The sequence below is a fragment of the Aureimonas sp. AU40 genome (assembly GCF_001463785.1).
Classification (GTDB): domain Bacteria; phylum Pseudomonadota; class Alphaproteobacteria; order Rhizobiales; family Rhizobiaceae; genus Aureimonas.
This window is the reverse complement of sequence record NZ_BBWL01000033.1, coordinates 113,357-171,027: the sequence shown is the minus strand read 5'-3', so window position 1 is coordinate 171,027 and position 57,671 is coordinate 113,357. Positions and strand designations below refer to the sequence as shown.

Here is a 57,671-nt window from a genome sequence, read left to right as displayed (position 1 = left end):
TGGGGCCGGGCGCTCGCGTATTTCGAGCGAGGTCGCGATGGCTGCGATCTTGCCGCGTCCGATCTCGTGAAACCGCTCCATCCGCCTCTTCCTTCTTTGATCGAAGGGCGGATTGGCATGGCCGATGCGGGAGGGCAAGGGCCGGCGCGCCTGCCGCGCGCTGGCCCATAAGCGTTCAGCCGAAAATCAGCGCCAGCACGAGATAGATCACCTGTAGCGCGACCACGAGAACGGCGCTCCAGATGAAGGCTTCGCCCCAACTTTCGGAGATCAGGAGGATGACGGGAATGCCCACCGCGACGGCGATCAGGAAGCGGCGGAGGAAGAGGCTGACATGCCAGGGCGAGCGCGGCGGCAGCGGCTTTTGCGCCAGCGGATCGGGGAGGCGAGCGTCCGACTGATCCCGGCTCTTGCCGGAAGCGCCATGGGCGGAGTGGGACGATCCTCCCGCCGGGGATCGGCTTTCTTCCATGTGAGGAAACATGCGACGTTCCTGAGCGGGCGGCAAGCCCGTGGTTGAGAGTTGATGCCAAGCCATTCCGGACGAAGTGTCGCGCAAACTGGTAAGCAAAGCTTGCTGAATGGAGGCACAGCCTCAGGTTACAATTTAAAAGCCTGCCGAAAGTGCCGACAAGGAAAACGAAAACTTTTCCGCCGCGCAGGGAAAGACCGAAGCGTCCCATGGCGCGAACGCATTCGGGCGGATGCCCGAATGGAGACGCGCGGTTCGATCAACCTTCCTTGAAGGCGGATAGGATCGAAATGACCTCGGCCTGCCGCTTGGCGCCGGTCTTCGCGAAGACGGACTTCATCTGGGTGCGGACGGTCTCATAGCCGACGCCGATCCGCCGCGCGGCCGCCTTCAACCCCTTGCCTTCTCGCAGCACGATCGCCAACCGAAGCTCCGCCATCGTAAGCCTATAGTGTTCGCCGAACGCCTGAAGCGTGCGCGCGGTCTGAAGGTCGATGTCCAATGTTTCGAATGCGCGGCTGTTTTTAGCCATTCTTCGGGATGAGGGAGCTGACTGTCCCTCGAGCGCATGAAGATCCATGAAACCTCCCCTCAACTCCCATTATGGGGTTTAATTCTTCTAACCATCGTTCGCATGCTGAGCGTAAAGACGTCGTCACCCAATCGGGTGAGATGTCCTTAAAACAACAGAGGATCGAAAGGTATTGGGATCACAGGTTCTGCCAGATGGCGAGTAGGCTTACCAATTCGACCTGTCGCCTTGTTTGCGTCTTGCTGAAGACAGCCTTGAGCTGGCTACGTGCCGTTTCGTAAGAAATTCCGAGGCGCAGCGCGGCCTCGCGCAAGGGTGTGCCGTTGGCGATCCCCGCCGTCAGCCGCAGTTCGGCCGGGGTGAGTCCAAAGTGCGCGCCGAGCGCCGCCAGCCCGTTCCTGCGATTCGCCATCTCGTAGCGAAACATAAGGACGATCGCGACCGAAGCGTCGAACGAGGCGGGAGCGGCGATGCGACCCCTTGTCGAGGTGACCGAGACCTTGAGGGGCTCTCGCGCGCCGGCCCGGCGAATGGCGAGTTCCGCTTCGGGAGAGGCAAGGCCTAGAATCGGCGCGCTCACCTCGCTCACGGCTTTTTCCAGAGCCGGCGCGTCGCGCGGATCGACCGTCTCCACCCGCCCGGCGCGAAGCCGCAGCCCATCCTCGCGCCGCAGGACCTCTTCGGCCAGCGAGTTCAGACTGCGCAGCCTGAGGGACCGGTCGAGCGCCAGAACGGCAAGACCCTGCGCGCCCAGCGCCTGCCGGAGGGCGTCGAGTTCCTGGTGCGCCTGGCCGAGACGCTCGCTCGTGCGCACGGCCTGCAGGATGCTGCGGGCGAGCCTGTGGAAGCGCTGCTGCTCCTTCTCGCCGTAGGAACCCGCTTCCACGCCCCGGTTGACCCAAAGGGTGAGCGGCGTTTCGCCGTTCAGGAGGTTTTCGCCCATGGCGTAGTGGAAGTTCTGAGGGCGGCACCAGTCGTAGAAGAACTCGTTGTTGTTGAGATCGGCGCCCGGCGTCAGGGCCGCCAAGTCCAGCTCCGTGATGACCCGCCCGGTGCCGAGTTGGTCGCGGTGGACCTCGGCGGGATTGAAGGCGTGATAGTGAGCGTTGTAGCTCTCCATCATGCCCGCGCCGTATCCCTGGAAGGGAATCGCCTGGACCACGGGGTCCTGCCCGGTGCCGGGAGGTGGATCGAGCCTGATGTAGAGACCGCCGGAGATCGAGTTCGACAGGTTCAGGAGAGCGGTCAGGACGTCGCTCCAAAGCTCCGCCCGGTCCGTCGCCTCGACGATGAGATCGTGGAGGTCGTCCTCCCGCCGATCGTCGCTCAAGGCGCGATCACCTCTCTCCTCTCGCGTCCCCGGCACGCGTACGAGGCGGCCAACCGTTCCCTAAGGACAGGCGGGGGCTCTGCTCTTGTCCGAGCGATATCGGTCTCCTCCCCTTGCGGCCGGTTTCTCCGGTTTTCTTGTCCGCCTTCAGCGAAGGCGAAGAACTACAACCGGAAGAATAGGGCGTTTCTCGCCCCGCGAACATAACCCATTTAGGGAAGGATGCTTTTTGGAACGGGCTGAGAAACGCCGCGCCCTTGCCATGCGCGGGGCGAGAACGGCCGCGGCCAACGAAAAAGCCCGCGCCGATCGCTCGGCACGGGCTCTGTCTGAAAAGGTCGAAGCGGCCCGAAAGCCGCGCCGGCTCTTTGTCTTACTGCTCTTCGCGGTTCTTCATCGCGGCGGCGAGAATGTCGCCGAGCGAGGCGCCCGAGTCGTTGGAGCCGTACTGAGCCACGGCTTCCTTCTCTTCGGCGATCTGCAGCGCCTTGATCGACAGACCGACGCGACGCGCCTTCTTGTCGAACTGGGTGATGCGCGCGTCGATCTTCTGGCCGACCGAGAACTTCTCGGGGCGCTGGTCGTCGCGATCGCGGCCGAGGTCGTTGCGGCGGATGAAGGCCGTGAGGTCGGTCTCGGAGATCTGAACCTCGATGCCGCCTTCGTTCACGGCCGTCACTTCGCAGGTGACGATCGAGCCGCGACGCATCTCGCCGCTGTCGGCGGCGGCAGCGAAGGTGTCGCCACCCACCTGCTTGATGCCGAGCGAGATACGCTCCTTCTCGACGTCGACGTCGAGAACCTGCGCCTTGACCATGTCACCCTTGTTGTACTCGTCGATGACCTGCTCGCCCGGACGCGACCAGTCGAGGTCGGACAGGTGAACCATGCCGTCGACGTCGCCATCGAGACCGATGAACAGGCCGAACTCGGTCTTGTTCTTGACCTCGCCCTCGACCACGGTGCCGACCGGGAACTGGTCGCGGAACGCTTCCCAGGGGTTCTGGAGCGTCTGCTTGAGGCCGAGCGAGATGCGGCGCTTGACCGGATCCACCTCGAGCACGACCACTTCGACTTCCTGCGAGGTCGAGAGGATCTTGCCGGGATGGACGTTCTTCTTCGTCCACGACATTTCGGAGACGTGGATCAGGCCTTCGATGCCCGGCTCCAGTTCGACGAAGGCGCCGTAGTCGGTGATGTTGGTGACGCGACCGGAGACCTTCACGCCCATCGGGTACTTGACGCCGATGCCTTCCCAAGGATCCGCCTCGAGCTGCTTCATGCCGAGCGAGATGCGGTGGGTTTCCTGGTTGATGCGGATGATCTGGACCTTGACGGTCTGGCCGATCTGCAGGATTTCGGTCGGGTGGTTCACGCGGCGCCACGCCATGTCGGTGACATGGAGCAGACCGTCGATGCCGCCGAGGTCAACGAACGCACCGTAGTCGGTGATGTTCTTGACCACACCCTCGACGACCTGACCCTCTTCGAGGTTCTGGACGATCTCGGAGCGCTGCTCGGCGCGGGACTCTTCGAGGACCGTGCGGCGCGAAACGACGATGTTGCCGCGGCGCTTGTCCATCTTGAGGATCTGGAACGGCTGCGGCGTGTTCATCAGCGGGCCGACGTCGCGGATCGGACGGATGTCGACCTGGGAGCGCGGCAGGAAGGCCACGGCGCCGTCGAGGTCGACCGTGAAGCCGCCCTTGACCTGGTTGAAGATCTGGCCTTCGACCTTTTCGCCGGCGTTGAACTTGAGCTCGAGCTTGACCCAGCTCTCCTCGCGGCGAGCCTTGTCGCGCGACAGGACGGCTTCGCCCAGCGCGTTCTCGATGCGCTCGACATAGACTTCGACCGTATCGCCGACCTTGAGCTCGGGGCCGTTCTTGCCGCCGAATTCCTTGAGGGCGACGCGGCCCTCGACCTTCAGGCCGGCATCGATGACGGCCATGTCCTTCTCGATCGCGACGACCGTTCCACGGACCACCGCGCCTTCGGCGACGTCGTGATCATGGAACGAGGCTTCGAGAAGCGCGGCGAAATCGTCGCGCGAGACTGCTGCGTTGGACATTCGTTCTCCTTGAGGCTCCTCCTTCGGGAGGAGCGGCGCCGGGGTTCGCGTTTCGGATGCGTCCGGCGGTCCCGCCCCGGTGCCGACCCGCTCTGGGAAAGGCATCGAAGCTGACGGGCAAAGCCCGTTTCGGCGCGGTGGACCGGCCTTCGGCTTGGTTTCGTACGGTCCGAATACGACGAGAGCCGCGCGTTTTCAAACCCCTTGGGGCTGAAAGCGGCGGCACGTCGGCTTCGGCGTTCCTTTACATAGGCGCTGCGTCGACGATCGCGCAAGCCGCCTGGAACGCTTCTTCTATATCCATTTCGCTCGTGTCCAGCAAGCGGGCGTCTTCGGCGGCCTTGAGGGGTGCGACGCTGCGGCCCGCGTCGCGCCGGTCGCGCTCGCGCACCTCGGCGAGGATGGTCTCGTAGGCGACATGGCGGCCCTTGGCGGTCAGCTCGTCGGTGCGCCGGCGGGCGCGCACTTCCGGCGAGGCGGTGACGAAAAGCTTCACCGGGGCATCGGGGCAGATCACCGTGCCGATGTCGCGCCCGTCCAGCACCGCGCCTTCGGGCTGGGCCGCGAAGGCGCGCTGGAAGGCGTCCAGCGCCTGTCGCACGGGGGGGTGGGCGGCGACGCGCGAGGCCAGCTCCCCCGCCTCGTGGCCGCGCAAGGACCCGTCGTCGAGATGCGAGGGCACGAGCTCGCGCGCCACGGCGCCCGCCGCCTCCGGGTCGTCCAGGTCGACGCCGCGCTCCTGCGCGAGGCGCCCGACGGCGCGGTAGAGAAGCCCGGTGTCGAGATGGGGCAGGCCGTAATGGGCCGCCAGGCGCTTGGCGAGCGTGCCCTTGCCGGCGGCGGCCGGTCCGTCGATCGCGATCACGAGCGCCATGGTCTCTCCTGCTGTCTGGCCGCCTCTTGCGGGCGGTGTCCCGTTCTTGCCGCCAACGCCGCCCAAGCTCAACGGCTCCCGGCCGAGCGCCGCGAAATATCCAAGCCCGGCTGCGAAGACGGCCAACAATCGCCCGAGCGCGAAGGGAATCGCCAGAAAGAACAGGACGGCGGCCAGCGAGCCCAGCGCCCAGGCCGCGGAAAGAGCGGCGTCCAGCGTGCCGCTGCCGGTTTCGCCCGGCGCCTCGCCGCCTGACAGGCGGTAGAGCATGGCCGGCAGGATCAGCGCGGGCAGGACGAGCTTGGGCGCGCCGACCCGCCAGACCCCGACGCCGCGCCGAAGCGCCTCGCGGTGCAGCCGCCCCGCGAGGTTGCGCCCATAGACGAAGGACAGGGGCGCGAAGAAGACGAGCGCCAGAAGGGCGGCGAGCGGGGTGCTCATACCGCGCCGACCGATCGCGGCTTCAAGGCGCCCGACAGACCTGCATCGGTTCTGCTGGTGTTGCGGCGGCGCAAGCCAGCACCGGGCGCGGCGCGGACGCCGGGCCGCGCCCGGCCTCTGCCGACGGCTAAAACCGTTGCGATCGCTCCGCTGCCGTCCATCGCGGTCAGCGGTTCGCCGCCTCCAACTTGCCGCCGAGCGTTTCGACCAGCCCTTCGAACTCGGGGAAGCTGGTCGCGATCATCGTGGCGTCGTCCACGCGAACCGGCTTCTCGCTGGCAAGACCCATGACGAGGAAGCTCATGGCGATGCGATGGTCGAGATGGGTCTCGACCCGCCCGCCGCCGAGGCCCGAGCCGTCCGGACGGCCGGTGACGCGCAGCCAGTCCTCGCCCTCCTCGTGCTGGACGCCGTTGGCGGCAAGGCCGGCGGCGACGGCGGCGAGGCGGTCGGACTCCTTGACGCGCAGCTCTTCCAGCCCCTGCATCAGCGTGTCGCCTTCGGCAAAGGCGGCGGCGACGGCCAGCACGGGATATTCGTCGATCATCGAGGGCGCGCGCTCAGGGGGAACGGTGACGCCGCGCAGCGCCGAATGCCGGACGTGCAGATCGGCCACTTCCTCACCGCCCGACAGGCGCGGGTTCACCGCCTCGATCGAGGCGCCCATCTCGCGCAGCGTCTCGATCAGGCCGGTGCGGGTCGGGTTCATCAGCGCGTTCTCGACCACGATGTCGGAGCCCGGCACGAGAAGCGCCGCGACCACGAGGAAGGCCGCTGAGGACGGATCGCCCGGCACCACGAAGTCGGGCACGCCCTTGAGCTCGCCCTGGCCGGTGAGCCGGATGGTGCGCACGCCCGACGCGTCGGTGTCGACCGAAACCTCGGCGCCGAAGCCTTCCAGCATGCGTTCGGTGTGGTCGCGTGTCATGATCGGCTCGATCACCGTGGTGACGCCCGGCGTGTTCAGCCCGGCGAGCAGCACGGCGGACTTCACCTGCGCCGAGGCCATGGGCACGCGGTACTCGATCGGCGCGCTGACGCGCGGCCCGTGCAGTGAAAGCGGCAGGCGGTCTTTGGAGCGCGCCAGCACCTGCACGCCCATCTGGCGCAGGGGATCGAGCACCCGGCCCATTGGCCGGCGCGACAGCGAAGCGTCGCCCACGAAGGTCGTGGTGAAGTCGTAGGGGCCGACGAGGCCCATGGTGAGGCGCGAGCCCGTGCCGGCATTGCCGAAGTCGAGAACGCCCTCGGGTTCCAAGAGCGCGCCGTTGCCGACCCCGTCGATGATCCAGGCCTCGCCCTCGCGTTCGATCCGCGCGCCCATCTGGCGCATGGCGCGACCGGTGGCGATCACGTCCTCGCCCTCCAGAAGGCCGGTGACGCGGGTGCGCCCGGAGGCGAGACCCCCGAACAGGAAGGCGCGATGCGAGATGGACTTGTCGCCGGGCACGCGCACCCGGCCGGCAAGCGCGCCGGCGCGGCGGCTCTGGAGGGGGCGGGGGGCGGCGGAATGGCCCGTCATGGCGTCGTCCTTCTCGCGAAGCCGGGCTTCAGGTTCTGCCTGCGCGGCTCTTCCAGGCAGGGGCTGGCCCGAGGTGCCCCCGCCGCCGAGCGGACCGGCCGGGCGCCGCCTTGCCTCCGGCCGCGCCTTGCTTTCCGTCGCCGGACGAAACGTCCTCGACCCCCTTGCCGGAAGAGGCGCGGCAGGGTCCTTGCGGCCCGCTCGTCCTCTTGTCGCAAACATAAGGTTCGCCGTTCGCCTAGCATTGGAGCGGAGCGCGTGGGAAGAGCGCATGAGGCGCCGCGCGCGTTTCCCGGCCCCCCAACGGATATATCGGGCCGATCGGGCGAGGGGTGTCGGCGGGGGCCGGGCAGATGCGCTTTGACAAGGGTCCGGCGACGCCGTAAGGGACCTTCCGCTTTTTCCCGCCCCTCGACCGGCCGGCTTTGCGGCGATAATTGGATGAACCGGCCCGGTCTGTGCCCGCCTCCGCGCAGGCGACCCGCTCCCTTTCGAAAGGCGAACCCATGGCGAAAACTGAACTCGGCACCAAACGCGTCGACCCGGAAACGGGCCGCAAGTTCTACGACCTCAACAAGGACCCGATCGTTTCGCCCTACACGGGCAAGTCCTATCCGCTCTCCTTCTTCGAGACGGTGAAGGCCTCGCGCGTTTCGCGCGTCGTGGAAGAGGAAGAGACGGAAGAGGTCGAGGTGACCGAGGTCGCCGAGACCGACGAGGAGACGGTCTCGATCAACGACGTCGAAGAGGATGAGGCGGGCCCGGCCGCGGCCAAGGCCGACCTGCCCAATGTCGACGGCGACGAAGACGACGATGTCGTGGACGACGACGCGGACGACGACGACACGTTCCTCGCCGACGACGAGGACGAGGACGAGGACATGACCGACATCATCGGCGGCGGCCGCGACGACGACGACGACGTCTGAGCACCGCACCGAGCCTTGGGCGCGCGTCCGCGCCCGGGCGAAGGTCGAGAGATTGCGAGGGGAGGGGACCGGACGGTCCTCTCCCCTTTTTCGTGTTCCGGTCTCGCTCACCGAGGTTCCGCGCCGCCCGAACCGCGCCGCCCGAGCGATCCACCCGGCGAGACGAATCGAAGGCCGGGACGATTCGGCCGCTCGCGCCCTTGCGAGCCGAGGTTCGAGCCGCGCCGAGGCTCGGGGTCGCCACTCCGGCCACCGGGCCGCCTTGCCGCTCCGGCGTCGAAAACCGTTGCATGACAGGGGTTTGACGGACCGGCTTCATTTTCGTGTCACCCCGTCCGCTTTTTCGCTTGCGTTCCCCCCGGGGCTCGCCTAATAAGCGGCCACACCAGATGCGGGGCCGGCCCAACGGCCCTGACGAGGTTGCCACTTCGGTGGCACTGGGGCCATAGCTCAGCTGGGAGAGCGCTTGAATGGCATTCAAGAGGTCGTCGGTTCGATCCCGATTGGCTCCACCATCTGCTTTTGAAAACAAATTATCTCATATAAAACATGCACTTATGCGCTTGCTTTTCGTCGCTGCGTACCCGATTGCGTACCCCGCTGGCGTACCCTGGATGCCACTCACAACTCTGTGACTGGCAACCCTGCGTAAAGCCCATTGCGCCATTCTTGTTTACCACCCGTGAGACGCTTATCTCTCTGCCGGTTCGGTTGCAGAGGGGGAATGCGCAGTGGCGAAAACACCTTCCCAGATCCAAGCGGAGATCCGGCGTCTTCAGCAGAAGCAGCGACAAGCGATCGACAAATACAATCGCGAAGTTCGGAGCTTCAACGCCGCGCGGCAGAAAGCCGTAGACGAGCACAACCGTCAGGTCCGAGCGCACAACGCCGAAGTCGATCGCCAAAAGCGGGAAAGAGCGAAGGCAATAACCTCCTACAACCAAGCCGTCAGAGCGCACAATGCGCAGGTGCGGAAGCGGGAGGCTGCGACCAAGCAGGCAATTGCGAACTATAATCGGGAGGTTCGCGCTCATAACGCAAAGGTTCAGGCTTCACGGCAGGCGCGACATGCCGCCGTCTCGCGTTTGCAAAGCCGATCGGTTGTAGGCGACCTAGCTAATTACCGTGACACGTCGATCAACGTCTATGACACCTTCGGACGGCTGGTAGAGAGCGAAGCGTTCGCTGGGGCTGGGCACGAAGAGTTTCGCCAAGCAGCCGAGCGTGAGAGCCAGCGGACTATCGAGACCGCCAACATGGTTCTGGGAGATGAGGCTCCCCCGAGCGACAGCGAAGCGGCCAATGATGATGCCGAGTTTGTTGCTGCGCTGACTGATTTTTCTGAAGAGCTTGCGACTAGGTGGCAGGGCGCGACCTACGCCATGAACCCCGCCAATCCCGATGCCGCTCGCCATTTTTGCACGAGCGTCCGGGAGATTTTCACGACGATCATTGAGGTCTCGGCATCCGACGCCGATGTCCTGGCGGCCAATCCAGAGTGCAAGAAAGCGCCGAACGGGATCGCGCCAAGCCGTCGCTCGAAACTTGAGTTCCTAATCGGGCAGAAGAATGAGGGCGCCTCGGGCCTCGCTGACTTCGTTGAAGCAAACATCGAAAACGTCATTGCGCTATTCACGGTTTTCAACAAGGCGACCCACGGCGCGGCCGGCAAGTACACGATGGAGATGCTCAAAGCGATCCGCACGCGCGTTCGGGAAAGCACATTGTTCCTGCTTTCGGTCGCGACTTAAATTTGGGGTCGCTTATGCGAGACCTCATCACGTAGGAGCGGAGGCGAGGTTTCCCCCCGTACCCCCCACCCGACTTTGGGCATTCACGGCACGGGCGGGCGCGGGGGCGCCACGCGGTATGGCTCGGGCGGGTGCGCTCGTGCTGAAGCAAGTTGCTCCCAGCCCCAGACCACCAAGTGCGGAAGCGTCGTGGCCCATGCCTCAGGCGGCACGGCGTTTATTCCTGCTAGCATCACGGCAGCGAGAACCGTAACCGTGCGCACGCTTCGAGCCTTGATGCGCAGCGGTCCACATTCGATGCTCAGTTCTTCGTTCATCGTCGTTCCTCGTAGTGCGTTTTTCCACGCATCGGAGGATGGACGATCCTGACGGGACGAAAGAGGGTGTTTTGGTAGCTTCTAACGCAGAACGTCCGTTAGGGCATACCCTTGCGGCCACTCTCCCAGTGGACAAAAAGGCGTCCGCTAGGGTTGACTATCGCCATACGGACATTCATTCTTTCGGACAATACCGCAACGGACACTCCGAGAGATCCTCATGGCGACCTTCCTTTACGCCCGCGTCTCCACCACCGAACAGACCCTTCACCACCAGCGCACCCAGGCGGAAGCCTCAGGCTTTACCTTCGATCATGTCATTGCAGACCATGGCGTGTCCGGGGTGACGGTGAAGATGCGGGACCGGCCAGAAGGCAAGCGCCTCTTCGATATGCTCCGCGCCGGGGACACTCTTGTGGTCCGCTGGATAGACCGCCTCGGCCGCAACTATGAGGACGTGACGGACACCATTCGCGAGTTCATGCGGCGCGGCGTGACGGTTCGCACCATCATCAACGGGATGGTCTTCGATGGGCAGACCAAAGACCCAATGGCCGCCGCCGTGCGAGATGCGTTGATCGGCTTCATGGCGGCCATGGGCCAAGCCCAGGCGGAGGCCACGAAGGAAGCGCAACGGGCTGGCATTGCGGCGGCCAAGGCGAAGGTGGTTGAGGGAGTGCCGGCGTACCGTGGCCGCAAGCCGAGCTTCAGCGGGCTCCATGTGAAGCAAGTGAGGGAACTTGAAGCGAAGGGAATGGGGGTCTCAGAAATTGCCCGCACCACCGGCCTCTCTCGCCAGACGGTCTATCGCATCAAGGAAGACCCTGCGGGAGCCGAGACCGCCCTCGCTACGTGGAACCTGATGGGAGAGCCGGCTGTCTGAGACGGGCACTTAGGGCTGAAAATTCGGCTCAATGGTTCCGCCCACATGCTGGCCAAGCCTGAAGAGAACACGCCGAAGCTTCCCGTGCTTCACGTCAAGCCGTCATCGACGGAGACAAGGCGGAGGAGAAGGAGCGCAAGCAACGGCAGGATACAGCCTTCCGCGCCGCTCTGGACTTGCTTGTCGCAGGCGAGCCAGTGCCCGAGGAAATTCTTGAGGTAGGACAGAAGGCCGACGCGCGGTTTCGCCTTGATGTCGCCCAGGCCCGTGAAACCCTGGCGAAGAACATACGCAACCCGGCGCTCGTCAAACAGATCAAAGACGATATCGTGGCGGGTGGTGGGCTGAAGGCGGTTATCTCCGCTGTTCCCTCCATCGAAAGCGGCGACGACCTCTCGGAAGTCGTGACGTTCGCCAAGAGCTTCGAAGGCGCACGGGCCACCATTGACGACGTGTTGGGGTCTCTTCGGAGAGGACCCCGCCACCTTCCTTGGCATGATGGACCAGATGGCGGCGGCGTCTCGGCAGTTGGCCCCCGCTGCCCAGGCCGGTGCGCTCGTCATCAAGCGGCTTTCAGGGGACCTGACGGACCTCGCACGGCGCTTGAGCTTCGAGGACTATTCGGCATTTCCGGGTGGCCGGATCGAAGCCTTCCAAGAGTTTGCCCGCCGTCACGCCCTGTTGGTGCAAGTCCACGCGGCCACCGGGTCCATCACGTCGAACTCCGCCCGGACCACGCGCATCGGAGGGAGCCGGCTTGCGGTGAACGCGGCGGACGCATCGGCCATCCAGATGCCGGACGTGGAGAAGCTGATCGGTCTCTACGCCAACAGCGACGGAAGCCCGGCGAGCATTGCCAAGCTGGCCAACCCTTCGCTCCTTTCCAAGGGCTTGGACGCCGGACGAACCTTCCTCATCAACAATCTCATCTCGGGTTGGACCACCATGCTCGTGAACGGGGTGAGCAACGGCGTGATGGTCGGGGTGCGTCCGTTGGAGCGCATCATCGGGGCGGCGCTGCGCAACACCCTCGTGCGAGGACCGGCTTGGGCAGGGGTGGAAGGAAACAGCCTCCCGACCCGTATCAGCGGCTTCACCGACGAACTGGCTAAGCAGACCATCGGCCGTTCCTACGTGGCGGCGGAAGCGCACATGGATGGCGTGGAGGAGGCGTTGCGTCTCGGCATGAAGGGCAGCGAGGCCAAGGCGTTCGTTCGTGACTTCGTATCCGATAAGCTCGCTCAAGCCTTCGATGCCAGCGGGCGGTTGGTCCACGCGCGGGCTTTGGAGGAAGCCCAGGTCGGGACATTCTCCCAAGACCTTCTCCCCCACACCATCGGCCATACGGTCCAGATGGCGAAGACTCGGCATCCTGGTCTTGGGTTCATCCTCCCCTTCACCAAGACACCGACCAATCTCCTTCGCTACGGCTGGAAGATGACACCGGGTCTCAACCGTCTTCAGGGCGAATACCGCTCGATGCTGAAGGGCGAGAAGGGGGCAGAGGCGCAAGCGCAGGCGATGGGGCAGATGGCACTTGGGACTTCCGCCATGCTGGCCACCGCTTCCCTTGCATCGCTGGGCTATGTCACAGGCGGCGGCCCCTCGGACCCGAAGGCACGGCAAGAGCTTCTGGCCACGGGCTGGCAACCCTACTCCGTAGTGATCCCCAAGGCGGATGGCACAAAGTCCTATGTCAGTTATGGCCGCATCGATCCGGTGGCCATTCCGCTGGGCATCATTGTGGATCTTCAAGACGCCATGGTGACGATGGGCGAGGATATGGAGGATGCCTCGACGCTGGAGAAACTGGGAACGGGGAGTGTTGCGCTTCTCTCGGCGCTGACAAAGCAGTTCCAGTCGAAGAGCTACGCGATGGGGTTCTCTCAGTTCCTCAACGCGATCATGGACCCAGACGAGCGAGCCGGCCCCTACGCTGGCCAGATGGCTTCGAACTTCGTGCCCTTCGCTTCGATGCTCCGCCAGACAGACGGGGACCCCTACATGCGAGATGCCCGCGACTTCGTAGATAAGATCCTCAACACCGTCCCCGGCCTCGGGGAGAGCTTGCCGGCCCGCTATGATGCCTTCGGAGACCCAGTTCGCCAGCGCAACGGCCTGTGGTCCAGCGATGCGGCCAACATCGTGGATCAAGAGGTGCAACGCCTCGCGGTGGAGACCGGAAGCACCCCCAGCCGGCCCAGCCCGAGGGGACGGGGCGGGGTGGACCTTCGCGACCTCACCATGACGGATGGGGACTTCGCCGGACGCAACGCCTTCGTGGTCTATCAGGAGCTTGGCGGCCACCTCCCCGGACTGCCGAGCCTGAAGGAGACGGCGGCGGAGTTGATCCAAGGCGAAGAGTACCAGATCGCACCGGACGGGGACGCGCGTACGGATGGCACCAAGCTCTCACTTCTAGCCGACCTCATGCGCCGCTATCGCTCTGAGGCCATGGCGTTCGTCATGCAGGATAGCGCGGTGGCGGGCGCTGCGATGCGCAAACAGGAGAAGGCCCGCACGGAATACGAGGCGCGAGCGGAGGCCAGAGCGGCAGGACGGCCTATGCCGAAGACCGGACGGCCGGGGCTTGGGGAGGCGTTCGGGCAGGAGTTGGGCAATCTGTTTGGTGGCGGAGAGGGAGCCGCAGCGCGATGACGTGCAAACTCTACCTCGCCCAAGCTACCTTCCATCACCAATGGGAACCCGAGAGCGCATTCCTCTACACGCTCGAAGGCCCAAAGGGCTTCCAAGCCGTAACGGCGGGGTCCGATCCTGCTAAGCCTGTGAGGACGCGGGAAGCGAGCCCACTCTATGCCGGGTTCTTGGCGGCGGCCGAACGTATCCCGCACAGTAGCCGCGTCGTCGTCATCACCGGGGACCAGCACCTCTACGGGACATCCACACGTCCCGGTATCTTCAACACGAAGCCAGCCGAACGGGAGGCGCGGGGATACATGCGCGCAAACCCAAAGGACGGCCCGCTGGAAAACGTTGAGCAGCTTCGGCGGATCGATGCGGTGTTGGTGGAAAAGGGCATAGAGACTTCAGCCCGTAGACCGGATGGACAGGCGGAAGAACTCAGCTTCAATCGCGTGCGCTGGGGCGTAAAGGAGTTGCTCCGAGTCGATCCTCTGGAGGCTCCGGGGGATTGGGTCCGCTAAGGCCTTGCTTCGCAGAGTAGACCACCACCGCCGGCAATCTTCAGATGGTGGGGGATGATGTGGAAAGCTTGGGACTGTCCTTAAGGTGATCGCCTTAAGCATAGGGCGTGGCTCTCCTTAAGGTCTTGCTCAATGTGATGGAGGGATTGGGGGTCTATGAACCTTCGGTTCCTCCTCTTCTCCTTCTCTGAACTCTCGAAGGCAATCCCAGCGCGTCGCCGTGCGCTCGGCTTCACGCCTATATTCTAGTTATAAACTTGACTCGCCGGTTTAAGCCCTTGACTTGGCCAAAACAGAACCGGCCCGACCCCTGCCGCCCATCCTCGCGGAACCATCCGGCTCAAGAAGGAACCTCCCCCCTGCAAACCATTGCGATTGCCCCCACGCCCACGGCTGGGGGCACGACATCGCGCGACCCTCGACCGTGGAAGTCCGTCACCGAGATTGGCCAGGTGTACGGCGTAGGGCCACGCCAAGCCCGCCACATCCTCCACCACATGGGCGTCCTCCAACGCGAGGGGAGGGAGCATCGCCTCCCACCAGACTGGGCCGCCCGAGGCTACGGCAGGAGGATCACCGATCCGAAGAGCGGTTACGACTTCGACGTTCTCACCCCCAAATGCCAAGACATGATTGCGTCCGTGTGGGACGACACCGTGGCGGACTACGAGGCCGCCCTGGCGACCGCTTCCGGCATCTCTGAAGCTGCCTCTGCATTGGCTAATTTCCAGGACGGGCGCCTTCACCCTCTGGACTCTACGGGCAAGATCCTCTGGCTTCTGGACCACTTCCGGGGCCTTACCTACACGGCCATTGCGGAGGTCGTTGCGGTGGACTTGGCGTTTGTCTCGCGGGTGGCCAAGGAGCGGGGGCGGCAGAGGAAGGCGTCTATCCAAACACTCGAATAGCCGAGGAACGGAGGCGGTTCACATCCTATGGCCCGCTGCCGCATGGCACGGGTATGGGAATTAATTTTTTCTGGGGATAATTCGCGGGGATGAATCCAGGGAGAGTTAAGATTCTCTTTTGTTCACTTTATGTTCCTGTTGACACCTTGATCTTTTCGTTGACTCGCGCTACCTCACTACTGGAAGTTGATGATAGGTTTGGCTATGGATGCGAAGCAAATAGCTCTTAAACTAGTTCTGGATGGCTTGAATGAGGCCGATGACATCCAGTCAGTATCCGAGCGTGTTCGTATTCAAAAAGCGATCTATCTTGCCCAGGTTATGGGCGTGAATCTAGGGTATAGCTATAGTTGGTATGTGAAGGGCCCGTATTCGACGTCCCTTACGCGCGACTATTATGCCCTACAAGACAGCGCCGACGAAGTCGATGGAGAGATCGCTGGGAAGACGCTGCATCCTGACTTGCTAGATAAGATGTCGAATATCCGGCATCTGCTTGCAAAGCCCGTTGAGGTTGCGCTAGACAAGTGGCAGTGGTACGAATTGTTGGCTTCAATGCATTTCCTGCTTGTGGCTAGCCGTTATAATTTCGAGCGGGCATGCCAAGTTCTCCGAGATACAAAACCGCATCTCAGCGATTTCCTAGAAGTCGGGTATCAACATTTGATGCGGCATGGGTTGCTGCCATCAAGGGGAATTCTGGGTCGCGCCTAAAAGCAGACTACCATTATAAAAAAATAACCGATCCTATCCATGGGAATATCGGCTTATCCAAAGTCGAGTCAGAGATTGTATCGACGCGAGTCTTCCAACGGCTCCATAGTGTTCGTCAATTAGGATTGGCGCACTTGGTGTATCCGGGTGCGAACTATTCTCGACATTCGCATTCGATTGGAGCATGTCACAATGCTTCAAGAATGCTTTTAGCAATTCAGCGCAACAGTGGAACTAGAGTTTCTGACAAGAAACTGCAATTGTATAGGCTCGTCGGGTTGCTGCATGATATTGGGCATTACCCCTTCTCCCATGCGACAGAGCACCTAGTTAAAGCCTATTACGCAAGTGGTATTATATCAAGTAGCGGGCAGAATATTCCGCTTCCTGGTAGTAGTGTGATCGGACCTCAAGAGAACGTTCCCCTTTCGTACGAGCACGAAGAACTTGGGGAGTTGATCATACGCCGCGATGTTGAGCTTGGGAATGTGCTCCGCAGCAATGGTATCGATCCTAACGAAGTTGCGGACCTATTTGCCGGTAAGCAGCCGAGCGGGCTTCGAGGAATAATTAGTTCCGATTTAGATTGTGATCGACTCGACTACTTGCGTAGGACGGCTCATTTCAGTGGCGCTCCATATGGATCGGTGGATATCGATTTTATAATTGATCAATCTACTTTGGATAAAGATGGTCGATTCTGCTTGAAGCCCAAAGCGCTTAGAGCCGCAGATCACCTTTTGATATCGAGATACTATGATTATATGCAGGTCCCCTACAATAAAACTGTAGCTGCACTGGAGTGGAGCCTCGTAAGCGGACTGCGGGCTCTATTGAATGCGGGGTACGTCAAGTGCTCTGGTATTGATATGCTTGATCGTGTTGTTTCCGGATCATGGTTTCAATTTGATGATCAATCTGTATTTGAAGATTTCAAAAAACTATTGAGGAGTATTGCCGATTCAAATTCTGAAGATGATCTGATACTAAAGGATCATTTGATCGATATAATTCGCAGGTCTCCGCCGAAGACAGTCGCCTCCTGGGAGGAGATTGTCCCTAAAGCGAACAAGCGGGAGGACACTAAAACACAAAAGCTTGTGAACTTTGGTGTCCGGGAAGTTGTGGAAAGGCTCGGAATCAATCCGAGCAGACTTCATGTTTGGAGTTCCCCACTGCAGTTATCGAAGGTGGGACCTGATGAAGACGTCTCCGATGATAGGTCGGCGGAGGCTATATATGTGCTAGATCCTAAAACAAAACGCGGGCGCGTATTAAATTATCATCGGGAAACGCTGCTACACGTACTGAGTTCACATAGGTACGTAGGGCTACGCTTGTACTATCTTCCAGAGCAGGGTGAGGAACCAAGTAAAAAGATTGAAGCGATCCGTCGGATCATGGCGGAACAGGTAGAGCCGTCTTCATGAACCTCCATTCGCAATTGTTAAGGGTTTGAAACGCCGTATGGAGAGAAGTCTCAGCCTGCCAGCTTGACAGACTCGACGCACTGCCGCGCCTGTTCCAGTAGGGGGCCGGCCGAGTACCGACCAAGTGTCATCCCCTGCCGCTTGTGGCCCACCACCGCCGCGATGATGTGCTCGGGTTGGCCGGCTCGCTCCGCCTCTGTGATGAACCAGCGCCGGAACGAATGGAAGTTCACGAGGGACCGCCTCTTGCCGTCTATCTGTTCATCCACACCCACCGACCGGCGATAGTCTGTGAAGGCACCGGATGCCTTGAAGGACCGCTCACGCAGGGACGTGGAGGACTTCGGGGCCGGCCATTCGGGAAATAGATCGGCTACGGTACCCTTGCCCTCTGTGCGACGCTTTACGATGCCTTGGAGCGCCGAATGGATGGGCACGGCTCGGACCGCCGTCTCCTTCTTCTGAGGCTTGAAGAGGAAGACCCCATCCACGCAATCCCCCACCTTCAGGTCCACAATCACGTCAAGGCGGGCGCCCGTTAGCGCTGCGATCCGCATGAGGTCTTGCATCTCGGGGGAGGCGGGGCCACCCAAGAGTGTGAGCATTTCGGCTTTCGAGAATGGGCGCTCCAATTCATTGTGAGCCGCCTTCGGCTTGGGCAGCTTCAAGCCCTGCCACACGTTGGTCTCTGCGTGCTCACGGTGGACCATCCACTTCCAATAGCGGCCCAGGCGGTTCAGATACTTCTGGAGGGTGACAGGGCTTTGGCCTTCGGTGACGGACCCCATGCCATCCATGAAGCGGACAGCCACCTTCCTCGTGATGGCTTGGACGGTGGGCGGTACGCGGTTCTGGGCGCACCACTGTTCAAGGTACTTAAGCGCCCGCTCATCGTCGGCCCGTGTGCGCGGCTTAACGGTCTGGTGCTTGAGGTAATCCGAATGGAAGTGCCCAAGGGGAGTGGCCGCCCCAGTTGCCATCTGGGCGAAGAGCTTTGCATCTTGCTCGCGCTGCGGATCGTAGACCACCTCCACAACGCCTCCTGGGTGATGCTCCTCCCGAAGTGGCCTCCCTGCGATCTCCTCGACTCGGAGCGCTAAAGCATCATCCAGATGCGCGAAGTCTTCGACGGTTTGTGCACGCAACCGCATGGCCGCGATCGCGAGAGCTTCGCGAGCCAACGGGTCCTTGCCCCCTCGCTTCAGGGCCGCCTCAATGGCTGCTTTGAACTCCGCCACCACCTGCCACTTAAGGCGATTGGCGACGGCGAGGCTATCAGTGTTGAGGGACCTTTTGAGCTTGGTGCCCATCTCCGGGTGGAGGGCTCGGGGCACTGACACGACGACGCGCCACTTGCCGTCCTTGTTCTCCAGATAGCGAGTGTCGGCGGGTGCTGCGCGGGCCATTCCACTCCTTGCGTACCCTGTTGCGTACCCGGAGTGAGTACCCGAGAACCCTTGTAATGTCGAGGTTTCCTTGTACTCCAGGGGTCTAGGAAGCGAATGCGGAGTGCCCGATTGGCTCCACCATCTTTCCTTAAAAATAAAAATCACCCGGACTTGATAGACACGTTCGATCCTGTGATTGGCTTCTGCGCTATGCCGTTGCGGCGATGCGTATGAATGCGCGGACGTCCCGAGCCGACGCTCGCTTGCGCTTTCGCTGAATGATCCCGAGTGTCTCCTCCGCCTTGCGGTCGATAGGTTGAGCAGGCCTTGCTTCTTGCATCACGGCGCTGGTCGGCTAGCGCAGCCGGCGGCGCGCGAGGCTCGCGCAGCTTATATGTCTGTCGCGGGAGATCGACTGGAATGGGCCTATAGAGGCTCAACGCGGGGTGCCTGCGCTCCAGGGAGTTTTGTCCGGCAGAAGATGGCTGCCTTTTTGTCCTTTCCCCGCGAGCCGCAGCGTTACTCTCGCGCGGCAATCGCAGCGGCGGCAATAGATTCGATCAACCGTCAGGTCTGCGGCAGCGCTGGAAAAATGGGGCATGCTTCGAGTCTTCGAGTGGGCAGAACCTGTGGGAATGAGTGCGGTAGCGCTGGGATTGGCTGCGAAGGCGTTTGCCATCGTGTTCCCTTGGCGGTGGCAGAGGAAGTCGGTTTCGAAACAAGGGATCGGCTTGCTTACCCGGTCTGGCGTATCCCGGCGAATTTTGTGAGCCGGCCCAATCATGAATTGTGTAAAGACGGATTCTTTTGACATCTGTTCACGGTTCGAAAACCAAGTTTTGAGCCGTGCTTCCGGCGGCTGGCCTTCCGGCAGAAAAACTTAATTCGGCGCGATCATTTTCGGGGCGTTGGTTCCTCGCTCAAGGGCAGACCGTTTCGCCATGCGTTTTTCGATGAGAACTCGCCTTGCCCTTAGTTTCGGCGCCGTCCTGCTTCTGACGGGCGGCATCGGAGTCATGGGGCTGAACGCCCTGTCCTCCAGCGTCGATCGCTTCGAGGAGTTCGCGGGGCGCCCGTTCCAGCAAATCGAGGCGCTCGAAATCCTGTCGTCGAATCTGGAGAAGATTCGCCGCCTTCAGCGCACCGCCATCATCAGCACCGCCGCCGAGCACGCGGCGATGAAGGCCGACTATGCCAAGACCTGGCAGGAGATCGAGACTGCCCTCTCCACCTTCGACCGGGCCGTGCAGACGCCGGAGGGACGCCACGAGATCGCCGATCTGCCCGCCGCGATGGCGCGTCTGAAGGCTGTGTCGCAGCAGGCTTACGACCTTTCCTCCTCCGCCGACGTGCGTGCGAACGAGACGGGCCTCGAACTGGTCGAAGCGAGCGACAAGGCGTTCGAGGTCGCGCTCGCAGCCGTGCGCACGCCGCTCGAGACGGCCCAGAGCCAAACGGATTCGATCCGTGTCCTCGACACGATCGAACGCGCCTACTACCGCGCGCGCCTCGATCTCGGCGAGAATCTCAGCCATAGCGAAGCGGACGTGATCGCCGCCGCCAAGGAGCAACTTGCCAAGGCCGGGCCGGAGGTCGACACGCTTGTGCGCCAGCTCCGGGCCGGTGTCCCGGCGGCGGCCAGCGCGCCCGTGGCGGATCTCGGCGCTGCCTGGGGCAAGGCCTTCGAGAAATTGCAGGAAGCCCAGCGGATCGGCGAGAGCAACACGCTCAACCAGGCGCTCGCCTTCCTCAACGAACAGCAGCGCCCCGCCGCCATCGCCATGGGCGAGCGGATCGACCTCCTGGTTCGGCACGCCGAGGACCAGGCCAAGGCGCTGGTGGAGCAGGCACGCGCGGGCTATGGCGCGTTGCGGATGTGGCTGACGGCGGCCATCGTCCTCGCCGTCGCGCTGGGCGCGGGGCTTGCGTCCTGGATGGGCCTGTCGCTGCTGCGCGGCCTGCGCCTGATGGAGGAGAATGTCGATCGCATCGCCGCTGGCGACCTGTCGCACCGGATCGTCCATTCGCGCCATGACGAGGTGGGCGACCTTCTGACCCGCCTTTGCCAAACCCGCCTTCGTCTTTCGGGCACGGTCTTCGCCGTCCAGACCGCGTCTTCGAAAGTGTTCAGCGGCGCCCAGCGCTCCGCCGGCACGTCCGCCCGGCTCTCTTCCGGCTCCACCGAACAGGCCGCCGCCTCCGAGCAGGCCTCGGCCGCGATCGAGGAGATGACCGCCAACATCCGCCAGAACGCCGACAACGCCTCCACCACCGAGAAGATCGCCGCCCAGGCCGCCGAGCATGCCGGCACCACGGGTGCGGCGGTGGCGCAGTCCACCGAGGCCATGCGCGCCATTGCCGAGAAGATCGCCGTGGTGCAGGAGATCGCCCGGCAGACCGACCTCCTGGCCCTCAACGCCGCGATCGAAGCCGCCCGCGCCGGCCAGCACGGCAAGGGCTTTGCGGTGGTCGCCTCGGAGGTGCGCAAGCTCGCCGAACGCTCTCAGGCAGCCGCCGCCGAGATCGGTGACTTGTCGAGCCGCACGCTAGTGGTGGCGGAGGATGCCGGGGCGCGGCTGGAGCGGCTGGTTCCGGACATCCGCAAGACGGCGGAGCTTGTGTCGGAGATTTCGGCGGCGTGCCGGGAGCAGTCGATCGGCATCGAGCAGATCAACCAGGCGATCGGGCAGCTCGATCAGGTGACGCAGTCGAACGCCGGGGCGGCGAACGAGATGGCGGCCACCGCCGACCAGCTGTCCACGGAGGCGGGCCGGTTGCAGGAGGGAATGGCGACGTTCCATCTCAACCCCGGCGAAGCCGAGATCGTCTCGGCCGGGATCGAGAGCGGGTACGACATCCAAAGGCTTCAGGCGCTCGCGCTGGATTTTGCCGAACGGCATAGTGAGACGCCGAGCAGCCCCAAGGCGAAGGCCCAAACCGCCGCCTTGGCCGAAGCGGCCTGAGCGCCCGCCCCGCGCGGAAGGGCTCGCGCGATCCCATACGCGAAAGACCAGGTCGCGGCCTTCGGTGGCGGCCGGGTCTTTCGCGTTCTACGCCTTGGCCGTGCGATGCCGACCCGATCGGATTTGGAACCCAAGACAGACGACCCTGCCGGGGTAAGCCGGCTGGGTTTTTTGTCCGATCCTTTCGTCCCGAATGCTTGGCCAAGCGCCGTCACGTCACTTGAGCTTCGCGCCTTATGAACCCGTCGAAAGCCCTCGCCCGCCCTTGGCCCGCAGGTCTCTTACTGCCTTGTCATGACCAGCAAGCATCCGCGCGAGGTCGTGGATAGCTCTCGGTTGAGATAGCCACCCAGCGCCGTTCAGCGCAGAACCAAGCGCGATATTCCCAAACGAAAAAGGGATGCGCCTTCGCAGGCACATCCCTTTCCAAGCCTAAGACCTATGAACCGATCGGGTTCAGCGGGTCGGAGCGGTCGAGTCGATACCCGAACTGTTGCCCGGAACCGGCACGGAGGAGCCGGACTGCATCGTGTCGGTCTTCACCGCGTCACGCGGCACGACGACCCGCGAAGCGGCATCCGCCGGCATGGTGCTGTCGATGCCCGACGAATTGCCCGGGACCGGAACCGAGCTCGTGCTGGTCGGATCGGTCACGGACGGCGCGTCGCGCGTCGTGGTGATGGTCGATGCTGCGTCGGCCGGCATGGTGCTGTCGATGCCGGACGAGTTGCCGGGCACCGGCACCTTGCTCGTCGACTCCGGCGTGCCGGCGGCAGGAGCCGGCTGGGCCGAGGCGACGCCGCCCATCAGAGCCAGGGCCGTAAAAGCGATTGCGAAGGTCTTCATGGGGCTTCCATCCGTTCTTGAGGCGTCGGTGTCATTGCACCGACACAATCTTCGAGATGAGAAGCGTTCAGCCGGCGAAATGTTCCATCGCCACTTGGTCTCTCGCAAAGGAATTTCCGATGCTATGAGCGGCCGCGCTCGGCCGCCGGGCCAGCGCACGCAACGGCGTCATCCCCGTGTCACCCGGTTGTGGCAAGCGGAGCGAAAGTCGAGGCAAAACAAGCGCTTGAGGTAAGGCATGGCCGTATCGATCCACCTTCGCAAGCTCACCCGGCGCTTCGACCGGGGGCCGGCGGCGCTGGACGAGGTGTCGCTCGACATCCGCCCCGGCGAGTTTCTGGCCCTGCTCGGACCATCTGGCTGCGGCAAGACGACGCTGCTTCGCCTTATCGCCGGCTTCGAGGCGCCGAGCGCGGGAAGCCTTGCCTTCGGGGACCGGATCGTCGCCAGCGAGAGCGCGTTCGTGCAGCCCGAAGCGCGCAATGTCGCGATCGTCTTCCAGTCCTATGCCCTCTGGCCGCATATGAGTGTGGGGGAGAATGTCGGCTATCCCCTTCGCGTGAAGGGCGTTCGCGGCTCGGCGCAGGCTCAGAAGGTGGCCGAGGCGCTGGCGGCGGTGGATCTGTCGGGCTTCGAGAACCGGCGGCCCGCCGATCTGTCCGGCGGCCAGCGGCAGCGCGTGGCGCTCGCCCGCTGCCTCGCCATGGAGCCGGGCATCGTGCTTCTCGACGAGCCGCTCGCCAATCTCGACGTGCATCTTCGCGCCTCGATGGAGGAGACGTTCCGCGCCTTCCACCGGCGCACCGGCGTGACGCTAGTCTATGTCACGCACGACCAGGCCGAGGCCATGGCGCTGGCGGACCGGATCGCCGTGATGGAGCGCGGGCGCATCCTGCAACTCTCCACGCCCGAAACTCTCTATGCCGAGCCGGCGAGCGAGGCCGTGGCGCGCTTCGTCGGCCATGGCCATGTGGCGGACGCGGACCTTCTCCTTTCGCCCGGCGACGGTCGGGCGCGCGTGCGCCTGTTCGGCGTGGAGGCGGATATCCGCTGCCCTGCGGGCCTGCGCCTGCCCTCCGGGCGCCGGGGGCGCGTGTGCCTTCGGGCGGAGGATCTGGAGATCGACCGCGCCGACGGTTTTGCCGCGCGCGTCCTGTCCTCGACCTTCAAGGGCTCGCATTCGCGCCTCGTGGTGGAGCCCCTGGCCGCGCCCGGCACGCGTCTTTCGCTGCACGAGCCGAACGGGCGTGCGGAGGGCGAAAGCGTTCGGGTCGGCATTCGCGACGGCTGGCTCCTGCCCGATACGGTGAGCAACGCGCAGACGGCGCCGCGCAAGAGCTTGGCGGTGGAAGCTGTCTGAGCTTTAAACCCCGAGGGCGCTGCGTCTCACCGCGTCCAAGGCAAGGCGCCCTTGGGCAGGAGCGGCTGGAGCAGCGAGCCCAGCGCCATCAGGGCGAGGATCACCACCACCGTTACCATGGCGAGCGCCGAGGCGAGCGGGGCGCGGCCGGCATCGTCGAGATTGAACACGGCGACGCCCAGCGTCTCGTTGCCCGCCGACCAGAGCAGCGCCGAAACGGTAAGCTCGTTGAAGGCGGTCATGAAGACGAGGATGGCGCCCGCCGCCGCCATGGGCGCCACCAGCGGCAGGACGACGCTGCGCAGCCGCAGCCCGAAGCCCGCCCCGGTCATGCGAGCCGCCTCGTCCAGCGCCGGGTCCAACTGGCGCAGCCCCGCCACGACCGGGCGCAGTTCCAGAACCAGAAAACGCGCGAGATAGGCGAGGAAGATGATCCAGATCGTGTTGTAGAGGCTGAAGCCGAGGACCGGCAGCGGCTTCAGGAACAGGAGGATCGAGGCGATGCCGAGCACGATGCCGGGCAGGGCGTAGGGAATGTCGGCCGCCGCCGAGACCGCGCGCAAGAGCCGGCTCCCGCGCCAGACCAGGAGAACGCCGAACGGCACGGCGACGAAGGCCAGCACGATCGCGGCCCCGAGCGAGAGCGCGGCGGAGTTGCGAAAGGCGCGGATCGTCACGTCCTGCCGGAACAGGACCTCGGCGTAATTGCCGAGCGTCGCCGTGCCGGGGCCGAGCGGCACGCCATAGGCCGAGACGAGCGAAGTGGCGAGAAGGCCCGCAAGGGGCGCGGCCACCATCACCAGCATGAGAAGCACCACCAGCGCCTCGACCCCCAGGCGCCAGCGCCCGAGCGTGAAGGGTTGAAGCGCGGCGCCCGAGCCGCTCAGGCGGTAGTCCCGCCCGCGCAGCACGAGGGCTTGGCACCCGAAGCCGGCAAAGGCGACGAGACCGACCAGAACGGAGAGAACCGCCGTTTCGCCGATGATCGCCGGGCCGAAGCCGGCAAGGCGCTGGTAGATCAGGGTCGGCAGCGTCGTGTAGCCGGCGGGAATGCCGAGCAGGGCCGGAATGCCGAAATTGCCGACCGCCGAAACGAAGGCGATGGCCGCGCCCGCCACCAGCGGCGGCGTCATGACCGGCAGGATGACGGTGCGAAGCACCCGGCCCCGGCTCGCCCCGCAGGCGCGCGCCGCCTCCACCAGATCGCGCGGCAGCGCGCGCAGGCCCGCGCGGACCGCGAGGAACACGAGCGGCGCGTGCTGCACGCCGAGAAGGAGCATAATGCCGCCGGCGCTGTAGAGGGGATTGCGCGTGCCGATCGGCGGCGCCAGGCCCAGCGCGCCCAGAAGCGGGCTGGACGGGCCGAAGAGCTGCGCCCAGGCCAGCGCCGTCACCTGCGGGGGAATCATGGCGGGCAGGAGCGCGGCGAAGACGAGCGCCGTCTTGCCGCGAAGGTCGGTCAGCCCGACGAGCAGCGCCAGCGGCAGGCCGATCGCCACGGCGACCAGCGTGCCGACAGAGGCGGTCGCCAGCGTGTGGCCGGTGGCGATCCAAGTGGAGCGCGCCGAAAGGACTGAGAGAGCCGGCGCGAGGTCGGGCCGCCCGCCAGGCAGCACGGCTTCCACCGCCAGCCGCGCGATGGGCAGGATGCCGAAGAGCGCGACGATCAGCGCCAGTGCCGCGATCGCGGCGCGTTCCGCCCGAGGCGCCTTCACGCTGGAGCCTTCACGAACATGCCCTCATGAGACGGCCTTTCGAATGCGCCTCGCAAACCTCCGAGCGGAGGAGGGGCGAGGGAATGGGGTTCGGGGACACAAGGGCGAAGCTTGGCGGGATTGGAGGGCTTGGAGACTGTTGGACAACCCGGTCGGGTCGGCTCGTCGGAGCTTTTCCCGCCGCTCCCGAGGGCGAGACATGCCGCGCAAGCGCATTAGAACCGCGCGAGCGAGGCAGATGGCTCTCCCGTCCGTATGGACCGTTGCCAATCCTCGCCGATGCGCCCTCGCATCACTTAAGTTCGCCGCCTCGTGGACGACAGAAAATCCTCCAGCGGTCCTCCGCCACCGAATTGTCAAACGGCCTCTTAGAGCGCCTAACAAAACCTCGTGGGGTCGGGTGCCCCGGTCTTTCCGCCATGGGCTTCGTCGCGAATGCTTGGCCTGCCACCGGCATCACTTGAGCTTCGCTCCTTGCTCCCGACGAAAACCCCTCAACCATCCTCCGCCCGGAGGTTTTGTCAGGCGCTCTAAGACCCGAACCTGCACGATGGAGGCCCCGGCGAAAAGACCGGGGCGGCAAACTCCAGAGGGGTTTCCGAGGAGCACTCGACGCGTGTCGGCAACACAGCGGGAAGGGCGACGCGTAGTTCTTGCGTTCGCGAGGCGCCGAACGCCATTGATGCGAGGGCGTATCTGCGAGGATCGGCAACGGTCCTACGGACGGGCGAACCATCTGCGGCGCTCGCGCTACTCGACCGCGCGAGCATGCCCGCTGAATTCCAATCAGCCGGGCTTGCCTGATGCCTTTGTCCGGCATGATCCGGCGCCAGAGCGGGTCGGTCTTGCCTGAAAATGCTCCGGCGCGTCTCGCCCCGACGCGGCGGTGCAAGGGCGCTGGCGCTCAGCCGCCGAACAGTTCGGAGAAGCGCTTCTTGTTTTCCGCCTCGTCGGCCAGCGCCTTGGCCGCGTCGAAGGGCAGAAGCTTGATCTCTTCGCGCTTGGGGAAGCCCGCCGGGCCGGCGACGCCGTTGCGCGCCGGCAGATAGCCCTGGCGTGCGGCGAGCGCCTGGCCCTGTTCGCTCAGGAGGAAGTCGACGAAGAGCTTGGCGCCGTCCGGGTTCTTGGCGGTCTTGAGGATCGCGACCGGCTCGGTCACGGCCGAGACGCCCTCGGTGGGGAAGCTGAAGCTCACCGGCGAGCCCTTGGCGGCCTCGCGGATCGGCAGATAGTCGACGATCACGCCATAGGCCTTCTCGCCGCCGGCGACCGACTTCATCACCGCGCCGTTGCCGCCGCTCGCCGTGGTGCCGCCCTTGGCCAGCGCCTCCCAATAGGCCCAGCCGAAGTCGGGGTTCTGCGCGAGCGTCGCCACATGCACCAGGGCGGCGCCCGAGGTCAGCGGGCTCGGCATGGTGGTCTTGGCCGCCATGTCGGGGGCCAGCAGGTCCTTCCAGGCGCGCGGCGCGGCGCCGGCCTGCGTGTTGCCCATGAGGCCGGTGGTGATGAGCTTGGTGGAGAAATAGGTGTGGTCGCGATCGATCAGCGCGGCGTCGAAGCCCTTCGTGTCGGCCTCAGGGAAGGAAAGAAGCCGGTCGTCGCGCTTCAGCCCCTCCATGGTCACGCTGTCGGCGATCAGAAGCACGTCGGGCTGCGGGCTACCGGCGGTGAACTCGGCCTGGAGCTTGGCCATGATCTTCGTGGTGCCCTCGCGCACCCATTCGACCTCGGTGCCGGGATGGGCGGCCTTGAAGGCGTCGACGGTCGCCTGCGCGTCCTCGTTCGGCTGGCTCGTATAGAGCGTAATCTTGCCCTCCGCGTGGGCGCCGGCAGGCAGCGCGAGAGCGGCGAGAGACAGGCTGGCGGCAAGGCCGAACGAGCGCAGCATGAGCAATTCCCCAACAGGTCGGGCGCCTGGGCGAAGGCTCAGGCGAGATAGTCCCCTGACGCCGGGGCTTAAGCAGCCATCATGACAGTGCCATGACCTTCACGCCACCGTGAGAAGGGGAGCGGGCGCTTGTCAGATGCCTCGCCTCTGTGCGCTGGTCCTCGACTTCGCCTCGCCCGACCGCCCCGTTTCACCGGTGCCCTGCCCAAGACCGACTGACCGCCAAGGTCCTCGTTTGGGCCGGCGTGACAAAACTCCTCCCGGCAGGTGGTTGGAATGATTTGCGATTAGGTGTAATGGCGGGTACGCCCACCCGGGCAGAGGAGGTTTTCATGCCCGCATATCGTTCCCGCACGACCACCCATGGCCGCAACATGGCCGGCGCCCGTGGCCTTTGGCGCGCCACGGGAATGAAGGATTCCGACTTCGGCAAGCCGATCATCGCCGTGGTGAACTCCTTCACGCAGTTCGTGCCGGGCCATGTGCACCTCAAGGATCTCGGCCAGCTCGTGGCGCGCGAGATCGAGGCGGCGGGCGGCGTCGCCAAGGAGTTCAACACGATCGCCGTCGACGACGGCATCGCGATGGGCCATGACGGCATGCTCTACTCGCTGCCCTCGCGCGAGCTGATCGCCGACAGCGTCGAGTATATGGTCAACGCGCACTGCGCCGACGCCATGGTCTGCATTTCCAACTGCGACAAGATCACGCCCGGCATGCTGATGGCCGCCATGCGCCTCAACATCCCCGCCGTCTTCGTCTCGGGCGGGCCGATGGAAGCGGGCAAGGTCGTCTGGCCGGACGCGCGCGCCGAGAAGAAGCTCGATCTCGTCGACGCCATGATCGCCGCCGCCGACGACCGCGTGTCGGACGAGGACGTGAAGATCATCGAGCGCTCGGCCTGCCCGACCTGCGGCTCCTGCTCGGGTATGTTCACCGCCAATTCCATGAACTGCCTGACCGAGGCGCTCGGCCTGTCGCTGCCCGGCAACGGCTCGACGCTCGCCACCCATGCCGAGCGCAAGCGCCTCTTCGTCGAGGCCGGCCATCTCATCGTGGATCTCGCCCGCCGCTATTACGAGCAGGAGGATGCGGGCGTCCTGCCGCGCTCGATCGCCAGCTTCGCGGCCTTCGAGAACGCCATGACGCTCGACATCGCCATGGGCGGCTCGACCAACACGGTGCTGCATCTCCTCGCCGCCGCGCACGAGGCCGAGGTGGACTTCACCATGGCCGACATCGACCGCCTGTCGCGCCGGGTTCCCGTCCTGTGCAAGGTCGCGCCCTCGATCGCCAACGTCCACATGGAGGACGTCCACCGGGCCGGCGGCATCATGGGCATCCTGGGCGAGCTCGACCGCGCCGGCCTGCTCGACACCTCGGTCGGCTCGGTCCATGCCGAAAACCTGGGCGCAGCGCTCGACCGCTGGGACATCAAGCGCACGGAAAGCCAGACGGTGCGCGACTTCTTCCGCGCCGCGCCGGGCGGCGTGCCGACCCAGGTCGCCTTCAGCCAGGACCGCCGCTTCGACACGGTGGACGACGACCGCGAGAGCGGCGTCATCCGCTCGCTCGACCACGCCTTCTCGCTCGACGGGGGCCTCGCCGTTCTCTACGGCAACCTCGCCGAGGACGGCTGCATCGTGAAGACGGCGGGCGTGGACGAGTCGATCCTCAAGTTCACCGGCCGCGCGCGGGTGTTCGAGAGCCAGGACGCCTCGGTCAAGGCCATTCTTTCCGGCCAGATCGAACCGGGCGACGTCGTTCTGATCCGCTACGAGGGGCCGCGCGGCGGGCCGGGCATGCAGGAAATGCTTTATCCCACGAGCTATCTGAAGTCGAAGGGTCTGGGCAAGGCCTGCGCCCTCGTCACCGACGGGCGCTTCTCCGGCGGCTCCTCCGGCCTGTCGATCGGCCACGTCTCGCCGGAAGCGGCGGAAGGCGGCTTGATCGCGCTCGCCGCCGAAGGCGACCGGATCGAGATCGACATCCCGAACCGCTCGATCCATCTGGCGGTGGACGACGCGGAACTGGCGCGCCGCCGGGCCGAGATGGAGGCCAAGGGCCGCGACGCCTGGAAGCCGGCGGAGATCCGCAAGCGCAAGGTGACGACGGCGCTGCGCGCCTATGCCGCCATGACCACCAGCGCCGCCAAGGGCGCCGTGCGCCAGCTCGACTGACCGCCGCGCCCCGTTCGGGCGCAGGTCGCAAACAAGCAAAAGGGCCGGTTCGCCACGGGGCGGACCGGCCCTTTTGCCTTTGTGCTTCGCGGCTCGGGGGCCAAGCGTCAGGCCATGACGGCCGGCTCGCCCTGTCCCTCGCGCCGCATCGCCTCCGGCGCCTCGAGCTTTGCGCGGCGGGGATGGACGAAGACGCGCAGGACTTCGCGATAGGCCGAAATCCGGTGCGCCCGATGCCCTTCGGCGTCCTGATCGAGTTCCCAGACGCTGGGCGGGCGATGAAGAATGCGAAGTGTTCGTGACGACATGGTTCGAAGACTCCTACAGATACGCCAGTTCATGGCTTGAAACGAGAAAGGGGGGCTTCGTTTCCCTTCCGAAACCGCGGAGCGCCCACCCGAAGGGCGAGAGAGCCCGTCGCGCAGGGGTTGCGGGCGCGGCTTGCGGCTCCGTGTCGCGGAACCGTCCTTCGCTGTTTCGCTCCGTGCATCCTTGAAACAGTGAAACAGACGCCTTCACCAAACCGTCGCGCCGCAAGGCTACTGACCTTCGCATGAGAGCGGGCCGTCCGACCGAGCGCGGCCGCCGATCCTTGCGAAGGCCGCCATGCGCATCGTCCAGATTTCCGACACCCATCTCTCTCCGCGCGAGCCGCGCTTCGACGCCAACTGGCAGGCAGCGCTCGCTTTTCTCAAGGAGTTGCAGCCCGATCTCGTGATCCACACGGGCGACCTCGCGCTCGACGGGGCGGACGAGGCGCGCGGCGAGGCCGAGCTTGCCCATGGGGCGGCGGCCATGGCAGGTTTGGGCCAGGGCGCGCTGATCCTGCCCGGCAATCACGATGTCGGCCACTTCCCCGGCATGGCGCAGCCCGTCGACGCCGAGCGGCTGGAGCGCTGGACGCGCCTCGTCGGGCCGGACCGATTCTGCGTCGACCGGGGCGGCTGGCGGCTCGTCGGCCTCAACGCGCTTCTGTTCGGCCAGGCCGCGCTCGGCGGCGAGGAGGCGGCCTGCGCAGCGGAAGCCGCGCAATGGCTGTTCCTGGAAGCGGCGCTGGACGGGCGGGACGGGCGTCCGGTCGCGATCTTCTCGCACAAGCCGGTTTTCGTGGAGCGGATGGACGAGGGCGAAACCGGCTATTGGGGCCTGCGCCCAGCCGAGCGGGCGCGCTTCATGGCGCTTTGCGAGGCTCATGACGTGCGCCTCCATGCCAGCGGCCATCTCCATTCGCCCTGGATCGGCCGGCACGCGGGGCTCGCCATCACCTGGGCGCCCTCCACCGCCTTCGTGCTGGGCGAGGGCGAACAACTGGGGGCGAGCGGGCGCTCGCTCGGCTTCGTCCTGCACGAGCTGACGCCGGACGGCACTGTCGATAGCCGGCTTCTCGCCGTGCCTGGGCTCGAGGAATACGATTTCTCCCGCATCGGCGCCGAGATCTATCCGGCCGATGTGGGCGGCGTCGATGCCGGCACGCTTGGCGAGGCCGGCCCGCTCAGTGAAGCCGACAGGCCGAAGGAGAACGCGGCATGAGCGCGCCCTTCAGCATCGCCCCTTTCAGCATCGCCCCCTTCAGCATCGAGGGTATCGCCAAGAGCTTCAACGGCCAGCCGATCCTGCGCGATGTCGGCTTCACCGCCCGGCCCGGCGAGTTCGTGGCGCTGGTCGGCCCGTCCGGCTGCGGCAAGTCCACGCTTCTGCGGATTGCGGCCGGGCTGGAGACGCCCGATGCCGGCGCCATCCGGCTCGGCGGCGCGGATGTGACGGAAGCGCCGCCCGCCGCGCGCAACGTCGCCATGGTGTTCCAATCCTACGCGCTCTATCCGCATCTCACGGCCGGTGAGAACATCGCCGTGCCGCTGATGATGCGCGAGCTGTCCCGGCCGCAGCGACTGCCCTTTGTCGGCGGCTTTATGCCGGGCACGTCGGCGCAGCGGCGCGAGATTGGCGAGCGGGTGCGCCGCGTCGCCCGCTCGCTGCAGATCGACCATCTTCTCGACCGCAAGCCGGCGGCCATGTCGGGCGGCCAGCGCCAGCGCGTGGCGCTGGCCCGCGCCCTGGTGCGCCGGCCCGCGCTGTTCCTGATGGACGAACCCTTAAGCAATCTCGACGCCAATCTGCGCGTTCACGCGCGGGGCGAGATCGTGGACCTCCACCGCGAGGCCGGCGTGCCGACGCTTTATGTCACGCACGATCAGGCCGAGGCCCTGTCCATGGCCGATCGCGTCGCCGTGCTGCAGGGCGGGCGGCTTATGCAGATCGCCCCGCCCGCCGAGATCTACGACGATCCCACCCATCTCACCGTCGCCCGCTTCATCGGAAGCCCGCGCATCAACCTCCTGGCCGCGCGGGTCGAGGGCGACGGGACGGTCCTGGCGCGGGACGGCACGCCGCTGCCCGTGCCGATGGCTCTCGCCCTGCCGGCGGGGCGCGAGGTCACGGTGGCCGTGCGCCCCGAGCGGCTGCGCCCGACCGAGGGCACGGGCCTGCCGGCGCGCGTGCGGCGCCTCGAATTCCTCGGCTCCGACGTTCTCGTCTATTGCGACTGCGAGGCGAGCCTCGACGGCGAGCCTGTGGTGGCGCAGGTCGAACCATCGGTCGCGGCCGGCCTCGCCCCAGGCGCCGTGCTGCGGCTCGCCGCCGACCCCGCCCATTTCCTGTTCTTCGACGGCGAAGGCGCGCGTCTGCGCGCGCCGGGGGGAGGGCGGCATGAGTGAGGCGCTTTCCTTGCCCGCGATGGCCGGCGACGGTGCGTCGGCCGGTCCCAGGCCCCGCCGCGCGCGGGCGCGCCTTGCGGCCCTCGGCCTCGCCACCCCGGCCCTGGTCCTGTTTCTTCTCTTCGTGATCGCGCCGACGATCGCGGTTCTCGTGCTCGGCTTCACCGATTACGAGCTCGGCTATAGCGGTTTCCGCTGGGTCGGCTTCGACAATTACCGCGATCTCTGGAGCGACCCGGCCTTTCGCGGCTCGGTCGCCAACACCGCGCTCTATGCCGCGATCGTCACGCCCGCCTCGGTAGCGCTGGGTCTGGCCGCCGCGCTCCTGATCGAGGCGGAAACGCGGGGCCGCGCCTTCTTCCGCACCGTGTTCTTCCTGCCCGTCGCCTCGCTGGTGGTGGCCATGGCGACGGTCTGGCAATATCTGCTCCATCCCTCGATCGGCCCGGTCAACGCGCTGCTCGGCCTCGTCGGCATTGCCGGGCCGAACTGGCTGGGCTCCTCGGCCTGGGTCCTGCCGAGCCTGGCGCTGATCGGCGTCTGGCAGTCGGTCGGCTTCAACATGGTCCTGTTCCTGGCCGGCCTCCAGGGCATTCCGCGCGATCTCTACGCGGCGGCCGAGGTGGACGGCGCGGCCTCGGCCTGGCAGCGCTTCCGCCTCGTCACCTGGCCGATGCTGGGGCCGACCACGCTCTTCGTCGCCATCATCTCCACCGTCAACGCGGTGAAGGTGTTCGAGACCGTGAAAACGCTGACCGAAGGCGGCCCGAACCGGGCGAGCGAAGTGCTGCTCTTCTCCATCTATCAGGAGGGCTTCGTCTATCTGCGCGTCGGCTATGCCTCGGCCATGACGGTGGTCTTCCTCCTCGTCCTCGTCGTGCTCATGCTGCTCCAGCACCGGGCGCTCGACCGGAAGGTCCATTACTGATGCGCGCCGCTTCGCTCTCTCCCGCGCGGGTTCTGCGCCTGTCGCTGCTCGTGCTCGGCGCCTTCGTCATGCTGGCGCCCTATCTCTGGATGCTCTCGGTCGCGGCCAAGGGGCAGGCGGAGGTCTTCTCGGCCACGCTCTCGCTCTGGCCGAGCGAGTTCCACCTCCTTGAGAACCTCACCAAGGCCTTCACCCGCGTTCCCATGGGCTGGCTGCTGCTCAACGGCGTCATCGTCTGCGGGCTGATCCTCCTGATCCAGGTCGCGGTCGCCATCCCGTGCGCCTATGCCATGGCCAAGCTACCGCTGCCGGGCGCCAAGCTCCTGATGGGCATGGTCATGCTCGGCCTTCTGGTCCCGATCCACGCCACGGCGCTGCCGCTCTATGTCGCCTTCGACAAGGCGGCGCTCCTCAACAGCTACACCGCGATGGTCGCGCCCTTCTCCATCTCGGTCTTCGGCATCTTCCTGTTCCTGCAGTTCTTCAAGGGCTTGCCGGACGATCTTCTCGATGCCGGGCGACTGGACGGGATGGGCGAGGTCTCGCTGCTCCTGCGCGTCGTCCTGCCCAATGCCTGGCCGGCGGTCACCGCCTTCTCGATCTTCTCGGTGGTGGCCCATTGGAACGACCTGTTCTGGCCGCTGATCGTCGTCTCCGACACGCAATACGCCACGCCGCCGCTCGGCCTCCTGTTCTTCCGCGCGGCGGAAGCGGGCGACGACTACGGCGCGCTGATGGCGGCGACCTTGGTTGTCACCCTTCCCCTCGTCGCAGGGTTTCTGCTGGCTCAGAAGCACTTCGTCGAGGGCATCACCATGACCGGCCTCAAGGGCTGAGATCCGGTCAGCCACTTTCGCCTTCCCCTTTCTCCCAAGGAAATCAACCCATGATCTCTCTCAAGTCAGCGGTCGCGGCTCTCGCGCTCGCGGCGAGCTTCGTCGTGCCGGCCTCGGCCGAGACCACGCTCACCGTGCACTATCCCATGCCCGGCTTCTTCAAGGACGTGATGGACACGATCTCGAAGAAGTTCATGGCCGAGAACCCCGACATCAAGATCCAGTTCGCCAGCCCGTCCGAGAACTACGAGCAGGGCGTGCAGACGATCATGCGCCAGGTCGGCACGGCCGAGGCGCCCGACATCACCTTCATCGCGCTGAACCGCCTGCGCATGGTGACCGAGCGCGACGTGCCGGTGGATCTCGGGCCCCTCATGGCCAAGGAAGGCGATCCGGCCAAGCTCGGCTATTCCGACACGCTCTTGAAGCTCGCGCAGGTCGACGGCAAACAGGTCGGCCTCGCGTTCGCCGCCTCGACGCCGATTATGTACTACAACGCCGATCTGGTGCGCCGGGCCGGTGGCGACCCGGACCAGCCGCCCAAGACCTGGGACGAGGTGATCCAACTCGGCGCCAAGATCCAGGCGCTGGGCGAGGGCATCTCGGGCATCGACTTCCGCTGGCAGAGCGACGACTGGATGTTCTCCGCGCTGCTCTTCGGCGGCGGCGGGCACATGCTGACGCCGGACATGAAGACGGTCGCCTTCGACGGGCCGGAAGGGCAAAAGGCCTTCTCCATCCTGTCGCGCATGGTGAAGGAGGGCGGACTGCCCGTTCTCACCAAGCAGGCCGGCGAGCAGGCCTTCGTCGCCGGCAAGATCGGCATGGCGTTCCAGACCACGGGCGCGCTGCGCAACACGATCAAGAATGTCGGTGAGAGCTTCGAGCTTCGCACCGCGCGCCTGCCGCTGGTGGACGCTGAGAAGGGCCGCCTGCCGACCGGCGGCAACGCCGCCGTCATCCTGACGCGCGACGCCGACAAGCAGGCCGCCGCCTGGCGCTTCGTGAAGTTCGCCACCGGCCCCTTCGGCTCGGCCACCGTGGTGCCCGGCACAGGCTACGTGCCGACCAACGAGCTGGCCGCGACCTCGCCCGAGTATCTCGGCGACTTCTATGCCAAGAACCCGCTCTTCCAGGCGGCTCTGAAGCAGAAGGACATCATGGTGCCCTGGTTCGCCTTCCCCGGCTCCAACGGCGTGCGCATCACCCAGGCGATCGTGGACAACGAGTCGCGCGTGGTGGAGCAGAAGGCCACCCCGGAAGACGCGCTCAAGGACGCCGCGAGCGAAGTGCAGCGCCTCCTGCCGCGCCGCTGAACGCCTCGCATCGATGCAAAAAGGGGGAGCGGCCCGGCCGCTCCCCCTTTTTCATGTCCGGTGGTGAGGCGCTTTGCGCCTACCACTCGACCGTCAGCTTGCCCGTGACCCGGCGTCCCTCGCCATAGAAGCAGTAGAAGTCGCGGTTGCCGCAGGAGGCGACATAGTCCTTGTCGAAGAGGTTGCTGGCGTTGACCGAGAGTTTGAACTGGTCCCGCTCGTAGCTGAGCGCGGCGTCCACCACGGTCGCTCCCGGCACCTTGAACGTGTTGGCGTCGTCGCCGAAGCTGGAGCCGACATAGCGGATGCCGAGCCCCGCGCCGAGCCCGTCGAACATCGAACCGTTGTGGATCGTGTAGTCCGCCCAGGCCGAAACCGTGTTGTGCGGAATGGTGGTGGGCATGCGCCCCTCGTTGCCGCCATCGGGGTCGCTTGTGATCTCGACGTCGAGATAGGTGTAGGCGAGGCGCAGGTCGAGATTGTCGGTGAGGCTCGCCGTGCCTTCCAGCTCGACGCCGCGCGAGGTGATCTGCCCGGTCTGGCGCGCCTCGAACGTGCCGCCCACCGCGTCGTAGCGAATGGCGTTGTCGCGCACGATGTCGAACACCGTGGCGGTGACGAAGCCGTTCCAGCCCGGCGGCTGGTACTTCACGCCGCCTTCCCACTGGCGCCCGGTCTCCGGCTCGAACAGGGCGCCGGTGGCGGTCGTGTCGAGCGGCGGCAGGAAGGATTCGGAATAGCTGACGAAGGGCGCGAGGCCATTGTCGAAATTGTAGATCAGCCCGGCGCGGCCGGTGAAGGCATTGCTCCGCCTGGAGGTCTCGTCGTCGGTCAGGCGGTTGGTGGATTGCGTCTCGGCAAAGTCCTGCCGCCCCGAAAGGGTCAGCGACAGGCGGTCGAGCTTGATCTGGTCCTGGATATAGACGCCGGTCTGGTTCTGCCGGACGTGCCGGTCGGTGTAGGTATAGAGGTAGTCGACCGGGTTGCCGTAGCGCGGCGCGAAGACATTGAGCGTCGAGGCGCCGTAGATGTCGATGAGATCGTCGTAGCCGGTATAGCGATAGTCGAGCCCGCCGAGCAGCGTGTGCTGGAGAACGCCCGTCTCGAACTCGGCCTGAAGCTGATTGTCGACCGAGACCGTGTCGATGTCGGCCTCGCCCGAGCCGGCATTGCGGTTGAGAATGCCCGCCGCCTCGTCCAGATAGCCGCCGCCATAGACGCTGCGCTCCGAATGCGACAGGCGGGAATAGCGCGCGTTCTGGCGGAAGGTCAGGTCCTCGTTCAGCTTGGTGTCGAACTGCCAGCCGACCGAGCCCATGTCCGTGTCGTAATTGTCGAAGTCGGGCTCGCCGAGGAAGCGGCTGCGCGGAATGCGCCGGCCCAGATTGTCGGTCACCGTGCCGGAATAGGGCATGAACTGGAGGCCCCAGCCGGCGCGGTCGCGCTGGTAGTTGCCGGTGAGCGTCAGCGTGGTGTCGGCGTCGGGCTGCCACTGGAGAACCGGGGCGATGAAGAGCCGGTCGTCGTCCACCGTGTCCACCTGGTTCTCGGCCGTGCGGGCGACGCCCGTCAGGCGATAGCTCCAGGGGCTGCCGTCCGCGATCGGGCCGGACAAGTCGAAGCGCCCTTCCAAAAGGCCGAACGAGCCGCCGAGCACCTGCACCTCGCGAAGCTGCGTCTCCGTCGGCTTCTTGGTGACGTAGTTCACGAGGCCGCCCGGTCCGTTCTGGCCGTAGAGCGGGGAGGAGGGGCCCTTCAGGATCTCGATGCGCTCGGCGCCGTAGGGATCGAGGCCGAGGAAGTTGATGATCGAGGTCGAAGGCAGGCGCAGCCCGTCGATGAAGCTGGAATTGGCCGTGGCGTCGAAGCCGCGAATGTTGAAGCCGCCGAAGCGCGTGTCGGAGCCGCCGGTGATTTCAGGCGTCACGCCCGCGGTGTAGCGCGTCGTGGCGCGGATCGAGCGCTGCTCCTGCCGCTCGATCTGGTCGCTGGTCACCACCGAGATGGATTGCGGCGTCTCGATCAGCGGCGTGTTGGTCTTTGTGGCACCGGCGCTGCGTTTGGCGACGAAGCCTTCCTGCTCGTTGACGCCGCCGGGGCCGGTGCGCCCGTTGCCGGCCTCGCCGCTGCCCTCCACCGTCACCGTGTCGAGAACCACCGTGTCCTGCGCCATCGCCGCGCTTGGTGCCAGCACCGCCGTGCCGAGGGCCAGAAGGGCCGTCGAGCCCATAAGGGCGGCGAGGCGAAGCGACCGGACGGCGGGGGGAAGGGAGGGGGAGGCGCGCATGGAAAGCCACTCACGTAAGGCGATAATATGACCGTGTTAGTCATATTATCGCCTTAGGAAAAGCGCCTTCCGGCCGCGATCTCTCGCGCGCGACCCTGTGTGATGCAAATATGCTACGCCGAAGCTTCCGGCGGCGGCGGGCCGAGCGAGCCGCCGGGACGGTACCCGAAGGGCAGGTCGAGCCCGTGCGATGGCGCGCCGCGCTCCACCATGTCGAGCAGCAGAGACGCCGCGCAGGCGCCCATGGCCTGGTTCGGCAGTTCCATCGTGGCGAGCGTCGGCACGGCGAGGCGGCCGAGTTCGATCCCGTCGAAGCCGACCACCGAGACGTCCTCGGGAATGGCGAGGCCCAGCCGCCGAAGCGCGCCCATGGCGCCCAGCGCCAGAAGGTCGTTGGAGGCGACGATGGCGGTGGGCCGATGCCGCTCCATGGTTTCGGTGAGATCGACATGGGCGTAGTCGTCGACGAAGGACACCTCGCTCGCCGGCAAAACCGGCAGGCCGGCGGCCCGCAAGCTGTCGCAGAAGCCCTCGTAGCGGGCTCGGGCGCGGTCCGAGGCGGTGAAGTTGCCCGACAGGAAGAGAAGCCGCCGATGGCCCGCCGCCAGCACCAGATCGGTGAGCTGGCGGGCGCAAGCGCGGTTGTCCAGCGTCACGGCGGCCGAAGCGCCGGAAACGGCCGGCGGCTGATGGAGAAAGACGCAAGGGGGATGCGAGGCGACGAGGCTGGGCGGCGGCCGCGCGGCGTCGCAAAGGGTCAGGATCAGCCCGGCCGGCCGCTCGGCCAGCAGCGTCTCCACCGCTTCGCCCTCCTCCTCCGCCTCGTAGTTGGACTGGGCGATCAAAACGCCGTAGCCGCCGAGCCGCAGCCGCCGCTGCAGGGCGGAGAGGATGGTGGCGAAGACCGGGTTTCCCATGCTGGGAATGAGCACGCCGACGAGGCGCCCCTGGCGCGCGGGCGTCGGGTCCACCGGCGGCGCGCCCGAGCGCAGCCGCGTTTCCGCCTCGCGAATGGCGCGCAGGAGCGGCGGGGCGACGCGGCCCGGCGTGTTGAAGGCCCGGCTCACCGTCGCCGCCGAACAGCCGGCGACGCGGGCGATCTCGCGATAGCTCACCATGCGATCGTCTGGTCTTGCCGCCGTGTCCGCATCATCAGAGCGACCCCTGCCGATGCCCCGAAGGGCATCCTCAGGGCAGCTTTGGCCGGGCCGATCCGCTTTGTCGAGTCCGCGCCGCCCCCGCTGGTGCTAGACGCAAGCGAGGCGTGTGGAAGGCGCGCGAGCCGGCCAAGGCATCAACCCGGGCGGGTTCCGAAGGTGGATATCGGCCGTCTCGCAGCGAAGCGGAGAGCGACTCAGACGCCGTTCACCGCGCCGCTGCGGAACGCGCCCCGCCGAACCTCAAGTCCGGCAAGGCGCGGGATGCAGGTCATCCCGCAGCGCGCGTCAGCACGCGGGCGAGGCGCGCCGAGAAGCCGCGCGGGTCGAGCGGCGCCTCGCCATCGGCGATCCGCGCCTCGTCGAACAGGAGATGGGCGGCGTCCGCGCGCAAATCGGACTCGGCCTCGCTGAGCCGGCTCAGCCGCTCCACCAGCGCGTGGCGCGGGTTGATCTCCAGAACCGGCTTGGCGGCGGCCGGGGCGCGGCCGGCGCTGGCCAGAAGCCGCTCCAGTTGGCGGTCCATGGCGTTGTCGGGCGCCACGAGGCAGACCGCGCTTTCGCGCAGGCGCTCGGAGGCGCGCACGTCCGACACCGTGTCGCCCAGCGCCGTCTTCACATAGGCGATGAAGCCGCCCACCTCGTCGGACACCTCAGCGCCGTCCGCCTCGCCTTCGGGCAGGGCGATCTTGCTCAAGTCCGCCAGACCCTGCGTCACCGACTTGAAGGGCTTGCCGTCGAACTCGACGCCGCCGGTGACCCAGAAGCTGTCGACATGGTCGGGCAGAAGCAGAACCTCGACGCCCCGCGCGCGAAAACCTTCGAGCTGGGGCGAGGCGCCGAGGCGCTCGGCGTCGGTGCCCACGGCGTAGTAGATGGCGTCCTGGCCCTCCTTCATCGCCTCGGCATAGGCCTTCAGCGAGCGCCAGGCGTCGCCCGAGCCGGTGGTCTTGAAGCGGGCGAGCGAGAGCAGCGCGGCGCGCCGGCCGTAATCCTCGTAGATACCCTCTTTCAGGACGGCGCCGAAGGTTTCCCAGATCTTGAGGTAGCGCTCGGGCTCCTTGTCCGCGATCTTCTCCAGCTCCGACAGGACGCGGTTGGTGACGCCCTTCTTGATGGCGGCGAGCGCCGGGCTTTCCTGGATCATCTCGCGCGAGACGTTGAGCGGCAGGTCGGCCGAATCCACGAGGCCCCGCACGAAGCGGAGATAGCGCGGCAGGATTTCCGCCTCGTCGGTGATGAAGACGCGGCGGACATAGAGCTTCATGCGCCCGGCGCGGTCGGGGTCGAACAGGTCGAACGGCTTGCTCTCCGGCACGAAGGCAAGCACGGAATATTCGTGCAGCCCTTCGGCGCGGTAGTGCAGCGTCAGCGCCGGCTCGTCGTACTGGCCGGCGAAGGAGCGGTAGAAGTCGGTGTAGTCCTCCGGCTTCAGCTCGGCCTTGGGGCGCAGCCAGAGCGCGGCGCCGTCGGTGATCTCGCGCGGCTCGGCCTCCGGCGTTTCGCGCAGCGAGATCGGCACCGGCACGTGGCCGGACTGCGCCTTGATGGTGGACTCCGCCGTGTACGGGTCGGCGTAGCGCGCGGCGTCTTCCTTGAGGTGCAGCGTCACGCGCGTGCCGCGCTCGGGTGCCTCGGCAAGCTCGGCGGGCTCGATCGAATAGGTGCCGAGCCCGTCGGAGCGCCAACGCGTCGCCTCCTCCGAGCCGGCGCGGCGCGAGACGACCTCGACCTCGTCCGCCACCATGAAGGCGGAATAGAATCCGACGCCGAACTGGCCGATGAAATGGCTGCCCTCGGCCTCCTTCGTGCCGGCGACACGCTCCATGAAGGCCTTGGTCCCCGAGCGGGCGATCGTGCCCAGCGCCTCGGACAGTTCGGCCGCGCTCATACCGATGCCGTTGTCCTCGATCACCAGACGCTTGGCCTCGGCGTCGAGCACCACCTCGATGCGGAAGGGTTGGTCGCCGCCCGACAGCGCGGCGTCGCTCAGGGCCTCGAAGCGCAGCTTCTCGCAGGCGTCCGCCGCGTTGGAGATCAGTTCGCGAAAGAAGACGTCCTTGTCGGAATAGACCGAGTGCACCATCAGGTGCAGGAGCTTGGCGACGTCGGCCTCGAAGGGACGGGTCTCGGGCGCAGCGGGTTCAAGGGTCATGGTCGCGTCCAAACGGCTTGCCTGTGGAGTTGGAGGGTGGGTTCGAGCCGCCAGATGGCGGCGCCCGCGCCGTTTTTCAAGCCATGCGGGGCCGGCGCGGGGTGGCTGCGAAGGGGGAAATCTTTAGAGTTTACGTATAGGCATGCGGGCTGAAAAAGCGCGCCGGGAAAATTCGATGGGGTTGGGCTCGCCCGCAAGGACCGTTTCCTTGAAGCGATGGCTGCAGGTATCCTTCGCGGGATTCGCCGGCAGCCTGCTTGTGGCGCTGGGCCTTGCCGTCTGGCCGCTGGTCGGCGACTATATCCGGGCCGAGCGCAACATGCGCAGCGTCGAGGCCTATGGCGAGCTTCTGACGGCGGCGAACCGGATCTCGGCCGAGCGTGGCCCCTCCAACGTCATGATGTCGATCCAGCCGGGCTCCGACGAGGCGGCCGCCGCGCGCCTTGCCGCGTTCCGCACGGCGACGGACCGCTCGCTCGAACAGATCCTCGCCCTTCCCCGCACCTGGACCCACCAGAGCGTGCTTCTGACGCTGGGCGAGCGGATCGGCGAGGCGCGACGCCTGCTTCAGACGGCGCGCCTCGCGGTGGACGAGGTCGCCGCCCTGCCGATCGCCATGCGCCAGTCCGCCGACACACGGCAGGCCATCGACGGTATGATCGCGGTGGCGGACAGCTACCAGTCGGTGCTGGACATCAGCGCTCGGGTGCTGGCGCATCAGGACCCGTCTCTGATCGGCGCGACGCTGATCGCTCAGAGCGCCAGCGACCTGCGCGAGTTCGGCGGACGGATCGCCTCCGGCTTGATCCCCGCCGTTTCGCTGGGCGAGAAGCTCAGCGCCGATGAACTCGACCGCTTCGTTCGGACCGAAGGGCGCCTTCTGGAAATCGACCGTCTCCTGCGGACGCAGACGCTGTTCGAGGACGACGAGACGGCGCGGCGCCTTGCCCAGGATATTCGTCAACGCTTCTTCGGGGACGGACTGAACTTTCTGAGGCGTCTGGTCGCTAAGGGACGGGAAGGCGGGCGCTACGGCGCCGATCCGGCCGTGATCATGTCGGTCTACGTGCCGACGCTGAAACCCCTGGAGGATCTGCGCGTCTTCGCCCTGTCGCATATGATCGAGACGTTCAAGGCGCAAAGTCGCGAGGCGCTGACGCGGCTTCTCCTCACGCTGGTCTGCTCGGCGCTGTTTCTCGCCTTGGCCTTCCGGTTTCTTTATTCGGTGCGCACCACGATCCTCATTCCGCTCATGGCGGCGCGCGACATGGTGGTCTCGCTGGCGGACAATCGTCCGGCGCGGAGCCTGGGAAGCCAGGTTCCGATCAACGAGTTGCGCACCCTGTTCTCCGCCATCGCCGTTCTGGCGCAGCAGACCAGCGAGCGTCGCCGCCTTCTGGAGCAGTTCCGCGCGCAGGCCGAGACGGATCGTCTGACGGGCCTCGCCAACCGACGCCGCTTCGAGGCGCTGGCGACGCAGGCGATGAAGAGCGCGCGCGCCGGGCAGATGGGCCTGCTCTACTTCGATCTCGACCTGTTCAAGCGGGTCAACGACACGTTCGGCCATCATGCCGGCGACGAGGTTCTGGTGGAGGTCGCGCGCCGTCTGGAAGCGCTGGTGGCGGGGCAGATCGTCCTGGCGCGGTTGGGCGGCGACGAGTTCGCAGTCCTGTGCATCGATCTCGATGAAGCCGTGCAGCGCACCGTGGCCGAGGCCATCCTGGCCGTGCTGTCGGAGCCCTTCGAGATCGAAGGGCGCAGGCTGCGGATCGGCAGCAGCATCGGCATCGCTGTCCTGCGGGACGAGGGCGTCACCTTCGAGACGCTGTGCCGGCAGGCCGACATCGCGCTTTATCAGGCGAAGGCCACGGGCCGGAATCGGTTTTGCGTCTATGCGGACGGCATGGAGGCGGCGTTTCAGGAGCGCAACGCCGCGGAGCGGGACAATCTGCCGGGCGATGGGCGCGCGGGCGCCGACCCTGCGCCGTCCACGCCGTCGCGCCGGCGGCTCCCTCCGGCGGCTTGAATCGACCGCAGGCGCACCATCGCGATCGCCCAAGCCGCGCGGCTTATGTTCGCTCGCGTGCAACCTCAAGCAGGGCAAGACGGAGCTTGACCCCATGCCGCTGCAGAGCGAGCGTCCGTGCGGAAAACGTCAGGCTTGCAATGTTATAGTATAACACGCTAAGGGCCTTCCCGTTGCCTTTGCGTTCGAGACCGCCTGTCCATGCCTTCATCCCCGTCCGCGCCCGGCCGCATCGAACTTGACGGCGTCGATTTCGCGACAAGCGACGGGCAGGCCATTCTTCGCGGCATCGACCTTTGCGTCGCGGCGGGCGAGCGGCTGGCGGTGGTCGGGCCGAACGGGGCTGGCAAGACCTCGCTTCTGCGCCTTCTTTTCGCCCGGCTCCGACCGACGGCGGGGCGCATCCGCATCGACGGGCGCGATCTTTCGGCCATCGCCCCGGCGGAGCGGGCACGGCTCGTCGCGGTGGTCGGCCAGAGCGACCTGCCGGACGGGCGCCTGACGGTTTGGGACTATGTCTCCCTCGGGCGCATTCCGCATCGCGGCCACACATCGCCGGAGGCGGACCGCGCGGCGGTGGCTGGCGCCTGCGCGCGCGTCGGCCTGTCCGCGCTCGCGGCGCGGCGGCTGGACAGCCTGTCGGGCGGCGAGCGCCAGCGCGCCGCAATCGCCCGCGCCGTGGCGCAGCAGCCGGCGGTTCTCGTTCTGGACGAGCCGACCAACCATCTCGACCCCCGTGCGCGCGCCGACATGCTGGCGCTGGCGCGCGGGCTCGGCATCACCGTGGTCGCCGTGCTGCACGATCTCGCCCTGGTCACGCCCTTCGCGGACCGGGTCGCCGTGCTCCAAGGCGGCCGCCTCGTCGCGCGGGGGGCGCCAGGCGAGGCGCTCTCGGCCCCCATCGTGCGCGAGGTTTTCGCGATGGACTGCTTCCCTTTCATCAACCCGGCCACGGGGCGCCCGCTCCTCGTCTTCGACACGCCGGCCCATGCTGATTGCGACCAGAGGATTCTCCCATGAAGACCCTTTTCCCCCTGGCTCTTTTCGCGGCAACGCTCAGCGCCGCCCCGGCCCTGGCCTTTCCGGTCAGCGTCGAGAATTGCGGGCGAACGCTCACCTTCGACAAGGCGCCGCGCCGCGCCGTGGTGCACGATCTCAACATGAGCGAGATGGCTTTCGCGCTCGGTCTTCAGCCGAACATGGCGGGCGTCACGGGCGTTTCGGGCTGGTACAAGACGACCTCGGCCTTCGACGCCGCCAAGGGCGCGCTGCCCGAGCTCGCGCCGAAATATCCGACAATGGAAACGCTGCTCGCCGCCGAGGCCGATTTCTTCTTCGCCGGCTGGTATTACGGCATGAAGCCCGGCGGCGAGGTGACGCCCGACACGCTGAAGGCCAAGGGCATCGAGACCTATGTCCTCACCGAAAGCTGCGCCCAGGTGGACAAGGCGCGCCCGCGCGCCTCGATGGACCTGCTCTATGCCGACGAGCTGGCGCTCGGCACGATCTTCGGCAAGCGCAATGAAGCCGAGGCGCTGGTGGAGGGCTGGAAGGGGCGGATCGCCAAGGTCGCCGAGGCGGTGAAGGGCGAAGCGCCGGTCTCGGTCTTCCTCTACGATTCGGGCGAGGACAAGCCCTTCACGGCGGGCAAGTTCGCCATGCCCACCGCCCTGATCGAGGCCGCCGGCGGCACCAACGTGCTCGGCGATCTCGACATGAGCTGGGGCACGACCTCCTGGGAGGACGTGGCGCTGAAGAACCCGCAATTCCTCGTGCTGCTCGACTACCAGGACGGCGCGGGCTACCGGAAGCTCCTGGACTTTCTCAAGAACCACCCCGCCATGCGCGAGACCGACGCGGTGAAGAACGAGCGCTTTCTGCCGCTGCGCTACGAGCAGATCACGCCCGGCCCCGCCAATATCGACGCGGTGGAGGCCCTGGCCAAGGCGCTGCATCCGGCCGCCGGCCCAGCTGCGAAATGACGGCCCGCGCATGGGCCCTGTCGGGCGCGGGGGCGGCGCTTCTCCTGGCGCTGGCGCTGGCCGGCATCGCCTATGGATCGACGCCGCTGCCGCTCGGCGCCATTCTGCGCACGCTGGCCGGGGCGGCGGGGTTGGACGTGGGGCAGGGCTTGTCCGGCCCGGCGGCGCGCATCGTCCTCGACCTGCGCCTGCCGCGCACCGTGCTCGCCATGTCGGTCGGCGCCGGTCTGGCCGTGGTCGGCGCGCTGCTCCAGACCACGACGCGCAACGATCTCGCCGATCCGTTCCTGTTCGGCCTATCCTCCGGGGCAGCGGCCGGCGCGGTGTCGGTCATCACCCTGTTCGGAGACCGGCTCGGCGTGTGGACCCTGCCGGCCGCCGCCTTCGCCGGCGCGCTGCTCTCGGCGCTGGCGGTTCTCGTGCTCCTGTCGCGCGAGGGTGGCAAGGCGCCCGAGCGGCTGGTGATCGCGGGCCTCGCCGTGTCCTTCCTGTTCGGAGCGCTGACCACGTGGCTGGTCTTCGCGGGGGACCAGCGCGCAGCCTATTCCGTCCTGTTCTGGACGGCGGGCGGCCTCGGGCTTGCGGGCTGGAGCAACCTGCCGCTGGCCCTGTTCGGCGCGGGGCTGGCGATCGGCACGGGCATCGTCTTCCGGCACGGGCTCGACGCGCTGCTCGGCGGCGAGGAAACCGCCCATTCGCTCGGCATCGACGTGGCCCGGCTGCGGCTCTCCGTCTTCGCGCTCTCGGCGCTTGCCACCGCCGCGCTGGTGGCCCTGTCGGGCGTCATCGGCTTCGTCGGGCTGATGGTGCCGCATCTGGCGCGGGCGCTGGTCGGCGTGCGCCATGGGCCGCTGGTCGCGGCCTCGGCGCTGATCGGCGCGATCCTCCTCCTCATCAGCGATCTCGCCAGCCGCGTCGTGCTCGCGCCGCAGGAGCTGCCGGTCGGCATCGTCACCTCGGCGCTTGGCGCCGCCTTCGTGCTGACGCTGGTCCTGCGCCGCTGAGGGCGCGGCCGGCGCTCGCGGGCGGCGGGGTAGCCTTGCGGCGATGCTTACCCCGATTGACTATGGGTCTTTGGTCTGCGTTCAGCGCTTTGTCGTTCATCGTCTGAACGAAGAGACTTCGCTTCAATCCTGTTTCACGTGAAACAGAAGCGGGCGTTCCTGATTGTCGCGCTGGGCGAAGTCAGAGGTCCCAGCGTTCGGCGATCGAGGACGCCACCGCCCCTGAATCATGACCCGCTCGAAAACGCCGGGACAATGGGCTCTCAAGCGCTCATCTTCTCGAAATCACCATCGCCGTCCAAATCCATCGCGAAGCCATTGGCCGCTGCGGGCGGGGCGCTCTTGGCTGGGGCGGCGGCGCGCTTGGGGGCCTGCGTCTCGGCGAAGCTCTGCGCCTTGGCCTGAAGCGCGTGGACGGTCTCCACACGCGGGGCAGCAGGCGAAGCCGCGGGGGCGGCCGGGGCCGCCGCCTGGACGGGAGCTGACGGCACGTCCGCGCCGGGGGCGAGCTTGAAGAAGCGGGCGCTCTCCTGCAGACGGCGCGCTTCGGCCGAAAGCTGCTCGGCGGTCGCGGACATTTCGTTGGCCGCGCCGGCATTGGTCTGCGTCACCTGATCCAGCTGGCCGATCGCCTGGTTGATCTGGTCGATGCCGATCGACTGCTCGCGGCAGGCCGCCGAGATTTCCGACACGAGTTCGGCCGTCTTCTGGATGTCGGGCAGAAGCGCATTCAGCATCTGCCCGGCTTCCTCGGAGGTGAGAAGCGACTGCGTCGATAGCGTGCCGATCTCGGCCGCCGCCGACTGCGAGCGCTCGGCGAGCTTGCGCACTTCGGACGCCACCACCGCGAAGCCCTTGCCGTGCGAGCCCGCGCGCGCCGCCTCGATCGCGGCGTTGAGAGCGAGAAGATCGGTCTGGCGGGCGATTTCCTGAACGACGCGGATCTTGTCGGCGATCACGCGCATCGCCTCCACCGAGGCCGTCACGGCCTTGCCGGAGCGTTCGGCGCTGGCGGCGGCCTGAACGGCGATCTTCTCGGTGGTCGAGGCGTTGTCGGCGTTCTGGCGCACATTGGCGCTCATTTCCTCGATCGCGGCCGAGGCCTCTTCCGAGGCGGCGGCCTGTTCGGTGGAGCCCGCCGAAAGCTGCTCGGCCGTCGTGGCCGACTGGCTGGAGCCCGACGCCACCTGGTCGGACGAGGCGGCGACCACGGTGGCATAGTCCGACAGCTTGACGCTCATGGCGTTCATGGCGCCGAGAAGGTCGTCCAGCTCGTCGGCCTTTCCTGCCGCGACGCGCTGCGACACGTCGCCTTCGCCGATGGCGTTGGCAAGGCGAACCGCCTTGCTCAGGCGCCGCGAGATGGACAGGGCGATCCAGGCCGCCGCCCCGGCGCCCAGAACCACCGCGCCGGCGACGAGGCCGAGCAGCATCAGACGCATGGACTCATAGGCGCTGGCGGAACGCGCGAGATAGGCTTCGGCCGACTTCGAGGCCCCGGCCGCCAGCTCTTCCAGCCGCTGGGCCGCCGCCACCGCCATTGGACCCTGCTTGGTATCGGCGAGCGTCTGTGCCTTGGCGAGCCAGTTCGCAACGCCGACATCGGTGGCCGCGCGCATCAGCTTGAAGCTCTCGGCCCAGGCGTCCCGGAGGCCCGGCACACTAGGGGCGAGCTTGGGATGGCGCGTGGCCAGCGCGGCGAGGCTCGCGCGGATCTGTTCGTCCAGCGCGTTCAGCCGTTCGCTGGAGCGCGCGATCTCGGCGTCGTCCGAAAGCGCGAGCGCCCGTCCCATCTGGACGCGCGCATCGAGAACCGCCGTCGCGATGCCCTGAAGCGCCTCGCGCGCCGTCAGCGCATCGACGCTCGTGGTCGACAATCCGTTCTGCAGCGCCTTCAGACCGCTGGTCATGCCGGCCACGGGCTGGTCCGTGGTCAGGAAGGCGGTTTGGGAGGCCGACACATCGGCCTTATCGCCCGCCTCGAAGGCGGCGTCCGACGCCGCCTTCAACTCCGCGATCATCGGCTCGACATCGGCATAGGCCTTGCGGTCCTCGGCGGGCATGGTGCGCAGGATGTCGGCCAGCGTGGTCTCGATCGACTGCCAGTTCTCCTGATACTCGGCGGCAGTCCCTTTGAGCTTTTCCGGATCGGACGTGAAGAAGGAGGTCAGGATGTCCCGGCGCACGACTTCCAGCGAGGTCGCGATCCCCTTGGTGCCGTCCACCTGCCGGAACGGCCCTTGCGCGAAGTCCTGCAGCATGGCGTTCGTGCTCGCCAGCGAGGAGACGCCGAAGTAACCGACCGCACCCGTCAAGAGGAGGGTCGCCCCGAAACTCGCGCCGAGTTTGAGCTTGATGTTCAGACGCATGGGAGCTCGTCTCCGGCACTGGCCGCGCAGTGATGGTTAAGGGATGCTTTCGTACCCTCAGGTTTCACATGGAAGTGTTGATTTGAATTTAACCCAGTTTCCCGTTTCCTGTCGCGAAGCTGACTGCGACAAGATTGTCTCGCGTTCCAGATTCCATGCTGGACCCGAACCGGCGGGTCGCCTCACACCGAGCGGGTCACGCCGCCGTCGACGCGGATGTTCTGTCCGGTGATGTAGCCGGCTCCCTCGGAGGCCAGAAAGGCGATCGTGGCGGCGACTTCGTCCATGCGGCCATAGCGGCCCATCGGCACGCTGACGCGCCTCTCCTCGGTTCCCGGCAGGCTGTCGATCCAGCCGGGCAGGACGTTGTTCATGCGGATGCCGCTGGCAGCAAAGCCGTCGGCATAGATCTTGGTGTAGGCGGCGAGACCCGCGCGAAACACGGCCGATGTTGGAAACAAGGCGCTCGGCTCGAAGGTCCAGGCCGTGGAGACGTTGACGATCGCGCCGCTCCCCTGCGCCTGCATGATCGGCGTAACGAGGCGGGTCGGGCGGATGACGTTGAGCAGATAGGTGTCGAGCCCGGCATGCCAGTCTTCGTCGGTGATCTCGACGATCGGCGCGCGCGGCCCGTGGCCGGCGCTGTTGACGAGGACGTCGATCCGGCCCCAGCGCTCCATGGTCCCGTCCACGAGGCGCCTCAGATCCTCGTTCGACTGGTTCGAGCCCGTCACGCCGAAGCCGCCCAGCGCGCCGGCTAGCGCCTCGCCCTTGCCGGAGGAGGACAGGATCGCGACCTTGTAGCCGTCCGCCGCGAGGCGCCGCGCCGCCGCCGCGCCCATGCCGCTTCCCCCCGCGGTGACGATGGCAGTCTTCTCGGTCATGTCGGTTCCTTTCCGCTGTGTGGCTTTGGGCTCGCGAAGCCCGGCCTCGTGCCGCCATCATGGCTCGCAAGGCGGGTTTCGCGAAGTCCCCTCGTCACCCCGCCCTGTCAGGCGGCGGGCGGGCCGACCGGCCGCACCGCCTTCTGGAAGGCGGGACGGCTTTCGAGGCGCGCGGCATAGGCGGAGATGGCGGGATAGGGTCCGAGATCGAGAGGGCGGACATGGCGGCGGAAGGTCGTGAACGGATAGGCCATCATGATGTCGGCCGCCGTGAAGGCCTCGCCCGCCAGATAGGGCGAGCGCGTCAGCTCTTCCTCGATCATCCGCAGATGCGTCAGGGTTCCCGCCCGCACCCGCGCCATGCCGGGATGGGCGTCGGCGTCCGGTAGCATCCGGTCCAGCGACCATTCGCGCAGAAGCTGCAGCATGAGCGAGCCCTCCGCGTAGTGCAGCCAGTAGAGATAGCGGGCGAAGTTCGGCGCGCCGGGAGCCACCGCCAGCCGGCCTCCACCATAGAGCGCCAGGATATATTCGACGATCGCGCCCGACTCCGCCAGAACGACCTCGCCGTCGTAGATCACCGGCGCGCGGCCGAGCGCATGAGTCTTGCGCATCGCGTCCGGCGCGAACAGATCCTGCCGCCGTTCGAAGGCCTCGACCTCGTAGGGCAGGCTGAGTTCCTCCAGGAGCCAAAGCACGCGTTCGGAACGGGAGCGGTCGAGATGGACGAGTTTGATCATGCCCCGGTTCTAGGGCAGGCCGAGCGAGCGGCGAGGAGGGTCGCCAAAGGCGACCTACCCAAGCCCCGGCGTCAGTTGCGGAATACGAAGCGGGAATAGCCGAGAAAGCTGAAGGCGAGGGCGGCGGCGGAGGCGACGATCAGCGCGATCAGCGGGTTGAGGGCTGGCAGGGCGAGAATCAGCGCGGAGTAGACGGCGTAGTTGATGCAGGACGAGACAAGGCCGACCGACCCGTAGCGAACGCCTTCCGCCAGCACCGTTCGGCTCGACGCGCCGAAGGTGAAAAGCCGGTTGCACTGCCAGGTGACGAGGAGGGCCAGCGCGATGGCGATGACGCGCGCCGCGAGCGGGCCAAGAGAACTCTGGTGGAGGAGGAGCGCCAGCGTCCCGAAATCCACGAGGAAGCCGAGAAAGCCGACCAGGCCGAAGCGCATCAGCCGCTTCATGCCGCATCCGCCGCCCGGGGCTTGCGGTAGACGGGGGCCGCCGGGGCCTCGCTCACGCCGGTCTGCGGCACGCTCATATAGTGGAGGCGCAACTGCTCGACCCTGGCATGCGCCAGCGAATCGAGGATCAGGCCCGCCGTCAGCAGAAGCAGGCCCATCATCATGAGCGCCATGGAGAAGATCCAGGTCGGCAGCCGGCTGACGAGGCCCGTGGTGAAATATTCCAGAAGCACCGGCGTCATGAAGGCGAGGCTCGCCAGAAGCGAGAGCGCCGAAAAGGCGCCGAACACCGCGAAGGGCCGGGTTTCCTTGGCCAAAACGGCGAGCATCCAGAGAATCCTGGCGCCGTCGCGAAAGGTCGAGAGCTTGGAGACCGACCCTTCCGGCCGCCTGCCATAGGGCAGCTCCATCTCCGCGATGGGCAGTTTCAGCCGCGCGGCATGGACCGACATCTCCGCCTCGATCTCGAAGCCGCCCGACATGGCGGGAAGGCTTTTGACGAAGCGTCGGGAAAAGGCGCGGTAGCCGGAGAAGATGTCGGTGAAGCCCTGGCCGAAGAGCGAGGCGTAGAGCCGGTTGAAGAGCCGGTTGCCCAAGGCATGGCCCTGCCGGCCCGCATCCTCCCGCACGCCGCGCCGCGTGCCCACCACCATGTCAGCCCGCTCGGACAGGAGCGCGCGGATCAGGTGCTCGGCGTCGGCCGGCGCATAGGTGCCGTCGCCATCGGCCATGACGTAGATGTCCGCCTCGATGTCGGCGAACATGCGGCGCACCACATGACCCTTGCCCTGCCGCCGCTCCCGCTCGACCTCAGCCCCGGCCAGCATGGCCTGAAGCGCGGTGCCGTCGGTGGAATTGTTGTCATAGACGTGGATGGTGGCTTCGGGCAGCGCCTCGCGAAACCCGCGCACCACCTCGGCGATCGTCGCCGCCTCGTTGTAGCAGGGAAGAAGGACGGCGATCCGGCGTCCGAAGATCTGGCCCATGTCTCTTATTCACCAAGCGATAGGCGAACAGGCGCGCCCGCAAGGCCGCGTCCGAGGGGGCGGGCCGGCTTTACCTTTTATTGGGCCGGTTAAGACTAGGTTTCGCCCGCCCTGAAACCTGAGGAAATGGCCGATCGGCCATGAGGATCGATGGCCCGCGAGACAGGCTCCAGCGCTTCCCCCGGCCGGCAGGCCCGTCGCGTGGCGCTCTACGGAGCCGCGACCATCATCTTCATCTGCCTCATCACCCTGCCCCAGGCGCGCGATTATGTCGGCGCCGACAATGACGACGCCATGCGGCTGGTCGAGGTTCGCGATTTCCTGGCCGGGCAGGGCTGGTTCGATCTCATGCAGTATCGCCTCGGCCCGCCGCCGGGCGTCCTCATGCACTGGTCGCGTCTGGTGGATGCGCCGATCGCCGCGCTGATCCGCGCTTTCGCCACGCTGTTCGACCGCGAACAGGCGGAGGCGCTCGCCCTCGCCGTCTGGCCCCTGTCGCTGACGCTGCCCGTGCTGGCCGCCTTCGGGTCTGCCGGGCAGGCGCTGGGCGGGCGGGTGGCGAGCCACATCGCGCTGATCCTGTCCTCGATCTATCTCGCGACCTCCAACCGCTTCCTGCCGGGCGCGATCGACCATCACAATGTGCAACTGGCGCTGGTGGCGGTGATGACGGCGGTTCTCGTCACCCGGCCGGGCTGGCGGGGCTATGCGCTGGCCGGGGCGGCGGCGGCGGCGGCGCTCGCCGTCGGCGCGGAGACGACGCCTCTGGTGGCCGTGGTCTGCGGCCTCGTCGCCGTCACCTGGGCTTTGGAGGGGCGGGCCTTCCAAGGGCGCTGCGTTGCCTTCTCGCTGGGGCTGGCGCTCGGCGTCACGGCCTTGTTTTTCGCTACGATCCCGCCCGCCCGCTATTGGGTGGTGACCTGCGACGCGCTGTCTTTCGGCTTTTATGCGCTGGCGGTGGCCGGCGGCGGGTTTCTCGGCCTCGCCGGCCTTCTCGCCAGCGGGCGGGGGCGAGTGGCGAGGTTCGCCTGCCTTGCCGCGATCGGTGGGCTGACCGGCGCCCTGGCCCTGCGGATCGCGCCGGAGTGCCTCGGAAACCCGCTGGCCGGGCTCGACCCGATGCTGGTTACGCTCTGGCTCGACAAGGTGAGCGAGGCGCGCTCCATCGCGGCCCTCGCGCGCACGGAGCCCAATCTCCTCGGCAGTCTCTACGCGCCCGGCCTGTTCGCTTTGGCGGCCTGCGCCTTCGCCCTGTGGCGGGGCGAGCGCGTCCGGGCTCATGCGGTGCTGGCGGTTCTGCTTCTGGTCTCGCTGGGCGTCGCCGTCGTGCAGGTGCGCGGGGCGATGTTCTCCAATCTCCTGGCGATCGTGCCGCTCTCCCTGCTTCTGGCGGATCTGCGGGCGCGCCATCTCGCGGCGAAAGGCCGGCTCGGGCCGGCGCTCGCCTTCGGGATCGCCGCGCTCTGCGCGCCTTCGGCGCCCTGGGCGGTGGCGGGCTATGTCTTGCTCAAGAAGCCGGCCAAGCTGGAGGCGACGGTGGATTCGCGCCAGGAGAACGCTGCCGATCAGGCAAGCTCGAACTGCTACGGCGCGGCGGCCATGGCCCCGCTCGCGACCCTCGCGCCGACAACGGTCGCCGCCGATGTCGACGCCGGAACCTGGATCCTGCGGTTCACGCCGCACCGCGTGCTCGCCGCGCCCTATCACCGCAACCAGGCCGGCATGCTGGCCGAACTGCGCATCGCCCTGGCACCGCCGGTCGAGGCCGAAGCGCTGCTGCGAAAGGCCGATGTCGGCGTGATCGCCCTTTGCGAGGCCGACGGGCCGCGCGGCGCGTTCAAAGGCCCCTACGAGAACGGCCTCTTCGCCAGCCTTTCGGCCGGCGACGTGCCACCTTATCTCGAACCGCTGCCCTTCGCGGACGGGCTGAGGCTCTTTCGCGTCAGGCCCGCGAGCTGAAAATCCGCTAAGGCTGGAAGGCAGAGGCGATCAGGCGGCGTGTGTAGGGATGGCTCGGGTTCGCCAGGACCTCGGCCGTCGCGCCCCGCTCGCAGATCTGGCCGCTCTTCATGACGACGACATTGTGGCAGAGCGCCTGCACGACCTTCAGGTCGTGGCTGATGAAGAGATAGGTCAGGCCGTGGCTGCGCTGGAGACCGCGCAGGAGCTCGATGATCTGCGCTTGGACGGAGAGGTCCAGCGCCGAGGTCGGCTCGTCCAGCAGCACGAATTCGGGACGAAGCACGATGGCGCGCGCGATGGCGATGCGCTGGCGCTGGCCGCCGGAGAACTCGTGCGGGAAGCGGTTGAGGCAGTTGGGATCGAGATTGACATCGCGCAGCGCCTGACGCACCAGCGCCTCGCGCTCGGCCCCCGATGCGCCGATCTTGTTGACGACGAGCCCTTCCTCCACGAGGTCGCGCACCGACATGCGCGGGTTGAGCGAGGCGAACGGGTCCTGGAAGACGACCTGCAGCTGCGTGCGCAAGGGGCGCATCTCAGCCTTGTCTCGCCCTTCCAGATGCTCGCCGCGCCACAGGATCTCGCCGCCGCGCACGTTGAGAAGACGCAGCATCGCCTTGCCGAGGGTCGACTTGCCCGAGCCCGATTCGCCCACGATGCCGAGCGTTTCGCCGCGCCGGATCGACAGGGTGACGTCGTCGATCGCGCGCAGGGCATGGGTTTTGGAGCGCAGGAGCCCACCCCAGCGAATGTCGAAGAAGACGTCGAGATTGCGCGCCTCCATGACCACCGGCGCGCCGTCCGGGATCGGATCGGGCAGGCCGCGCGGCTCGGAGGCGAGGAGCTTTCGGGTGTAGGGATGGGCGGGCGCGTCGAACACGGCCGCCGTTTCGCCCCGCTCCACGATCTCGCCCTTGCGCATGACGCAGACCCGGTCCGACCGGCGGCGCACGATGCCGAGATCGTGGGTGATGAGGATCAGGCCCATGTCGCGCTCGCGCTTCAGCGCGTCGAGGAGATCGAGAATCTCGGCTTGGACGGTGACGTCGAGCGCGGTGGTGGGCTCGTCGGCGATCAGGAGATCGGGCCCGTTGGCGATCGCCATGGCGATCATGACGCGCTGGCGCTGGCCGCCGGAAAGCTGGTGGGGATATTGCGACAGGCGCATTTCCGGCTCGGGAATGCGCACCTGGTGCAGGAGGTCCAGGGCCTCGGCGAGCGCGGCCTTGCGGGGCATGGGCCGGTGCGTGGTGATCGCCTCGGCGATCTGGTCGCCGATCCGGTAGATCGGATTGAGCGAACTCATCGGCTCCTGGAAGATCATGGCGATGCGCCCGCCGCGCACGGCTCGCATCTGCCGTTCCGTGAGCTTCATCAGGTCCTGGCCGAGGAAGCGGACGCGGCTGTCCTTGGAGAGGGCCGCGTTGCCCGCGAGAAGGCGCATCACGGCGCGCGAGGTCACGGACTTGCCCGAGCCCGATTCGCCCACGATCGCCAGCGTCTCGCCCCGGTCGACATGGAAGGCGCCGTTGCGCACCGCCTCCACAGCCCCGTCCTCGTGGCGGAAGGTGACGGACAGGTTCTCGACTTCGAGGAGATGGGTCATGGGCATGGCTCCTATTTCGAGGTCGGGTCGATCGCGTCGCGCAGAGCGTCGCCGAGCATGTTGAAGCCGAGCACGGTGACGAGGATCGCGCCGATGGGCGAGAGCACCCAAGGATAGGAGCCGAGCGTCTGGAGATCGCTCGCGGCGTTCAGCAGCATGCCCCAGCTGACCAGCGGCGGGCGCACGCCGATGCCCAGGAACGACAGGAAGCTTTCCAGAAGCACGATGGTCGGGATCATCAGGGTGGTGGCGACGATCACATGGCCGAGCACGTTCGGCAGGATGTGCTTAAGGAGAATGCGCGGCGTGCTCGCCCCGATCGCCTCGGCCGCGCCGATATAGTCGAGCCGGCTGACGAGCAGCGTCTTGCCGCGCACCTCGCGCGCCAGCTGCGCCCAGCGCAGCGCCGAAAGGATCAGCGCCAGTCCGATGAAGACCAGGAGGGCGTCGGTGTTGCGCGGGATCACGACCACGAGCGCGAAGTAGAGGGGCAGTTCGGGAAGCGCCAGGACGAACTCCACGAGGCGCTGAATCCACTCGTCGCCGCGCCCGCCGAGATAGCCCGACAGGATGCCGACCAGCGTGCCGACCGTGACCGAGATCGCGACCACGAGGCCGGCCATCAGCAGCGTCAGCCGCGAGCCGACCAGAAGGCGCGAGAGCATGTCGCGACCGTCGCGGTCGGTGCCGATGACGTTGAAGGCGCAGCCTTGCGGGGCGGCCAGGAGATGCCGGTCGAAAGTGAAGCCGAGCATCCGGTAGGACCAGCCCCGGCCGAGGAAGGTCGGCTGGCAGCGCGTCTGCGTGTCGATCGTCGGCACGAGGAGAAAGGTCGCTGGGTCCAGCTCGAAGCTCATCGGATGGGTGAAGGGCACGAGATGGAACCCGTCCTCCGCCATGAAATGCAGCCGCTGCGGCGGCTGGTAGATCGCCTCGGCGTTGCGCGCATTGGGATCGTAGGGCGCCAGGAAGTCGGCAAACACAGCGGCGAGCGCGACGAGGGCGACAAGCGCGAGGCCGATCATGCCCAGCGGGTTGCGCCGGAAGCGGCGCCAGACCGAGGCGCGGTAGGAGCGCGACTTGACCTCGGTTGGCGCCTTGGCGTCGGCGAGAAGCCCTTCCTCGCGGGCGGCGTCTTCGGGGTGCTGGAGGCGGCGCTCCTCGTCCAGCGCGGTCTTGGCGTCCAGAAGCGTCATCGGAAGGCCCCCTGCCGCACGCGCGGGTCGAGCGCGGCGAGCGCGATGTCGGCCAGGAAGTTGCCGATCACGAGGATCACCGCGAGAATCATGAAGATCGAGGCCGTCACGTAGATGTCCTCGACGAGAAGCGACTGGAGCATCAGCGGCCCGATGGTGGGGATGGCGAGGATGATCGCCGCCTCCAGCTCGCCCGAGACCATGTAGGGCATGATGAGGCCCTGGTTCATGACGAGCGGGTGGATGGCGTTCGGCACCGCGTGCTTCATCACCACCTTGCGCTCGGGCAGGCCCTTGGCGCGCGCCGCCTCCACATAGGGCTGGCGCAACACGTCGAGCAGGTTGCCGCGCATGACGCGCAGATTGTAGGCCAGCCCGCCGAAGGCCGCGATCAGAACCAGCGGCCAGACATGGGCGACGAGATCGAGGAACTTCGCCACGCTCCAGGGGGCCAGCACGTAGGGCGCCGAGAAGAGCGAGCCGATCGTCGGCGAGCGCCAGACGAAGGCCAGGAGATAGAGGATCACCAGCGCCATGAAGAAGCGCGGGATGGTCATGCCGAGAAAGGCGATCACGGTCGCCGCCCGGTCGCCCCAACGGTGCTGGTGGACGGCGGCGAAGATGCCGAGCCCGCATCCGATCAGGGTCGCCAGGAGGTGGCAGACCACGGCGATGCCGAGCGTCCACCAGATGCGCTCGCCGATCACCGCGATCGCCGGCCGGTTCTGCAGGAAGGAGGGGCCGAAGTCGCCGCGCGTGACGATGCCGCCGATCCACTTTGCGTATTGGACGGGCAGGGGGTCGTTGAGGCCGAGGCTTTCGCGCGTCTGCTGCGCCAGCCGCTCGGCATCCGCCTCGCCCATGCCGCCCCGGCTCATGGCCGTGGCCTTGATCGTATCGCCGTAGTCGCCGGGCGGCGCCTGGATCAAGGCGAAGGACACCAGACTCACCGCGAAGACGAGGCCCAGCGCGGAAACGAAGCGGCGGAGGACGAAGCCGAGCATGGAAGGCTCCCTTGCGGCTCTGGGAAGAAAGGCGAGGGCGAAGCGGGCTGCTTCGCGACGCGTGGCGCTCTGCGGAAGCGGGCCGCTTCGCCAACCTGACCGGCGAAGCGCCAAGGCACCGCCGGAGCGCGCGGCTCCGGCGGCGGGGTTCCCGCTAGCGCACGCCCGGGAGAGTACGCGGCGCCAGCTCGGGAACGGTGCCCTGTTGGGAGGTGGGCACGAAGAGCCGCTCGCGCATCGCTCCGTCCTCGCCCCAGCCATAGGCGAGCACCGGAGTTCCGGCGGGCACGTTGTGCAGCCGCTTGCCGATCAGGAGCGCGGCGGGAACGGAGACGAGGCCGATCTGGTAGACGTTCTCGGTCTGCAGGCGGTTGAAGTCGCGCAGCAGCGCGTTG

Annotated in this window: 46 protein-coding genes and 1 tRNA gene (2 of these 47 running past the window's edge); 22 read left to right on the top strand and 25 right to left on the bottom strand. The window is 66.5% G+C overall.

Features of this window, described 5'->3' with window-relative positions; translation table 11 throughout:
- From AUL32_RS11655 to aroA, 7 genes are all read right to left on the bottom strand, one after another.
- Nucleotides 1-81, bottom strand: the start of a protein-coding gene (locus AUL32_RS11655) for a GNAT family N-acetyltransferase (RefSeq protein WP_062115041.1). 507 nt of this gene lie to the left of the window's left edge; the window shows 81 of its 588 coding nt (coding positions 1-81); the start codon lies at nt 79-81; its stop codon lies beyond the left edge, outside the window.
- Between the two features lie 94 nt (nt 82-175).
- Entirely contained in the window at nt 176-484 is a 309-nt protein-coding gene (locus AUL32_RS11650; RefSeq protein ID WP_156421440.1) for a hypothetical protein, read from the bottom strand.
- Between the two features lie 247 nt (nt 485-731).
- Entirely contained in the window at nt 732-911 is a 180-nt protein-coding gene (locus AUL32_RS25845) for a helix-turn-helix transcriptional regulator (protein WP_156421439.1), read from the bottom strand.
- A gap of 271 nt (nt 912-1,182) precedes the next feature.
- Nucleotides 1,183-2,334, bottom strand: coding sequence for a helix-turn-helix transcriptional regulator (locus AUL32_RS11640; RefSeq protein ID WP_062115030.1), 1,152 nt, complete (start codon nt 2,332-2,334; stop codon nt 1,183-1,185).
- A gap of 373 nt (nt 2,335-2,707) precedes the next feature.
- Complete coding sequence (rpsA, locus tag AUL32_RS11635; RefSeq protein WP_061973118.1) at nt 2,708-4,405, bottom strand: 30S ribosomal protein S1; 1,698 nt, start codon at nt 4,403-4,405, stop codon at nt 2,708-2,710.
- A 244-nt stretch (nt 4,406-4,649) separates the two neighbouring features.
- Nucleotides 4,650-5,279 (bottom strand): (d)CMP kinase, encoded by a 630-nt coding sequence (gene cmk, locus AUL32_RS11630; RefSeq protein ID WP_062115091.1) that lies wholly within the window; start codon nt 5,277-5,279, stop codon nt 4,650-4,652.
- Between the two features lie 607 nt (nt 5,280-5,886).
- Nucleotides 5,887-7,242 carry a 3-phosphoshikimate 1-carboxyvinyltransferase gene (gene aroA, locus AUL32_RS11625; RefSeq protein WP_062115027.1) on the bottom strand — a complete coding sequence of 452 codons (1,356 nt, stop codon included), beginning with the start codon at nt 7,240-7,242 and terminating at the stop codon, nt 5,887-5,889.
- 506 nt (nt 7,243-7,748) lie between these two features.
- On the opposite strand from aroA, the gene AUL32_RS11620 reads away from it, so the two are divergent.
- From AUL32_RS11620 to AUL32_RS11605, 4 genes are all read left to right on the top strand, one after another.
- Nucleotides 7,749-8,171 (top strand): TIGR02300 family protein, encoded by a 423-nt coding sequence (locus tag AUL32_RS11620; protein WP_061973115.1) that lies wholly within the window; start codon nt 7,749-7,751, stop codon nt 8,169-8,171.
- Between the two features lie 439 nt (nt 8,172-8,610).
- A tRNA-Ala gene (locus AUL32_RS11615) sits at nt 8,611-8,686 on the top strand.
- Between the two features lie 216 nt (nt 8,687-8,902).
- Nucleotides 8,903-9,922: a hypothetical protein gene (locus AUL32_RS11610; protein ID WP_062115024.1), complete on the top strand. Its 1,020-nt coding sequence runs from the start codon at nt 8,903-8,905 to the stop codon at nt 9,920-9,922.
- A 537-nt stretch (nt 9,923-10,459) separates the two neighbouring features.
- The gene (locus AUL32_RS11605) at nt 10,460-11,122 is read left to right on the top strand and encodes a recombinase family protein (protein WP_062115021.1); all 663 of its coding nucleotides are present in this window, start codon (nt 10,460-10,462) and stop codon (nt 11,120-11,122) included.
- A gap of 89 nt (nt 11,123-11,211) precedes the next feature.
- On the opposite strand, the gene AUL32_RS11600 is transcribed toward AUL32_RS11605, so the two are convergent.
- Entirely contained in the window at nt 11,212-11,685 is a 474-nt protein-coding gene (locus tag AUL32_RS11600) for a hypothetical protein (RefSeq protein ID WP_156421438.1), read from the bottom strand.
- 40 nt (nt 11,686-11,725) lie between these two features.
- Here AUL32_RS11600 and AUL32_RS11595 point away from each other — a divergent pair, with 40 nt between their 5' ends.
- The 5 genes from AUL32_RS11595 to AUL32_RS24530 all read left to right on the top strand — a co-directional run bounded on the left by AUL32_RS11595 (nt 11,726) and on the right by AUL32_RS24530 (nt 17,338).
- Nucleotides 11,726-13,780 carry a hypothetical protein gene (locus AUL32_RS11595; protein ID WP_156421437.1) on the top strand — a complete coding sequence of 685 codons (2,055 nt, stop codon included), beginning with the start codon at nt 11,726-11,728 and terminating at the stop codon, nt 13,778-13,780.
- Complete coding sequence (locus tag AUL32_RS11590; protein ID WP_062115014.1) at nt 13,777-14,286, top strand: hypothetical protein; 510 nt, start codon at nt 13,777-13,779, stop codon at nt 14,284-14,286. Before AUL32_RS11595 ends, AUL32_RS11590 begins: the two co-directional genes overlap by 4 nt.
- 641 nt (nt 14,287-14,927) lie before the next feature.
- Nucleotides 14,928-15,194 (top strand): hypothetical protein, encoded by a 267-nt coding sequence (locus AUL32_RS25225; protein ID WP_210177812.1) that lies wholly within the window; start codon nt 14,928-14,930, stop codon nt 15,192-15,194.
- Between the two features lie 204 nt (nt 15,195-15,398).
- A complete protein-coding gene (locus AUL32_RS25610) occupies nt 15,399-15,908 on the top strand; it encodes a hypothetical protein (protein WP_192847455.1) in 510 nt (169 codons plus the stop codon).
- Nucleotides 15,794-17,338: an HD domain-containing protein gene (locus AUL32_RS24530; RefSeq protein ID WP_082659572.1), complete on the top strand. Its 1,545-nt coding sequence runs from the start codon at nt 15,794-15,796 to the stop codon at nt 17,336-17,338. Before AUL32_RS25610 ends, AUL32_RS24530 begins: the two co-directional genes overlap by 115 nt.
- 50 nt (nt 17,339-17,388) lie before the next feature.
- Here AUL32_RS24530 and AUL32_RS11575 read toward each other — a convergent pair whose 3' ends face one another.
- Entirely contained in the window at nt 17,389-18,744 is a 1,356-nt protein-coding gene (locus tag AUL32_RS11575; RefSeq protein ID WP_062115005.1) for a DUF6538 domain-containing protein, read from the bottom strand.
- Between the two features lie 935 nt (nt 18,745-19,679).
- Between AUL32_RS11575 and AUL32_RS11570 the strand changes: the two genes are divergently transcribed.
- On the top strand, nt 19,680-21,689 hold the full coding sequence (locus AUL32_RS11570) for a HAMP domain-containing methyl-accepting chemotaxis protein (protein ID WP_192847453.1): 2,010 nt from the start codon (nt 19,680-19,682) through the stop codon (nt 21,687-21,689).
- A 456-nt stretch (nt 21,690-22,145) separates the two neighbouring features.
- Here the strand turns inward: AUL32_RS11570 and AUL32_RS11565 are convergent, their stop codons facing one another.
- Nucleotides 22,146-22,535 carry a hypothetical protein gene (locus AUL32_RS11565; RefSeq protein ID WP_061973112.1) on the bottom strand — a complete coding sequence of 130 codons (390 nt, stop codon included), beginning with the start codon at nt 22,533-22,535 and terminating at the stop codon, nt 22,146-22,148.
- 238 nt (nt 22,536-22,773) lie between these two features.
- On the opposite strand from AUL32_RS11565, the gene AUL32_RS11560 reads away from it, so the two are divergent.
- On the top strand, nt 22,774-23,895 hold the full coding sequence (locus AUL32_RS11560; protein WP_062114998.1) for an ABC transporter ATP-binding protein: 1,122 nt from the start codon (nt 22,774-22,776) through the stop codon (nt 23,893-23,895).
- Nucleotides 23,896-23,921: 26 nt separating this feature from the next.
- On the opposite strand, the gene AUL32_RS11555 is transcribed toward AUL32_RS11560, so the two are convergent.
- Nucleotides 23,922-25,610 carry an ABC transporter permease gene (locus tag AUL32_RS11555; protein ID WP_062114995.1) on the bottom strand — a complete coding sequence of 563 codons (1,689 nt, stop codon included), beginning with the start codon at nt 25,608-25,610 and terminating at the stop codon, nt 23,922-23,924.
- Between the two features lie 904 nt (nt 25,611-26,514).
- Nucleotides 26,515-27,495 carry an ABC transporter substrate-binding protein gene (locus AUL32_RS11550; protein WP_374700952.1) on the bottom strand — a complete coding sequence of 327 codons (981 nt, stop codon included), beginning with the start codon at nt 27,493-27,495 and terminating at the stop codon, nt 26,515-26,517.
- A gap of 335 nt (nt 27,496-27,830) precedes the next feature.
- Here AUL32_RS11550 and ilvD point away from each other — a divergent pair, with 335 nt between their 5' ends.
- Nucleotides 27,831-29,678, top strand: coding sequence for a dihydroxy-acid dehydratase (ilvD, locus tag AUL32_RS11545; RefSeq protein ID WP_061973106.1), 1,848 nt, complete (start codon nt 27,831-27,833; stop codon nt 29,676-29,678).
- 107 nt (nt 29,679-29,785) lie between these two features.
- Here the strand turns inward: ilvD and AUL32_RS11540 are convergent, their stop codons facing one another.
- Nucleotides 29,786-29,986: a hypothetical protein gene (locus AUL32_RS11540; protein ID WP_061973104.1), complete on the bottom strand. Its 201-nt coding sequence runs from the start codon at nt 29,984-29,986 to the stop codon at nt 29,786-29,788.
- A 298-nt stretch (nt 29,987-30,284) separates the two neighbouring features.
- On the opposite strand from AUL32_RS11540, the gene AUL32_RS11535 reads away from it, so the two are divergent.
- The 5 genes from AUL32_RS11535 to AUL32_RS11515 are packed head-to-tail and all read left to right on the top strand — an operon-like array spanning nt 30,285 to nt 35,472.
- Nucleotides 30,285-31,208: a metallophosphoesterase family protein gene (locus tag AUL32_RS11535; RefSeq protein ID WP_062114989.1), complete on the top strand. Its 924-nt coding sequence runs from the start codon at nt 30,285-30,287 to the stop codon at nt 31,206-31,208.
- Nucleotides 31,209-31,237: 29 nt separating this feature from the next.
- On the top strand, nt 31,238-32,392 hold the full coding sequence (locus AUL32_RS11530) for an ABC transporter ATP-binding protein (protein WP_062115088.1): 1,155 nt from the start codon (nt 31,238-31,240) through the stop codon (nt 32,390-32,392).
- Entirely contained in the window at nt 32,385-33,320 is a 936-nt protein-coding gene (locus AUL32_RS11525) for a carbohydrate ABC transporter permease (RefSeq protein ID WP_061973101.1), read from the top strand. Before AUL32_RS11530 ends, AUL32_RS11525 begins: the two co-directional genes overlap by 8 nt.
- Nucleotides 33,320-34,156 carry a carbohydrate ABC transporter permease gene (locus AUL32_RS11520; protein ID WP_062114987.1) on the top strand — a complete coding sequence of 279 codons (837 nt, stop codon included), beginning with the start codon at nt 33,320-33,322 and terminating at the stop codon, nt 34,154-34,156. The genes AUL32_RS11525 and AUL32_RS11520 overlap by 1 nt, the downstream gene beginning before the upstream one ends.
- A gap of 50 nt (nt 34,157-34,206) precedes the next feature.
- A complete protein-coding gene (locus AUL32_RS11515) occupies nt 34,207-35,472 on the top strand; it encodes an ABC transporter substrate-binding protein (RefSeq protein ID WP_062114985.1) in 1,266 nt (421 codons plus the stop codon).
- Nucleotides 35,473-35,551: 79 nt separating this feature from the next.
- On the opposite strand, the gene AUL32_RS11510 is transcribed toward AUL32_RS11515, so the two are convergent.
- The 3 genes from AUL32_RS11510 to htpG all read right to left on the bottom strand — a co-directional run bounded on the left by AUL32_RS11510 (nt 35,552) and on the right by htpG (nt 41,071).
- On the bottom strand, nt 35,552-37,759 hold the full coding sequence (locus tag AUL32_RS11510; RefSeq protein WP_244497827.1) for a TonB-dependent siderophore receptor: 2,208 nt from the start codon (nt 37,757-37,759) through the stop codon (nt 35,552-35,554).
- Nucleotides 37,760-37,872: 113 nt separating this feature from the next.
- Nucleotides 37,873-38,877 carry a LacI family DNA-binding transcriptional regulator gene (locus AUL32_RS11505; protein ID WP_062114982.1) on the bottom strand — a complete coding sequence of 335 codons (1,005 nt, stop codon included), beginning with the start codon at nt 38,875-38,877 and terminating at the stop codon, nt 37,873-37,875.
- Nucleotides 38,878-39,187: 310 nt separating this feature from the next.
- Nucleotides 39,188-41,071: a molecular chaperone HtpG gene (gene htpG / locus AUL32_RS11500; protein WP_062115083.1), complete on the bottom strand. Its 1,884-nt coding sequence runs from the start codon at nt 41,069-41,071 to the stop codon at nt 39,188-39,190.
- A 208-nt stretch (nt 41,072-41,279) separates the two neighbouring features.
- Between htpG and AUL32_RS11495 the strand changes: the two genes are divergently transcribed.
- The 4 genes from AUL32_RS11495 (at nt 41,280) to AUL32_RS11480 (ending at nt 46,083) form a co-directional block, all read left to right on the top strand.
- A complete protein-coding gene (locus AUL32_RS11495; protein ID WP_062114979.1) occupies nt 41,280-43,097 on the top strand; it encodes a GGDEF domain-containing protein in 1,818 nt (605 codons plus the stop codon).
- A gap of 201 nt (nt 43,098-43,298) precedes the next feature.
- Entirely contained in the window at nt 43,299-44,117 is an 819-nt protein-coding gene (locus AUL32_RS11490; RefSeq protein WP_062114977.1) for an ABC transporter ATP-binding protein, read from the top strand.
- Nucleotides 44,114-45,079 carry an ABC transporter substrate-binding protein gene (locus AUL32_RS11485; RefSeq protein ID WP_062114976.1) on the top strand — a complete coding sequence of 322 codons (966 nt, stop codon included), beginning with the start codon at nt 44,114-44,116 and terminating at the stop codon, nt 45,077-45,079. Before AUL32_RS11490 ends, AUL32_RS11485 begins: the two co-directional genes overlap by 4 nt.
- On the top strand, nt 45,076-46,083 hold the full coding sequence (locus AUL32_RS11480) for a FecCD family ABC transporter permease (protein WP_062114975.1): 1,008 nt from the start codon (nt 45,076-45,078) through the stop codon (nt 46,081-46,083). Before AUL32_RS11485 ends, AUL32_RS11480 begins: the two co-directional genes overlap by 4 nt.
- 263 nt (nt 46,084-46,346) lie before the next feature.
- Here AUL32_RS11480 and AUL32_RS11475 read toward each other — a convergent pair whose 3' ends face one another.
- The 5 genes from AUL32_RS11475 to AUL32_RS11455 all read right to left on the bottom strand — a co-directional run bounded on the left by AUL32_RS11475 (nt 46,347) and on the right by AUL32_RS11455 (nt 51,508).
- Nucleotides 46,347-48,452 (bottom strand): HAMP domain-containing methyl-accepting chemotaxis protein, encoded by a 2,106-nt coding sequence (locus AUL32_RS11475; protein WP_062114974.1) that lies wholly within the window; start codon nt 48,450-48,452, stop codon nt 46,347-46,349.
- Between the two features lie 182 nt (nt 48,453-48,634).
- Nucleotides 48,635-49,336, bottom strand: a complete 702-nt coding sequence (locus AUL32_RS11470; protein WP_062114973.1) for an SDR family oxidoreductase — start codon at nt 49,334-49,336, stop codon at nt 48,635-48,637.
- A gap of 107 nt (nt 49,337-49,443) precedes the next feature.
- Nucleotides 49,444-50,076, bottom strand: a complete 633-nt coding sequence (locus AUL32_RS11465) for a glutathione S-transferase family protein (RefSeq protein ID WP_062114970.1) — start codon at nt 50,074-50,076, stop codon at nt 49,444-49,446.
- A 71-nt stretch (nt 50,077-50,147) separates the two neighbouring features.
- Nucleotides 50,148-50,522: a GtrA family protein gene (locus tag AUL32_RS11460; protein ID WP_062114967.1), complete on the bottom strand. Its 375-nt coding sequence runs from the start codon at nt 50,520-50,522 to the stop codon at nt 50,148-50,150.
- Nucleotides 50,519-51,508, bottom strand: a complete 990-nt coding sequence (locus AUL32_RS11455; protein ID WP_062114964.1) for a glycosyltransferase — start codon at nt 51,506-51,508, stop codon at nt 50,519-50,521. Before AUL32_RS11455 ends, AUL32_RS11460 begins: the two co-directional genes overlap by 4 nt.
- A 150-nt stretch (nt 51,509-51,658) precedes the next feature.
- On the opposite strand from AUL32_RS11455, the gene AUL32_RS11450 reads away from it, so the two are divergent.
- Nucleotides 51,659-53,467, top strand: a complete 1,809-nt coding sequence (locus tag AUL32_RS11450; protein ID WP_062114960.1) for a hypothetical protein — start codon at nt 51,659-51,661, stop codon at nt 53,465-53,467.
- A gap of 7 nt (nt 53,468-53,474) precedes the next feature.
- Here AUL32_RS11450 and AUL32_RS11445 read toward each other — a convergent pair whose 3' ends face one another.
- The 4 genes from AUL32_RS11445 to AUL32_RS11430 all read right to left on the bottom strand — a co-directional run.
- Nucleotides 53,475-55,082 (bottom strand): ABC transporter ATP-binding protein, encoded by a 1,608-nt coding sequence (locus AUL32_RS11445; protein WP_082659568.1) that lies wholly within the window; start codon nt 55,080-55,082, stop codon nt 53,475-53,477.
- A 5-nt stretch (nt 55,083-55,087) separates the two neighbouring features.
- Nucleotides 55,088-56,272, bottom strand: a complete 1,185-nt coding sequence (locus AUL32_RS11440) for an ABC transporter permease (protein ID WP_082659566.1) — start codon at nt 56,270-56,272, stop codon at nt 55,088-55,090.
- Nucleotides 56,269-57,276, bottom strand: a complete 1,008-nt coding sequence (locus tag AUL32_RS11435) for an ABC transporter permease (protein WP_062114957.1) — start codon at nt 57,274-57,276, stop codon at nt 56,269-56,271. Before AUL32_RS11435 ends, AUL32_RS11440 begins: the two co-directional genes overlap by 4 nt.
- 154 nt (nt 57,277-57,430) lie before the next feature.
- Nucleotides 57,431-57,671, bottom strand: the 3' end of a protein-coding gene (locus tag AUL32_RS11430) for an ABC transporter substrate-binding protein (protein WP_062114955.1). It continues 1,817 nt past the right edge of the window; the window shows 241 of its 2,058 coding nt (coding positions 1,818-2,058); the start codon falls outside the window, past its right edge — the gene reads right to left on this strand; the stop codon is at nt 57,431-57,433.

Coding starts and splice junctions, on each gene's coding strand:
- ilvD (WP_061973106.1), top strand. CDS start 27,831: ATGCCCGCATATCGTTCCCGCACGACCACCCATGGCCGCAACATGGCC.
- AUL32_RS11470 (WP_062114973.1), bottom strand. CDS start 49,336: ATGACCGAGAAGACTGCCATCGTCACCGCGGGGGGAAGCGGCATGGGC.
- AUL32_RS11515 (WP_062114985.1), top strand. CDS start 34,207: ATGATCTCTCTCAAGTCAGCGGTCGCGGCTCTCGCGCTCGCGGCGAGC.
- htpG (WP_062115083.1), bottom strand. CDS start 41,071: ATGACCCTTGAACCCGCTGCGCCCGAGACCCGTCCCTTCGAGGCCGAC.
- AUL32_RS11490 (WP_062114977.1), top strand. CDS start 43,299: ATGCCTTCATCCCCGTCCGCGCCCGGCCGCATCGAACTTGACGGCGTC.
- AUL32_RS11510 (WP_244497827.1), bottom strand. CDS start 37,759: ATGCGCGCCTCCCCCTCCCTTCCCCCCGCCGTCCGGTCGCTTCGCCTC.
- AUL32_RS11575 (WP_062115005.1), bottom strand. CDS start 18,744: ATGGCCCGCGCAGCACCCGCCGACACTCGCTATCTGGAGAACAAGGAC.
- AUL32_RS11450 (WP_062114960.1), top strand. CDS start 51,659: ATGGCCCGCGAGACAGGCTCCAGCGCTTCCCCCGGCCGGCAGGCCCGT.
- AUL32_RS11445 (WP_082659568.1), bottom strand. CDS start 55,082: ATGCCCATGACCCATCTCCTCGAAGTCGAGAACCTGTCCGTCACCTTC.
- AUL32_RS11485 (WP_062114976.1), top strand. CDS start 44,114: ATGAAGACCCTTTTCCCCCTGGCTCTTTTCGCGGCAACGCTCAGCGCC.
- AUL32_RS11540 (WP_061973104.1), bottom strand. CDS start 29,986: ATGTCGTCACGAACACTTCGCATTCTTCATCGCCCGCCCAGCGTCTGG.
- AUL32_RS11480 (WP_062114975.1), top strand. CDS start 45,076: ATGACGGCCCGCGCATGGGCCCTGTCGGGCGCGGGGGCGGCGCTTCTC.
- AUL32_RS11435 (WP_062114957.1), bottom strand. CDS start 57,276: ATGCTCGGCTTCGTCCTCCGCCGCTTCGTTTCCGCGCTGGGCCTCGTC.
- AUL32_RS11520 (WP_062114987.1), top strand. CDS start 33,320: ATGCGCGCCGCTTCGCTCTCTCCCGCGCGGGTTCTGCGCCTGTCGCTG.
- AUL32_RS11650 (WP_156421440.1), bottom strand. CDS start 484: ATGTTTCCTCACATGGAAGAAAGCCGATCCCCGGCGGGAGGATCGTCC.
- rpsA (WP_061973118.1), bottom strand. CDS start 4,405: ATGTCCAACGCAGCAGTCTCGCGCGACGATTTCGCCGCGCTTCTCGAA.
- AUL32_RS11600 (WP_156421438.1), bottom strand. CDS start 11,685: ATGACGAGCGCACCGGCCTGGGCAGCGGGGGCCAACTGCCGAGACGCC.
- AUL32_RS11590 (WP_062115014.1), top strand. CDS start 13,777: ATGACGTGCAAACTCTACCTCGCCCAAGCTACCTTCCATCACCAATGG.
- AUL32_RS11535 (WP_062114989.1), top strand. CDS start 30,285: ATGCGCATCGTCCAGATTTCCGACACCCATCTCTCTCCGCGCGAGCCG.
- aroA (WP_062115027.1), bottom strand. CDS start 7,242: ATGACGGGCCATTCCGCCGCCCCCCGCCCCCTCCAGAGCCGCCGCGCC.
- AUL32_RS11475 (WP_062114974.1), bottom strand. CDS start 48,452: ATGCGTCTGAACATCAAGCTCAAACTCGGCGCGAGTTTCGGGGCGACC.
- AUL32_RS11455 (WP_062114964.1), bottom strand. CDS start 51,508: ATGGGCCAGATCTTCGGACGCCGGATCGCCGTCCTTCTTCCCTGCTAC.
- AUL32_RS11565 (WP_061973112.1), bottom strand. CDS start 22,535: ATGAAGACCTTCGCAATCGCTTTTACGGCCCTGGCTCTGATGGGCGGC.
- AUL32_RS11505 (WP_062114982.1), bottom strand. CDS start 38,877: ATGGTGAGCTATCGCGAGATCGCCCGCGTCGCCGGCTGTTCGGCGGCG.
- AUL32_RS11460 (WP_062114967.1), bottom strand. CDS start 50,522: ATGAAGCGGCTGATGCGCTTCGGCCTGGTCGGCTTTCTCGGCTTCCTC.
- AUL32_RS25845 (WP_156421439.1), bottom strand. CDS start 911: ATGGCGGAGCTTCGGTTGGCGATCGTGCTGCGAGAAGGCAAGGGGTTG.
- AUL32_RS11605 (WP_062115021.1), top strand. CDS start 10,460: ATGGCGACCTTCCTTTACGCCCGCGTCTCCACCACCGAACAGACCCTT.
- cmk (WP_062115091.1), bottom strand. CDS start 5,279: ATGGCGCTCGTGATCGCGATCGACGGACCGGCCGCCGCCGGCAAGGGC.
- AUL32_RS11560 (WP_062114998.1), top strand. CDS start 22,774: ATGGCCGTATCGATCCACCTTCGCAAGCTCACCCGGCGCTTCGACCGG.
- AUL32_RS11465 (WP_062114970.1), bottom strand. CDS start 50,076: ATGATCAAACTCGTCCATCTCGACCGCTCCCGTTCCGAACGCGTGCTT.
- AUL32_RS11525 (WP_061973101.1), top strand. CDS start 32,385: ATGAGTGAGGCGCTTTCCTTGCCCGCGATGGCCGGCGACGGTGCGTCG.
- AUL32_RS24530 (WP_082659572.1), top strand. CDS start 15,794: ATGCCAAGTTCTCCGAGATACAAAACCGCATCTCAGCGATTTCCTAGA.
- AUL32_RS25610 (WP_192847455.1), top strand. CDS start 15,399: ATGGATGCGAAGCAAATAGCTCTTAAACTAGTTCTGGATGGCTTGAAT.
- AUL32_RS11620 (WP_061973115.1), top strand. CDS start 7,749: ATGGCGAAAACTGAACTCGGCACCAAACGCGTCGACCCGGAAACGGGC.
- AUL32_RS11570 (WP_192847453.1), top strand. CDS start 19,680: ATGAGAACTCGCCTTGCCCTTAGTTTCGGCGCCGTCCTGCTTCTGACG.
- AUL32_RS11440 (WP_082659566.1), bottom strand. CDS start 56,272: ATGACGCTTCTGGACGCCAAGACCGCGCTGGACGAGGAGCGCCGCCTC.